The following is a 57,671-nucleotide window of genomic DNA, read 5'->3' on the forward strand; positions in this document are numbered from 1 at the left end:
GGCAGGCAGATGTCCGCGAAGGCGGCGGTCAGCTCGGACTGCGGATAGCGGTAAGGCGGCAACGCGGGCCGGACCGCGGCGATCCGCGTCATCGTGGCATCGTTACGTCGGTGAGCATCCTGCGGACAGTCCGTGGTCTCGCCCTCGCATGCCACCCGGGCCCGACGGTCGCCGTCACCGTGCTGGTCACGGCTCTCGCCTGGTCGACCGGGCGAAGCCCCGCCGGGTGTCTCCTCGTCGCAGCAACGATCCTCACCGGCCACCTCTCGATCGGCTGGAGCAATGACGCGATTGATGCCGCCCGAGACACCATTGTGAACCGTCAGGACAAACCAGTGGTGCGTGGACTGGTGAGTCGCCGTACCCTCGCCGTCGGTGCCGGCGTCGCGCTGGTCCTCACCATCCCGCTCTCGCTCGCGAACGGGATCGCGGCCGGCCTGATGCATCTGCTCTTCGTCGCCTGCGCCTGGGCGTACAACCTCGGGCTCAAATCGACCGCGATCTCCTGGCTTCCGTACGCGGTCGCGTTCGGTGCACTTCCCTCGTTCGTCACGCTCGGCACGGCCGATGTCTGGGCCCCTTGGTGGGCGACCGCGGCCGGTGCCTTACTCGGGATCGGTGCCCATCTGGCAAACGTCGTACCCGATCTGGACGACGACCTGGCGACCGGTGTGCGGGGCTGGCCGCAGCGGCTCGGCCCCTATGCCCGGCTGATCGCGCCGCTGCCGCTCGCGGCGGCGACCGCTTTGCTGGTGATCGCGCCGCCCGGTGCGGTCGGAGTGATCGGATGGATCGCGCTCGTCGTGGTCGCCGGTTTGCTCGTCGTGATCGTGGCGTGGCGGGACGCGCCGTTCCTGGTCACGATCGCGATCGCCGCGGTGAGCATCATCAGCTTGGTGCTCCGCGGCGACGCACTCGTCTAGGCCGTGTCCGGCTTGAGCGGTGCGTTGCTGCCCAGGATCGCGGCGGTGAGCGCCTCGGCCGGCTCCTTCGCGGCCCGCGGGTTGGTGATCAGCACCAGGTCGATCGACGGAAGCTCCGGCAGTCCGGCGCTCGGCGGCGGCTCGACCAGGTCGGCGGGCATCAGCGACCGGGCGAAGATCGCGATCCCCAGTCCGGCCCGGACTGCCGCGAGTACGCCGTTCACACCGCGGACGATGCAGGTGATCCGGCAGGACCGGCCCGCCTGCTCGAGCGTCTGAACGCCGAGCGACCGGCTGAGCGACGGCGCCTGATAGGCGACCAGCGGAACCGGGCCGTCGGGGGCGATCCGGGTCCCGGAGATCCCGGCCCAGACCAGCGGGTCCCGCCGTACCAGCCGTCCGTTCGGCTCGTAGCCGCCGCCGGCGCCGTGCTTCACGTAGGCGAGGTCCAGGTGGCCGGACTCGACCCGGCGGAGCAGATTCGGGCTCTGGGCAACGGTCAGCTCGAGGTCGATCCGCGGGTAGAGCTGGCGGAAGTCGCGCAGGATCCGCGGCAGCGGGGTCAGCGCCAGGTCGTCGGTCACGCCGAAGCGCAGCCGGCCACGCAGCTCGGAACCGGTGAAGTACCCGGCCGCCTCCTCGTGCGCGGCCAGGATGGTCCGGGCGAACCCGGCCATCGCCTCCCCGTCCGCGGTCAGCGTCACCGTCCGGGTGTCCCGCACGAACAACGGCCGCCCGACGGCCACCTCGAGTTTGCGGACATGTTGACTCACCGTCGGCTGCCGGATGCCGAGCCGGTCGGCGGCCTGGGTGAAGCTGAGCGACTGGGCCACCGCGAGGAACGTGCGCAGCTGGTCCGGGTCGTACATCGATGCACCTCCCATTACGTGACGCAATAAGACTAATAGGAGTAATTCGCTGTCAGAATTCAGGACCGAACCCTGAGGATGGAGATGTCCTCCCCTGACCAGTCCACTCGTGTAGGGATCGCTCTTGACCACCCGGGCCACCGGTTCTGTCCCATCCGTCCCCGACTTCCACACCCACCGCAACACACCCCCACCCGGCCCCGGCGAACTCCCGCCGGCGCAGCGCCGGCCCGGATTCCGGGACACGTTCAGCGCTCTGCAGGTCCGCAACTTCCGGCTTCTCGTCAGCGGCCTCCTGTGCGTCTCGATCGGCGGCTGGGTCCAGCGCATCGCCCAGGACTGGCTGGTTCTCACGCTCACCGGCAGCGCGACCGCGGTCGGATTCACCACCGCACTGCAGTTCCTCCCCACCCTCTTGCTCGGCATGTACGGCGGGGTGCTCGCGGACCGGTTCCCGAAGCGCAAGATTCTGCTGGTCACGCAGTCGACGATGGGCTCGCTGGCCGGCATCCTCGCGGTGCTGGCGTTCACCGGCCAGGTGCAGGTCTGGCAGGTCTACATGATGGCCCTGATCCTCGGCCTGGCCACCGCGGTCGACAACCCGACCCGGCAGTCGTTCGTCACCGAACTCGTCGGCAAGCAGCGGCTGCGCAACGCGATCAGCATGGTCTCGTCGACCTTCCAGCTGGGCAGCCTGATCGGCCCGGCCCTGGGCGGCGCGCTGCTCGGCGCGGTCGGCACCGGCTGGGCCTTCGCGCTGAACGCCGTCACCTTCTTCGGCTCGATCTCCGCGCTGCTGCGGATGCGCGAGCACGAGATGCCCGGGCTGCAGGCGGCCCGGAAGGCGAGCGCCGGCCTGCGGATCCGGGACGGCCTGCGCGACGGCGTGCGGTACGCGTTCCACGAGCCCGCGGTCCGGTGGGCGATCGCGCTGGTCGGTGTCTACGGAATGTTCACGATCAGCCTGCCGGTCACACTGACGGCGTTCGCCGACCGGGTCTTCCACATCGGCGCGTCGGGGTACGGCGTACTCAACTCGGTGGTCGCGGTCGGGGCGCTGGCCGGGGCCTTGCTGTCGGCGCGCCGGGTCCGGCCGACCCGCCTGCGGAACCTGGTCGGCATCGCCGCACTGCTGGCCTGCGCCGAGATCCTGGCCGCGATCCAGCCCGCCCTGTGGACGTTCATCCCCGTGCTGGCCGCGCAAGGCCTGGCGACGCTGATGTTCCTCACCGCGGCGCAGTCGATGGTCCAGCTGACCACGCCCGACGGACTGCGTGGGCGAGTGTCCGGGATCTACAACCTGGTGTTCATCGGGGGCGGCGCGATCGGCGGTCCGACGGTCGGGTTCCTCGCCCAGCACTTCGGCGCCCGCTCGGCGCTGCTGCTCGCCGGTCTGATCCCGGCCGTGGCAACCACTGCGATCGCCCTCCGCCTCCGCCGCGACGGCCGCTTCCGGCTGGTCGTGGTCCGCACCCGCTCGCCCTGGCACCAGGCCCCGGTCCGCCTCAACCTCGAGCAGACCTCGATCCAGCTCTCGGCCCCCACCGGCGTCCCGGTGCCGCGGACGTCCCGTCCGTTCGTCATCGGACGCCGTCAGCACGCTCGCACGGACCCGCACACCCGGCCGTTGCGGCCGCGCCGCCGCCCGCAACACCACTAGCCATCCGGGACAGGGCCGCGAAGCTGCCTCTCGGCCCTGTCCCGGGCAATCGCTGATCAACCGACGCGGCCACCGCTGCCGGTGGACGTGTCCGTCGACGCGCCCAGCGCGGCCAGGTCCCCGCGGGCGGGATGGCCGTGGCCGAGCGGACCCGCGGCCATCGCCCGTACCAGGTTCAGCGTCACTGTCCGGGCGAACGCGACCGACGGCGCTTTGAGCGAGTGCTTGGAGTCCGGCCCGTGGAGCGCGCGTACCCACTCCATCGAACCGCTGTCGAACACGCCGGCTCCGGACGGCACCGTGTAGTACGTCGCATCCGAGAAGGTACGCCGCCCCGGACCGCAGGTGGCCGGCGAATGCGCCACCACCTGGAGGTTGGCCGGCGTACCCGCGATCGGATAGGCACGATCGATCTCGGTCGCCACCAGGCCTGGGTACGACGATCCCCTGGCCGCGCCGGTCCTGGCGAACAGGAAGAACCCGGGATCCCGGACGACGAACGATCCCTCCGCCGGGAAGCACTCGTACAGCATGCCGGTCAGGCTGTTCTCCGGGCTCGGGAACGGAGCGCTTCGCCACTTCACCGTCGTGTCCGGCCGATTCTTCCGCGGATCGGCCGAAGCATCCTTGTAGCCGGCCAGCACACGCTGCGAGCCCAGCCGGCCAGGTTCGTAGCGGACCCGCCAATAGACCGCGTTCGCGCCGAGGAACGCGACATTCGTGCCCGCGTCGCGCGCCTTGGTGACGGCTGCCCGCATCCCGGTGGTCCAGTACTCGTCATGCCCACCCGACACGATCCCTCGCGCACCGGCGAGCACGTGCGGATCGGTGTCCAGGTCGAAGCTGGTCAGATAAGCCAGCGGTACGCCGCTCTGCTCGGCGAGCTGGATCAACGGCAGCTCGGACTGCACCAGGAGATGCGCACCGTCACGGTCGTACGGCCGGTCGAAGCTCACCCGGTACGCGCGGGTCGCGAACGAGTTGTGCGGGCCGTGGTAGAGCGAGTAGCCACCCCAGGCGTTGTACGCCTGGTAGGTGTTGACGGCATCGACGATGACGACCGCCCCGCGCGTCGAATCCGAGCGGATCGTGATCGGGACGTACTTCTCCTTGCCGTTCGCCGCGGTGAGCAGCAGCAGGTAGGCGCCGGCCGGCCAGCCTGTCGTGGGCACGGTGAGCGAGGGACGCCAATTCGTGCTGACCATGCGGTCAGCACCCACGGTCGGCACCGGCTGGACCAGGCCGGGAACGGCCGGCGAGGTCCACACCAGTCGCGCCCCCTTTCCGCCGTACCAGCCGATCCGGAACGCGCGCACGGTGAAGGCGCCGGCGGTCGAGGTCACGTACAGCCGGAACGATTGGCCGCTGCGGACACTGACCCGGTCGGTATACCCGGCGAGCTCGACGGGGCCGGCGAGCCGGTTCGCGGGCAGAACCCACTGCGTCGTACCGAGCTTCGCATTCTCAGCCAGGGCGGACCCGCCACTGGCGCGGACCGGTGGCGCCGGCGGTGAGCTCGGGCGACTCGTCGGCACCGACGCGGCCGGCGGCTCCCGACCGGCGGAGTGACACCCGGCCGCGGCGGCGACCAGGGCCAGTACCGTCACGAAGATCCAGCGGCGCACTGTCCCACTCCTCCGGATCGGCGTTCGAGCATCGTAGCCACAGCATGCCTTGGAGAACGCTGAGAAGCTCGCGGCATCAGGGAACGTTGATCACGCCGACCGGCGGGACCTTGACGGTGCGGTGGTGCTTGGTGCCGCCGAGGACGACCTCGCGGAGCGCCACGTTGTTCTTGGTGCTCGCTTCGAACAGGCGGTTCTCCGGGTTGGCCGTCACCTGAACGTAGTACGTGCCGTTCGGCAGGTCCGTCACGTCGAAGGACTGGCCGGGTAGGGACTGCACGTAGGTGTCGCCGGAGCCGACGTCCAGGACCTCGCGAACCGACAGCGATCCGTGGTTACCGCAGGCCGTGTGCAGGTCGGTGTTCTGCGGGTGCCAGTTGGCGTTCTTCACCGTGTAGTCGATGGAGTCCGTCGCGGCCAGGCAGAACGCCTCCTTCTGACTGCGGACCACCTCGGTCTGCTTCGAGTTCAGCAGGCTGTAGCGGGCGAAGTCGGTGAAGTGCCAGTGGTTGTGGCCGTCACGACCGTCCCACTCGAGCGTGCCGGTGCTCTGATAACCGACCTGCTTACCCTGAGCGTCGTAGAAGTACTGGTACGCGTCCATCAGGTCCTTGCCCTGCTGCCGGAACCCGTCCAGCACCAGCGGCGACGGCCCCGCGTTCCACACGGTCGCGGAGAACTGCAGGAAGTCCTTCTGTGCGTCAGGCGTGCCTTCGTCGCCCGGAAGGACCTCGATGCCCCACGCGGGCACCGGCCGGAGGTCCGGCTTCGGCCCGTTCGGCACACTCGGCTTCCCGGTCGGTCGGGTCGCGTTCGGCTTCGGCGCCACCGAACCCGCCGCGGCCGTCTTCTGCTGAGCGGTGGCGAAGCAGCCACGGACGCCGTGACCGTCGCCACAGCCGTCGCTCTGCTGCACGGTCACGTTCAAGGTGAGTGCCGCGTCGGACGCACCGATCTTGAAGAAGTCGCGATATGCCTTGCTGACCGTGACCGTCGCCTTGTACTTGCCCACGGCAAGATTCACCGGTACGCCGTACCCGCTGAACGTGTTGGACGACCAGCCGGTCTGCAGACCCCAGACCGCGCCCTGCGTGAACGGGTTCGCCGAACAGCCTTCCGGGTACGGCGAGGTCGCCGGCGCATCGGGACGGGTCCGCGACCCCTCACCGTTCAAGCAGACCGACTGATCCTGGTCGAGCACCTTCTTGCCGGACGCATCGGTCATCGTGATGTGCAGGAACTTCCCCAGCCCGGAGAAGTCCGTGACCAGGCCCTGCGGCAGGACGCGTGCCGGCTTCCCGTTGACGTACTGCTTCGCAACGACCGGCGACTTGTACGACGCCCGCGTCGCCCGTACCTCGATCGGCGCGTTGCCGGCCACCACGTGGGTGCCGAGATCCAGGTCGACGCCGTAGTCCGGGATGCTGTCCAGCGTGACATCGGTGCTTCCGGCAACCAATTTCAGCGCCGGCCGCGCGGTCGCCGCCGTCCTCGACGACGCCGCCGACGCGCCGAGGGCCGCGATCGCGACCAGTCCGGCCGCTCCGGCCGCGGCGATCGCCGTCCGGCCGAGTTTCCTTGACGTGCTGATGATGGAACCCCCTCCTGCTCTGCGGACCGGCATCCTCACGAGCCGGTCCCTTCGCTCGTACGACGTCCGGCCCGCGGAACGAAGTTGATGAAGGTTCGATGGCAGTCGTGTCACAGGAAGTCAGGGGAGCTGAATACTTGACGCAGTAAATTAAGCGACCCTAGGCTCGGCCGGGTCCGCCCTCTCCTCCCGTGGAGGATCGTCGAATGTCTCTCCGCAAACGCACCACGATCGTGCTGGCCGCCGTCGCCCTGGTGTCGACCGCAGCCGCGATCGCCCCCGCCGACGCAGCCCAACCCGTTGTCGTCCAAGCCCAGAAGCCAGTACCAGCCAAGTACCCACAGGTTGCCGCCAAGCCGTACATGGGCTGGAGCAGCTGGAGTCTGCAGTCCACCAACTACCCGGGCGTGAACCCGGACGGCCCCGGCAGCTTCATCAGTGAGCAGAACATCCTCACCCAGGCGCACGCGCTGGCGACCAAGCTCAAGCCGTACGGCTACGAGTACATCAACGTCGACGCCGGCTGGCAGGACGGCGGCGACGAGTACGGCCGCCCGGTCGCGATGGCGAAGCGCTTCCCCCGCGGGATGAAGGCGGTCGGCGACGACATCCACAAGCTCGGGCTGAAGTTCGGCATCTACACCACCGTCGGCCTCGGCACGGACGTCTACCGCGACGGCAACACGCCGATCTACGACGCACCCGGCTGCTTCACGCGCGACATCGTCTACCCGGACCTGCGCAAGACCAACGGCTGGGACGCGGCGTACAAGATCAACTACGAGAGCCCGTGCGCGCAGAAGTACGCCGACTCGATCGCCAAGCTCTTCGCGAGCTGGGGTGTCGACTTCATCAAGATGGACGGCGTCGGACCGGGTTCCTGGAAGGGTGCTCCGGACGACCCGAACCACAACAACACCGAGGACATCGAGGCCTGGTGGCGCGCGGTGCAGAACGCCGGCCGCCCGATGATGTACACGCTGTCCTGGTCCCTCAGTCACCGGTACGCCGATGTCTGGAAGCAGAACTCGAACGGCTGGCGGATCGACACCGACGTGGAGTGCTACTGCGACACGATCGTCCGCTGGGACAGCTCGGTGAAGGCGCGCTGGTGGGACCTGCCGCAGTGGATCGACGACGCCGGCCCCGGGCACTGGAACAACCTGGACGCGATCAACGTCGGCGTGGGCGCGATGGACGGCCTCACCGACGCCGAGCGGCAGAGCTACATGACGTTCTGGGCGATCAACGCCGCACCGCTGTTTGCCGGTGACGACCTGACCAAGCTCGACGCGTACGGCCTCAAGCTGCTGACCAACCGCGAGGTCATCGCGATCGACCAGTCCGGCAACCCGGCCCGCCCGCTGAACCAGGACCAGTTGCAGCAGACCTGGTATGCCAAGAACGCCGACGGCAGCGTCACGGTCGCACTGTTCAACCTGGCCGACACCCCGGCCACGGTGACCGGCAGCTTCGACCAGCTGGGCATCACCGGCAAGGCGACCGTCCGCGACATCTGGGCGGACCAGAACACCCGGAATGTCTCCGGCCAGGTCTCCGCCGCGCTGCCGGCCCACGGGTCGAAGCTGTACAAGATCACGCCGAACGACACATCAGGTCCGACCAAGCCGGCCGACCTGACCGCGACGGACGTCAGCCGCACCACCACATCGCTGACCTGGCGGCCGAGCACCGGCGCCTCGTCGTACAAGGTGTTTGCCAATGGCAAGCAGGTGGCGACCAGCTCGACCACGAGCGCCGTGGTGACCGGGCTGCTGCCGCAGACGCAGTACACCTTCACGGTGAAGGGCGTGAACGGCGGCCGTACGTCGGATGCCAGCGCGCCGGTCACCATGTTCACCGCGAAGTCGGGTGGACCGGTCCGGTACGAGGCCGAGGCGCCGACCAGCACGCTGACCGGGAACGCGGGCATCTCCGGGTGCTCCCTGTGCTCGGGTGGCGCGAAGATCGGCAACATCGGCGGTGACGCGACGGTGACGCTGAACAACATCACCGTCCCGGCCACCGGCACGTACCTGGTCAAGATCGCCTACACCGACGGCGACACCAGCCGGCAGAGCATGCTCACGGTGAACGGCACCGACACCTACTGGGCCAACTACTCCGGTCTCGGCGACAACGACTGGGGGACGCCGCAGGTGACCTACCTCCCGATGACGCTGACCGCCGGAGCCAACTCCATCAAGGTCAGCAACCCGACCGGCTACATCGCCGACATCGACTGGATCACCGTCTGACTCGTTCCGGAACCGTTCGTACGACGTCTGCCGTAGTGGCGAGGTATGACGGACGATGGATTCATGAGCGCCTATCCAGAAGCACTCGTGCCACCCGGCGGAACCGCTCCGGTCCCCCGCCGGGTGCGCGCGACCCTTGGCAACCGCGTCGTTCTCGACACGACGGACGCGATCTATCTGTGGGAGTTCCCGCCGTACCCGCAGTACTACATCCCGCTCGCGGACGTGGCGGACGGTGTGCTGACCGACACCGGCGAGACGAAGGAGTTCGACCACGGCGTCGCGCGGGTGCACACGGCCGGATCCGGCAAGGCTTGGGTGTACGACGAGGGCGTCGCAAAGGACCGGGTGCGGTTCCAATGGGACGCCTTCGACAGCTGGTTCGAGGAAGACGAGGAAGTCTTCGTCCATCCGCGGAACCCGTTTTCCCGCTGTGACGCGATCCGGTCCGGCCGGCACGTCAAGGTCGAGCTGGACGGGAAGCTGCTGGCCGAGTCCCGTTCGACGGTGATCGTGTTCGAGACCGGGCTGCCGCCGCGCTACTACTTCCCGCGGACCGAGGTGAACTTCGAGCACCTGACCCCGAGTGACACCCGGAGCGCGTGCCCGTACAAGGGCCGGACGTCCGACTACTGGTCCGTCGGCGACCGCCGCGATCTCGCCTGGTCGTACGACTTCCCGACCGCTCCGCTGCTGCCGATCACCGGCCTGGTCTCCTTCTTCAACGAGAAGGTCGACCTGACCATCGACGGCGAGCCGAAGGCCCGGCCCATCACCCCGTTCTCCGACCGCGAGATCAGCGACGGCCCGCCGATCTGAGCTCAGATGGCGGCGGTGGTGGCACCGTCCATGGTGATGATCGAGGCGGTGACGTAGCTGGCCCGTGGGGAGGCGAGGAAGACGGCGACGTCGGCGATCTCGCTCGGTTCGCCGGCGCGGCCGAGAGGGATCTCGGCGACCAGCTCCTGGAGCAGTTCGTCCTTGGGACGGCCGGTCGCGCGGACCGCCGCCTCGAGGCCTTCGTCGACGCGGGAGGTCCGGGTCGTGCCGGGGTTGATCACGTTCACCCGGACGCCCTGCGCGGCGTACGCCTTGGCATAGCCGACCGATGCCAGCATGAGCGCCGCGTTGGCCGCGCCGCCGCCGATGTGCAGCGGGTTCGCCGCGCGGCCGCCCTGGCCGACCACGTTCACGATCGCGCCACTGCCGCGCTCGGCCATTCCGCGGATGACCGCCTCGGTCGCGTGCATGTAGGTGAAGTACTTCGCCTCCATCGCGGCGTGGAGTGTCGTGCTGTCCAACTCGTCCACGGGCGTCCGCCGGGCCGCTCCCGCACAGTTGATCAGGATGTCCGGTACGCCGATCCGCTCGAAGGCCGCCGTGGTCGCGTCGGGATCGGTGAGGTCGACCGCCTGCACCTCGAAGCTCAGGCCCTTGGCCGCAAGCTCCTCCTGCGCCTTCGCCAGGTTCCCGGCGTCCCGGGATATCCCGATCACCGTCGCACCCTCCCAGGCGAGCGCCTCCACACAGGCCAGGCCGATGCCCTTGCTCGCTCCGGTGACGACCGCGGTCTTCCCGGACAGTTGCAGATCCACGTGACTCCTCAGGTGTTGGCGTCGTACTCGTCGCGGGCGGCGGCGATCTCGTCCATGTGGTCGTAGGCCCAGGTCCGCATCGTCGCGACGGCGGCGGCCAGGCTCCGGCCGAGCGGCGTCAGCGTATAGCTGACCGTTACCGGCACCGTAGGAACAACGTCACGCCGGACGACGCCGTCGCGCTCGAGGTGCCGCAGCGTCTGGGTGAGCATCTTCTGGGTGATGCCCTCGATGATCGACTTGAGCTGGCCGGAGCGCAGCGTGCCGCCCTTCTCCAGCGTGCTGATCACCAGCATCGTCCAGGTGTCGCCGATCCGGCCGAGCACCTGACGCGTCGGGCAGGCGCCTTTCGTGGCGTCCCACCTACCTCTGACCTGGTCGGTATCCATTCGGTGCCTATGGCAGTAATTAGTGCTGTCTTCCGCCCGCCACGACCGGTTCGTAGCGTCATTGCCGAGTCTAGGTGAAGGAGCAGAACGGCCATGAGAGCAGTGGTTCCGGTGGACACCGGCAGGATCGGGTTCGCGGATGTCGACGACGTCCGGCCGGGTGCAGACGAGATGGTGATCGAGGTGGCGGCGTTCTCGATCAACCGCGGTGAGACGTTCCAGCTGGAGCGGCCGCAGGACGGGTGGCGACCAGGCAAGGACATCGCCGGCCGGGTGATCGAGGCCGCCCCTGACGGTCCGCCGGTCGGCACCCGCGTGGTCGCACATCTCCCCCATTCGGGCTGGGCCGAGCGCGTGACCGCACCGGCCACCCAGGTCGCCGTACTGCCGGACACCATCTCCTTCGCGCAGGCTGCCGCGCTCCCGCTGGCCGGGCTGACCGCGCTGCGCTTGCTGCGTACGGCGGGCAGCGTGATCGGACGGCGGATCCTCCTGACCGGCGCGTCCGGCGGAGTCGGCCACTACTTCACCGAACTCGCGGCCGGCGCCGGCGCGTGCGTCACGGCCGTCGTCTCGTCCCCCGCCCGCGGCGAGCAACTGCTCGAACTCGGTGCCCAGGATCTCGTGTACGACGTCGGGGACGCACCCGGACCGTACGACCTCGTCTTCGAATCCGTCGGTGGCGAGAGCCTGCCGGTCGCGTTGTCGAAGCTGGTCCCCGGTGGTGACCTGATCTGGTTCGGCGAGGTCAGCCGGCAACCGGTGACGCTCGACTTCTTCGACTTCTTCACCGCTCCCGAGGCAGCGCGTATCCGGCACTTCCACTACGTCCACGGCCGCGACGACGAGGACCTGGCAACCCTGGTCCGGCTGGTTGCATCCGGCCGGCTCCACCCGGAGCTCGGCCGCGTCGAGGACTGGTCCCGGACGGACGCCGTCCTCGATGACCTGCGTGAGCGCCGCATCCGCGGCAACGCCGTACTGACCCTGCATGAGGAGGAGGCAGCACCGATGGATCCGAAGACCGTTGTGACCCGGTACGTCGAGGCAGTGGCGGCGGGTGATCTGCCGACGATCCGGGCCGGCTTCGCGCCTGACGTCGTGTGGACGTACCCCGGCGACCTCCCGCTGTCCGGCGACTGGAAGGGACGGGAGATGGTCGTCGACGAGTTCCTCGGTGCGGCCGCAGGCAACCTCTTCGCCCCGGGTACGCCGGTGACCATCAAGCTGGTCAACGTCATCGCCGACGGCGAGCAGGTGTTCGCCGAGTGGATCGCACAGGCGACCGCTCGCGCCGGTGGTGCCTACGACAACAAATGTGGCGGAGTCTTCACCGTTCGGGACGGCCTGATCGTCGCGGTCCGGGAGTACCTCGACACCGACCACGCCCGCCGGGTCCTGTTCCCCGCAGAATCGATGCCCTGAGCAATCGTCATCTTCGGCGCCCCAGGCAACGAATTGGAATTGGCGCTACTCGGGTCTTGATCGGGTCAGTACGATGGGTGACCAGATCGACACTCTTTGTTTCGACGCCAGATGCCCGAGCAGTTGCCCAGAGCACCCGACGCCGGAGGACCCGTGCCGACCACGTCACCTTCCCCTACCGCCACTGAACGCGTTTCCTGGCGGTCCGTCCTTCACCACGACCTCCCGGCCTCGCTGGTGGTCTTCCTGATCGCAGTGCCGCTCTCGCTGGGGATCGCCGCCGCCTCCGGCGCCCCGCTGATCGCCGGCCTGGTGGCCGCAGTGGTCGGTGGGGTGGTCGCCGGTGTGCTCGGCGGCTCCCCGTTGCAGGTCAGCGGTCCGGCCGCCGGCCTGACCGTCGTCGTCGCCGGCCTGGTCGGTCAGTTCGGCTGGGCCGCGACCGCCGGCATCACCTGCGCCGCCGGCCTCGTGCAGATCCTGCTGGGCATCACCCGGATCGGGCGGCTCGCGCTCTCCCTGTCTCCCGCCGTGGTGCACGGCATGCTCGCAGGGATCGGCGTGACGATCGCCGTCCAGCAGTTGCAGGTCGTGCTCGGCGGCAAGGCGCAGAGTTCCCTGATCGAGAATGTGGCCGCGCTGCCCGCGCAGTTGATCGCCCATCACGGTCACTCCGTCGTGGTCGGCGTACTGACCGTCGCCATCGTGCTGGCGTGGCCCAGACTGCCCAAAGTCAAGGTGATTCCGGCACCGCTGGTCGCCGTGGTCGCAGTGACCGCCTTGGCCGCGGTCTTCATGGTCGACGTCGCCAGGGTCGACCTACCCGACCGGCCGCTGCAGGAACTGATCATGCCCGCGATCCCCGATGGCACGCCGTGGGAGATCGTGACCGCGGTGCTGACCGTTGCCCTGGTCGCCAGCGTCGAGTCGCTCCTGTCGGCCGTTGCCGTGGACAAGCTTCATCGCGGCCGGCGCAGCAACCTCGATCGCGAGTTGATCGGCCAAGGCGCCGCGAACGCGGTGTCCGGCGCGCTCGGCGGCATGCCGGTGACCGGCGTGATCGTGCGCAGCTCCACCAATGTCGCCGCCGGCGCGCAGACCCGCGCTGCCGCGATTCTGCACGGCATCTGGATCGCCGCGTTCGTCCTCGCGGCCGGCTCGATGCTCGAGCTGATTCCGATGGCCGCGCTGGCCGGCGTCCTGCTCGTCACCGGGTTGCGCCTGGTCCAGCTCGCCCACATCCGCACGCTGCGCCGGCACGACGAGTTGCTCGTGTACGTCGTGACCGCGGCGGGCGTCGCCGTCCTCGGACTGGCCGAAGGTGTCCTGATCGGACTGGCGCTCGCGATCGTGCGCGTGCTGTACCGACTCGCCCGGGCGACGGTGACCGCAACCGAGGACGACGGGCTGTGGACCGTGCGGATCCGCGGCACGCTCGTGTTCCTCGGGGTCGCCTCGCTGGTCCGGACACTGCGGTCGATCCCGTCCGGCGCCGCCGTCCGGGTCGACCTGGACGTCGACCATCTCGACCACGCGGCGTACGAGGCGATCGAGGACTGGCGGCGTGGGCACATCGCCCGCGGTGGTTCGGTCGAGGTCAACCGGGCCGCGTTCCGGGCGGCCATGCACGCCGATCCGGCGCGACGGCTGATGCCCTGGCAACCCCAGGTCATCCCCGAGCCCGACCAGCGCGTGTCGATGCTGGACGGGATCCGTGAGTTCGAGGCCTCGGCCGATCTGATCCGGCCGATGCTCGCGAAGCTGGCGGCGGACGGGCAGCGGCCGGCGCAGCTGTTCATCACCTGTGCCGATTCGCGGATCGTGCCGACGATGATCACGACCAGCGGTCCAGGCGATCAGTTCTGCGTGCGGAACATCGGCAACCTCGTTCCGCCGAAGGGCTCGAACAGCAGCTCTGTCGACGCCGCGATCCAGTACGCCGTCGACGTCCTCGGCGTGAAGTCGATCGTGGTCTGCGGCCACTCGCACTGCGGCGCCGCCGCGGCCGCGCTGGAGGCGAACGTCCCGGCCGGTTCCGGCCTGCAGAACTGGCTACGCCACCTCGAGCCTTCGGTACGCCGTGCGGTCGGGCTGCCGGACATCGTCGACCCGGCGACCGGCGTGAAGTTGTCCCCGGCCGACAAGCTGTCCGTCGCGAATGTCGGCGTACAACTGGCGAACCTTCGCAGTTTCGCCTGTGTCCGCACGGCCGAGGCCGAAGGGCGGCTCGAGCTGATCGGGCTGTGGTTCGACATCGGTGCGGCCGCGGCCCGGCTGGTGCTCGACCGCGAGCCCTACCTGGTCCGCGCCGACGAGGAACTCGCCACCGCGGGCAGACGCTGATCGAGCTGGGAGACGTCGGCGGGGATGCGCACCCGCCGTGCGTCGAAGATCAGGAGCAGCGGGAGTGCCAGGGTGATCGCGACCAGGCCGTCGAGCCAGTAGTGGTTGGCCGTCACGACGACGACCGTGAACGTGAGCAACGGGTGCGCCATCCACAACCAGCGCCAGCGGCTGCGAGTGGCCCGGATCAGGAACACCGCGACCATGAATGCCCAACCGACATGCAGGCTCGGCATCGCGGCGAACTGGTTCGCCACCCCGGAGTCGGTGCTCGCTCCGTACACGGACTGGCCGAGCAGTACCCCGGTGTCCACCCAGCCCGGCATCAGCCGCGGCGGCGCGAGCGGGAAGAACATGTGCCCGATCAAGGCCAGCCCGGTCAGCGACGCGAGCGCCCAACGCGCCTTCCCGTACTCGACCGGCCGCCGGATCATCAACCACAGCAGCACCAGGGCCGTCAGCGGGAAGTGCACGCTCGCGTAGAACACGTTGGCGAGATCGGCCAAACCGTGGACCCGCAACGCCTGCTGCTGCACGGCCGCCTCACTCGGCAAGCCGAGCCAGTTCTCCCAGCGGATCAGCCCATCGGCATGCTTGTACGCCGATCCGGTGTGCTCCGCGGACAGGAACCGGCCGAGGTTGTACACCCCGAAGAGCACCGCCAGCAGTGCGATCTCCCGCACGATCCGCCAGATTCCGCCCGGCGGTCTGGTCACCGTCGGACGTGATGACGGTTGTCCCACCCGCTCCAGAGTCATCTGCGCCACGCCGACCCCCAGATCAAACCGAACGCTCGTTCTCTGAACTTCCACCCTGCGCCAACGGCCGCTCGAAAATCAAGAACGGTCATTCGTTTTCCCCTGTGATCCTCGGCACCCTTTCAAATTATCGCAACCTGCTGATAGTTGCGAAGAATATGAAGCAACTCACAAAACCTGTGGACGCTGGTGGCTCAGCGCCGGAAGAGTGCGGGTATGGAGACAGTGCTCATCCGGTGGACGTGGATGCGCGCGGTCCTGCACAACGGGTGGTGGCTGGTGACGAGCGTCTACCTGGTCGTGGACGCCGGCCTCTCCCCGGCCGAGCTGGTGCTGATCGGCGCGGTGGAAGGTGTGTTCGCGCTGGTGTGCGAGGTCCCGGCCGGCGTCTTCGCCGACACGGTCAGCCGCAAGTGGTCGCTGGTGATCTCACAGGTCCTGATGGGTACGGCGATGCTCGCAACCGGACTCGTCGACTCGTTCCCGGCACTCCTCGCGACCCAAGTGCTGTGGGGGATCTCGTGGACCTTCGCGAGTGGTTCGGACGTCGCCTGGATCACCGACGAACTCGATGACGCGACCTGCATCACCGCCGTACTCGCGCGCGCCGCCCGCGCCCAGCTGACCGGCGCCGCGACCGGTCTGATCGCTCTCGGTCTGCTCGCCTGGGCGACCCGCCGCGACCTCACGATCGTCGTCGCCGGCGTCGCGATGGTGTCACTCGCGCTCTACGTCGCCGTTCGCTTCACCGAGCAGAACTTCGTCCCGATCCGGACCGCCCGCTGGTCGGCCTCGTGGACCACGTTCCGCCGCGGCCTCACCCTGGTACGACGCAGTCGCGCCATCTTGCTGATCTTCGCGGCCTCGTTCCTGGTCAACGGCGCCTCGGACGCGGCCGGCCGGCTCACCCAGAAGCAACTCCTCGACCTCGGGCTCCCCACTGACCCCGACCCGATCGTCTGGTTCACCGGCCTCGGCGTCGTCGGCCTGATCGTCGGCGCGATCGCCCTTCGCGTGGTCGCCCGGCGCATCGACGGCGACCACGCCCGCACCGACTACGCCCTGGCGGCCGTCGCCGGTGTGGTCAGCATGCTCCTGCTCGCGTTCGCCCGCGATCCGGTCGTCGGCGCGATCGCCGTCGTACTGCTCGCCGGCATCGTCAACCCGCTCACCCGGGTGATCGGCACGATCTGGGTCAACGCCCGGACCACCGCCGACGTCCGGGCCACCACCCATTCATTCCTCGCCCAGCTCGAGTACCTCGGCGAGATCGTCTGTGGCCTGACGATCGCCGCGATCGCCCGGCTGACCACGCCGCCCCTCGCCCTCGCCGCGTGTGCGGCCCTGTTCGCGGCAACCGCCGTACTCATGCGTCAGCCGACCACGGTCGAGTCCGCTGTGTAGGTGTCGCAGGCTGACGGGCCGGCCGCCTCGAAGCCGTTGAAGTGCCACAGCGCCAGATTCGCCACGCCCCCGTGGTCGTGGTCGGGATCAATGCTGTTCCGAATGGCCTTGTTCCGCAGGTCGAGCCATTCGCCGTCGACCGGGAAAGACGCCTGGTCGGCACCGAAGTAGGCGCCGCCGAAGCAGTCCGCCTGAAGCTCGACTCTCCGGCTCTCCTCCCGTTGCGCGTCGGCCCCGTTGGCCGTGATCCCCCATTCGTACTTCGCAAGGCGCATCCCGGCCAGCGCCTGGACGTGATGCCCGTACTCGTGCGCGATGGTCAGCGCCATCCAGGCAAGCGCCACCCCGGGGCGGCGCTTGTAGTCGTCCAGGTTCTTCTGTGCGCCCAGGTAGATAGTGTCCCCGCAGTAGAACGCCCAAGCGTCGTCGCCGTCACAGGGCGAGCTCGGCGTCTTGGCCGGCACCACCGCCAGCTTCGGTGGGGTGAAGGTGAACCCGGCCTTCCGGACCACCGGTGCCCACGCCTTGTTCAGGCAGGCGACGAACTCGGCGTAGTAGGTCTGGACGTTCCGGAGGGAGGTCGGCGGCATCGCCGGCTCCGCACAGCGCGGCGCCGTGAGCTTCCCGGCGCGGTAGATCGGATTCCGCGTGAGCGCCGCCGGTTGAGGCGGCGCGGAGACCCGCGCGGTCGGCGCCGTCGTCGGCACCTTCGTCGGCACCAGCGATCGCACCTTGGCCGTCGTGGACGCGCCTGACTTCCTCGCGGTAAAGGGACCATCGGTCGGTGTGCAAGCGGAGAGCAGGACGACAGCGGCAGCGCAGAGGGCGGCCGCACCCCTTGTGTTCACCGACCGACTGTAGACCAGCTGATCGTGGCCCGGTCAGGACGGGCCACGATCTGGACTAGTCCGTCGGCCGGGACGGCGTCGTACCGGTCGGCGACGACGACTGGAGTTGCGAGGGCGTACAGCTCGTGGGCGATGAGGGCGCCGAGGGGGATGATCGGGTCGGGGCGGGCGAGGATGATCGCGGCGGGAGCGGCCCGGGTGCGGATCTGTTCGGCGAGAACGCTGGAGGCCGAGCTCGAGCCGCGGCCGGATTCCATCACCAGGATGCGTCCGGCGAGGATCGCGCCGCACTGGGGATGGTGGGCGTCGATGATGCGGCCGTCTTCGTCGGTGCCGCCCCAGAAGGACAGTGGCGCGGTGAGGCGAATGGCTTCGCCGGAAGCCGTGCCGGGGTGCAGTGTGCGGGCGGTGAGGATCATGAGTCGAGCACGACCCGGCCGGCGCGGGCGGAGGCGACGCATTCCTCCAGCGATCCGAGGACCGCGGAGACGTTGATGTTGCCGGGAGCGTAGTGCGCCCACTTGCCCGAGTTCGTCATCACGTTCTTCCAGCCGGGCGCGAGGATCGACGTCACGTAGGTGCAGGTGTCGACGACCACGGTCACACCCGCGGCTTCCAGCACCTGCAGTACGCCGGTCTGCGCCGCCCGCGCCCGCGTCGCCCGACCGGTCGACAGGTAGAAGGGCACCTTCAGCGCGGGGCCGTTCCCGACGAGGCCGGCCAGTCGAGCACATTCGCCGTACGACGCGTGCGGCGTACCGACGCTGACCGCATCGAGCTCGCCCGAGGTGAACGTCGACAGCGTACGACGCACCTCCCGCAACGTGGCGAGATCGACCTCGCGCACCGGCAGTCCCTCCACGTCGGCCGGAGCCTCCGGCGTCACGCCGACCGCGTGGAACAACGCGACTCCCCCAGCCGACGCGGCCGCCGCGCCGAAGGCCTTCAGCTCGTCCTCACCGACATCCGCCGGAATCCCTACCAGCACAGGGATCTCGGCACCGACCACCGATCCGACATGATGCCCCAGCAGTGGATACGCCAGGTCGGACTCCAGGAATCGACCCAGCGGACGGCAGTCGAAGACCACGGTCCCCCGCCGCGCCTCGGTCGTCTGAAGTCCGGCGTACGGCGCTCGCCCGGTGATGGCGGCGCAGATGTCCAGAAAGTCGCCGTACCGATCGGTCCGCGCGCCGAGGACCGAGTTGGCGAACACGATCGCATTCGACTCCGCCCAGGCCACGTGCTCGCCGAGACCCGGCCGGTTCGGCAGTTGGTACGGCGCACACGTGAAGGTCGGCGCACACCCGAGAGCGACGTACGCCGCCATCAGCTCACGACCCGCGGTCGCGAGGTCCCGGTCACGCACCAGCCCAGGGTGCAGGAGATCCATCGAGCCGACGTTCAGCGTGGTCGGGACGCGGACCTTCGCACCCAGGTCGGCCAGCCGGTGCGCGAAGTCGAGACTGACCTGGCCGTGGTACAGGCAGGAGTCGACATGCGCGGTGGTGATCTCGACCAGCCGCGGCGCGTCGGAGATCCGCGCCTGCCCCACGATCACGCGCATCGCGAGCGCGACGCCGTCTCCCTCCTGACCGCCGAGCATCTCTTCTTCTTCGGCGGTCAGGTGGAGACTCTGCATGCGTCGAAACTAGACCTTCTGCCGGCGCGAGGCGACCAGCACCCCGGACTCATAGCCGTCGGCGCGCAGGCCCTGGCCGGGGGTGACCTCGAGGATGTCGATACTGAGCGGCACCCCGGTCAGGTCCTCGGAGCTGATCGGGCGGTCGTCCAGGTAGATGTCGACCCGGTCGATGCCCTGGACATCGATCGCGACGGTGAGCGTCGTACCGCTGAAGGTCGTGGTCAGGTCGAGCCGGCGGACCGGCTTGGCCGCGAGCAGCGAACCGGCCTTGTTCAGCAGGTCGACGTTGCCTTCGAGCAGATCGGCCTGGGTCATCCTGTGGGTCTCGGTCGGCTTGACGCCGAGGTCCTCGACCGGTGTCCCGGACAGCGCGCCGACGCGCAGAGTCCGCCGGATCGCGACCCGCATGTTCGCCCCGTTCGGCAGCGCCACGTACGGCGAGGTCTCGTCCGGTGGCGGTGGTTCGTTCAGCAGCGAGGCGAGCAGACCGTGGGTCCACACGTTCGCGCCGCCCGCGCCGGTGTTGTCGTCGACGCCGAGGATCGTGCCGATGGCGTGGTCGGCGAACCCGGCGGCGAAGATGTCGGTCGCCGAGTAAACCCGGGCGTCGGTGATCAGCACCACCGGGCCGAAGTACGTCTGACCGATGTCGTTGGCGCCGTCCTCGGGCGTGATCGGCTTCGACGCCGAGTACGCCGCGCCGGTCTCGGTGGCCAGGTCGAGCGAGTCGAACCACGGACCGAGGTCGATGCCGGCCGGGTTGTCCTTGTGCCGGCGGCAGATCCGGAGGTTGAGCGGCGTACTGATGAACTGCACCGGCTCCGGGTCGATGTGCCGCGGCGTCATCGTCTGCAGGGTGAACTCGCTCGCGTAGATGTGCCCGCCGCCGTTGTCGCGGACGTCGACGATCAGGCCGTTCTGCGGCAGCATCGCGGCGAGCCGGACGAACTCGTCCCGGAACGCGACCGGGTCCTGCACGCTGAACGTGAAGATCCGCAGGTGCCCGAAGGTCCCGGACGGCGTGACCACCTCGCGGGCCCGGAAGACACCGGGCATCGTCGTCGGCAGGTCGGCACCGCTGACCGCGGCCGGGGTACGCAGCTCGGCCGAGCTCTGGCCGCCTTCGAGGTCGACGACGTCGCGGACGTACAGCGTCTTCTTCGCGCGGGCCTTCTCGTCGGAGTCGAGGTCGAGGCCCATCGAGGCGGAGATCGCGTTGACCGCGTCCAGGTCCGTCATCGGCGGGAGGTTCGTGGTGACCTTCCACTGCTCGCGGAGCTCTTGGGTCGAACCGTCGAGACCGGTGTAGGTCAGCGTCACCCAGTCCTCGTCCGGCGGTGCCTGGATCACGAGGGGTCGCAGGGTGAGCGACTCCAGGCCGCGCGCGAGGTTGGCGGCGTCGTTGCTGCCGGCGAACACGGCGCCGTTCAACGCGACGGCGCGAGCGATCGGCGTACCGTTCCAGTGCGTCACCTCGGCCCCCTTGCCGAACTGCGGCGCCTGATAGCCGGTGATGGTCTGGGTGATCAGGTAGTGCTCGGCACCGGCCGCGTCGTAGCACTTCTCGATCATGAACGGCAGGAACGCGATCTTCCCGGCGAACGGGACCGGCAGCAGGTAGTTCGTGTGCAGGTCGCGGACCGAGTGGAAGATGCTCGACATCGCGCGATGGAAGATCCACTCCGGTTCCATCGTGTCTGTGGTCTGACGCTCCATGTGGGCTCGCATCACGCGCAGCCGCTGCAACGGGTTGACCGCGTGCATCGCGACCTTCAGCGGCAGATGCGCGTAGTTCTCGCCGAGCAGCAGGAGCGCCTGGTCGACCAGGAGCTTGCGCTGGTCGAGCGTCAGGGTGCCGGCCGACTCGAGGAAGTCCGGCAGGGGTACGACGGCTGCCTGCGCGGCGGCCGCCTCCGTGGTCGTGGTGGTCCGCCGGTTTGCCGTCGTACTCGCGATCGACTTGCGGGCGGCACGTTTCGTCGCCGTGGCCGTCTTCGCCGGCTCCTGCCGGGCGGTGGTCCGCGACGCCGCGGTCTTCCGCCCGGCGGCCGTCTTCTTCGCTGCGGCGGTCTTCGCCGCGGTCTTCTTCCCCGTGCCTTTCATGCTGCGTGGCTGAGACATCGCTCCCCCAATACGGCGGCCCCTCCCCGGGCCGCGATGCCTCCACCGTCGTCCGCGCGTGTGGTGATGTCAACGGTCAGCGGTTGACCACCTGGCTGCAAGGATGGGCGGGTGAGTGAGTTCTGGGACAGCATCACGTCGGCGCAGCCGGACCCGTCGCTGAAGGTGGTGATCGGCACGGGTGTGGTCGCGCTCGTGCTGATCGCATGGCGCCCGTTCTGGCGGTTGACCCGGCAGGTCGTCACGATCGCGCACGAAGGTGCGCACGGCCTGATCGCCGCCTTGGTCGGACGGAAGCTGGCGGGCATCCAGCTGCATTCGGACACGTCCGGAGTCACGGTGTCCCGTGGCCGTCCGACCGGTCCGGGGATGATCGCCGTCCTGCTGGCCGGCTATCCCGGGCCCGCGCTCTTCGGAGTCGCCGCCGCGTTCGTTCTGAGTCGTGGGTACGCCGTTGCGCTGCTCTGGGGACTGTTGGTCGCGCTGGTGATCCTGCTGCTCCAGATCCGCAACCTCTACGGGCTCTGGTCGGTCGTGGTCTTCGGTGCTGTCGTCTTCGGCGTGTCGTGGTGGGGATCGCCGTCGGTGCAGTCCGCGTTCGCTCAGCTGCTCACGTGGTTCCTCCTGCTGGCCGCGCCACGGGCCGTGCTGGAGTTGCAGCATTCACGCCGCGGCGGGCAGGGGCGGAGTTCGGATGCGGATCAGCTGCGGCGACTGACCGGCGTACCGGCGTTGTTGTGGGTCGGGATGTTCGGCCTGGTGACGCTGGCGTGTCTGGCGCTCGGTGTCGTGTGGTCCGGGGTGCTGCCGGGCTAGACCGGTGGCGGCAGGGTCACTCCGAAGCCGGTGATCGCCAGGCGGAGCAGGACCTGCCCTGGTCTGAGCAGGTCGGCGATCTTGGCCGCACTCAGCAACTCCAGCTCCGCCAACCGTTGTGCATAGCCGCCTTGCACGCGGGCCTGCTGCAGTTCGATGGTGTTGTGCCAGACCTTCTGCCGGGACTCGCGCAGGAAACGCTGTGACGACAGGCGATTGAGCGGTGTCAACGCCGCGTCGAGCAGACTCTTCGCACCCGATGCCGCCAGCTCGTCGTCCTCGGCGCCGACGCGTTCCGCGAGTACGCCGTCGATCCGCTCGTGATCCCGGCGCCGGCGGTCCATCAGGAACGGATTGCCGAAGTCGTCGTCACTGATCACGGCGAGCAGAGCCTGCGGCAGGTCGTAGTTGACGTGCGCGTTGATCCCGAGCAGCACGTGCCGCAAGGCAGGCAGGTCGGGCGGGGCGTCGAACGCAAGCCGCCACGGCCTGGCCACGGGGCTCCGCCGCTCCTCCCCCACCACCTTCCCCGCGAGATCCGCGTCGTGGGCCTGCAGGTAGAGCTCGGCGAATTTCACGTCCCAGTCCTCGACCCACGCCGGGTCCTCGAACCGGGCCCGATCGATCGCGTCACCGACCGCCTGCGTCGTGCGCAGATACGTGCCGAGGAAGATCCGCCGGTGCGCGAGGTGCTCCGGCAGGTCGTCCAGCCGCTGCCGCATTCGCGCGACCACGCCGGCCACCGGTCTACCATCGTTCATCGGAGCTCCCAAGGGGGGAGGGTTCATGCGGGGAAGAACAGATCCACTGTCCTTCGACCCTGTGGTCGTCGGCAACCGTGAGACGGACGCCTGGGCGGCCTACTACCGGCACGAGTGGCGGCGGTTCATGGTCGCGTCCGTCGGGATGGTCGCGGCCGGCTTCGGCATGTCACCGGGCCGCACACTCGCCGGAGCCTGGTATGTACTGCGCGCGAACCAGATGTGGTCGCCGTACCCGGACAACCAGCCGGACGCGGCCCGTGCGTACATGCGCCGCTTCTACGAGCTGGTCGCACGCGCCAACGGTCTCCACTTCGACCCGGCGCGCGCCGCGCGCCTGGAGGTCGAGTGGTGGCGCGTCCATCGGGCGAACCAGCACGACGAGTCGGTCACCGAAGAGCAACTCGAGGACGCGCTGATCGATCTCTACGCCTACGTGTACGGCGCGGCCGATCGTGAGACGCTCCGCCCGGCCGCGAGCAAACGGGTCGAGGCGATGCTCCTGTCCGACCAATGGGTCCAGGCAGGACGGCATCGCGACGACCCGTTGCTCGCGGCCGAGCGGCGTGCGCTGGTTGCGTCGTACGCCGCTCTCCGCGCTGCTGTCGAGCGTTAGTGCTTCACGGGCTGGCCGGAGACCGGATCCAGGTAAAGCGACTTGTTCTTGTGGTGGAAGTCGAACAGGTTGCCCAGTGAACCGGCCTTCTCGTCGAACGAGTAGTTGCCGATCGGACCGGTCTTCCAGTTCTCCTCGACGAACTTCAGGATCGACGTCTGGTCGGTCGTGCTGTGGTCGACGAAGTTCTGCTTCGCGTACGGCGAGACGACGAGCAGCGGCAGCCGGGGACCGTAACCGCAGCGGTCCTGGTAGCCACCGGCGATCCGGGCGGGGTTCGTACCGCAGGTCTTGTCCAGGGTGAGCCCGTCGTGCGCGGGGTCGTTGGACTGGTTCACCACCGGGCCGACCTGGTGGTCGTACCAGCCGTCGCTGTCGTCGTACGCGATGACGACCGCGGTGTTCTTCCAGTCCTTGGTCTTCTGCAGCCGGTTGACCGTGTCGACGACGAAGTGCTGCTCGTCCAGCGGGGTCGAGTAGCCGGCGTGACCGTCCTGGTACGCCGCCGCCTTCAGGTAGCTGACCGACGGCATGCTGCCGTGGTCGACGGACGCCCAGAAGTCCGTCAGGTCGTACTGGTGGTTCGCCGGGCCGTTGTGCCCGATCTCCTTGACCGACGCCGGACGAACGTGCTGCAGGTTCTGGGTGCTCTGGTAGTACTGGAACGGCTCGTGGTGCGGGATGTAGTCGACGCTGCTGACCCCGCCGATGTCGGAGTGCTTCGCCGTACAGTCCGCGAAGCCGCCCTGGAACCAGCCCCAGCTCACACCCTTGGCGTTGAGCAGGTCACCGACGTTCTTGTTCTTCGGGTCCGTCACCGTCGAGGTGTCCCGGGTGTTGCACTTGTCGCCCGCCGGCTGCGGGTCACCGATCATCGTGCCGGTCGCGGCGGGCACAGCCTCCCCGTCGGCGCTGAAGCCGTGGGTCTGCCCCGACACCAGGTTGACCGCACCGGGCGACGACGGACCGTAGTTGGTCCCGTACGAATTGTCGCTCATCGCAAAGTGCTGCGCGTAGTTCCACAGGCCGGTGACGGTGTTGCCGTCGTAGTACCCCATCACCAGGCCCTTGCCGTGGCCATAGTCCGCGCAGGTGCCGGCACCGCGGCCGACCGTCTCGACGACCTTGTCCATCAGGCCCGAGTTCACCGCCAACTGCTCGTTGGTGTAGCTGTGGTCCTGGTCGCAGGTCTGCGCCTGGTCGCGGCCGAGGCGGAACGGCTGGGCGGAGTTCGGATTGTTCGGCGCGGCGAGCGGCGTGTTCAGCCCGTTCACACTCGGCGTCCCGGCGGCGGCCGCGAACCGCGGTTCGCCCGCTGGGTTGGCGGCGTTCGGGTACGTCGCGAAATAGTGGTCGAACGACACGTTCTCCTGGAAGATCACCACGAGGTGCTTGATCGGGGTGGCGGTCGGCGCCCCCTGATCGTGGCCCAGGGCAACCGCCGGTACCGTGGCGGCGGCGACCAGCACCGCCCCGAGCCCGGCGGCCAGGGGGATCCTGCGTTTGGTCCGGACGAACACGTCTGACTCCTTCGAGGTGTCGCAGGCCGGGAGCCACCGGATTGATGGCTCGTCAGCCCACCTAACCTCTCCCCCATACCCCGTCCGGCCCGAGGCCATTCCAGGTCAGCCGCGCCCGCCGATGATCGGGCGGCCCCGCTGGGTCACGCCGGGGCCGCCGTACGGGTAGTCGGCCGCGCCGGGGTCGCTGGCCTGGTCGAGCTTCGCCGTCTCGTCCGCGGCGAGGTGGAGGTCTGCGGCGGCGAGGTTGTCGTCGAGCTGTTCCAGAGTGCGGGCGCCGAGGATCACCGATGTCATCGCGGGACGGTCGACGAGCCAGGCGAGAGCGACCTGCGCCATCGAGTTGCCGCGTGCCGCCGCGATCTCCCGGACCGCTTCGACGACATCACGCACCCGCTGGTTGCGGCTCCGGCGATGCCAGGACTCGACCCCGCGGTCCGGATTCTCCCCGAGCCGGGTCGCGCCGGTCGGCTCCTCGTCGAACGAGTACTTCCCGGTCAGCCAGCCACCGCCCAGCGGCGACCACGGCAGCAGGCCGAGTCCGTTCTCCTGCGCGGCCGGCACGATCTCCCACTCGATCTCCCGCACCAGCAGGTTGTACTGCGGCTGGAGAGTGACGAGCCGTGACCAGCCGCGGTGCGCGATCAGGTCGCACGCCTTCTGCAGCTGCCACCCGGTGAAGTTCGACAGGCCGCCGTACGAGATCTTCCCGCCGCGTACGGCGTCCTCGAGGAAGCCGAGCGTCTCCTCGAGCGGCGTGACCGGATCCCACGCGTGCAACTGGTAGAGGTCGATGTGGTCGACGCCGAGGCGCTGCAGCGACGCGTCCAGGGCGCGGCGGAGGTGCCGGCGGGACGTCCCGACGTCGTTCGGTCCGCCGCCGGTCGGGAACCGGCCCTTGGTGGCGAGGACGACGTCGTCGCGGGCGGAGCTCTTCGCGAGCCAGCGGCCGACGATCTCCTCGGACCCGCCGGCCGAGTACACATCCGCGGTGTCGATGAAGTTGCCGCCGGCCTCGACGTACCGGTCCAGCTGCACGTGTGAGCCGGCCTCGTCGGTCTCGCTGCCGAACGTCATGGTGCCGAGCGCGTAGGTGGAGACGACGGCGCCGCTCGTGCCCAGGGTGCGATATTCCACGATGATCCCTTCCTCGGAACTGTCCCACCCGCAGACTACGGTGGCGGTCATGAAGACGAGTGAACTGCTGATCGACGCACACAGCCGGATCCAGGAAGTGCTGCACGACGTCGTGGAGGGCCTCGACGACAAGACGCTCGCGACCCGGCCCGGTGACACGGCCAACTCGATCGCGTGGCTGGTCTGGCACCTGACCCGGGTGCAGGACGACCACCTGGCCGACGCCGGTGACTACGAGCAGGTGCACACCGCGGACGGCTGGCACGAGCGGCTCGGCCTCCCGCTGCCGGCCGGCGACACCGGGTACGCGCACAGCTCGGAGCAGGTCGCGCTGGTCCAGCTCTCGGCCGAGCAGCTGCTCGGGTACTACGACGCCGTGCACGCGCGCACGGTCGAGTTCCTCAAGACAGTCACCGACGAAGGTCTGGACCGGATCGTCGACCGCCGGTGGACGCCGCCGGTCACACTCGGCGTGCGACTGGTCAGCGTGATCGACGACTGCGCCCAGCACGCCGGCCAGGCGGCGTACGTGAAGGGTCTGCTCAGCTGAGAGTGGTCTGCCAGAGCGAGGTGCCGGCGATCAGGTAGAGCTTGTGATCCGGCATCAGCACGGCGTCGGTCACCTGACCTTCCGGACCTTGTGACTCCTGGACGGTCCAGTGCCCGTCCTGTCCGGTGAGCACCTTCACCTTGTTGTCCTGAGCAACGATCTGGACGATCTTGCCGCCGTCGACGATCGGCGGCGCCAGCTTGTCCTTGTCCCCGACCGGGACGGACGGGACGCCCTGGAGCCGCTTCGCCGCCCCCGACGCGTCGAGCTGCCAGATCGCGAGCTGACCGTCGACGTACCCGGAGATCACGCAGTCCTTGTCGCAGGTCGCGGTGTTCGCCTGGCTGCGTTCGCCGGGCTCCGGGAGCGCGATCCGGGACCAGCCCTGGTTCAGCTTGGTGGATCGCCAGACCGCGGCCTCCTGGGCGACCACGCCCGGCGCGAGGCGGACCTGGGACCCGACCAGGACGATGCTGTCGCCGAGCGTCGTACCGAAGCCGGGGCCGACCAGGAGGGACGGCGTGCTCTGCAGCGCGGTCTTCGTCGGGTCCTGCCGGGTCCATTTGGCGTCGCCCTGCGGCAGCCACACCATCGCGTCGTTGCCGGTCTCCACACCGCCCCACGAGCCGAGCAACGCGCGGCCGCTCGGGGTGATGACCGCGCTGTAGAGGTCGCCTGCGGTTTGGCCGCCGAAGGTGAAGAAGTCCTGTGGACGCTCGATGAGCCCGGTCTGCGGCGTGCCGGTCCACACCGTCCAGCGGGTGTTGGAGTGGGCTCCGCCGGCTGCTCCACCGAGGGCGAGCAGCTGCTTGCCGTCGTACGCGATCGAATACCAGATGGCTTCGAAGGCGTACGGGCTCGCGGGGTTGGGCTTCACGACGATCGGCTTGCGCTGACCGGTGTGGTCCATGAGCTGGAGCTCCGGGACGACCTCGGCACCGCGATGGCGCAGGCCGATGAGCAGCTGGTCGTGGTAGGCGGTGAGCGTGACGGGTTCCGCCGTACCGACGTCGACCTTCGACCAGGCGACCGCCGCCGGGGCGGCGGGCTTCTCGTGGCTACAGGCGGCGATGGTGACGAGCAGCAGCGCGACTGCGAACAGGCGTCGCATCAGCGGCTCTGCGGGAGTTTGGTGGTCTTCTTCCGGCCGGTCCGCGGCGCGGACGGCGGTGGCACGACCGGGCCGATGTCGCCGTCGGGCGCGGTGTCGAGGTCGATGATCACCGGCGCGTGGTCACTCGGCCCGGTCCCCTTGCGGGCCTTGCGATCGATCCACGCCGCCTTCACCCGCGCGGCGACCGGATCGGTCGCGAGCATCAGGTCGATCCGCATCCCGAGGTCCTGATGGAACATGCCGGCCCGGTAGTCCCAGTAGCTGAACACCCGCTGATCCGGCCAGCGGTCACGGACGACGTCGTGCAGATCCTTCGCGGCCATCAGGTCGGCCAGCGCCTGCCGCTCGGGCGGGGTCACGTGCGTCTGGCCGACGTACGCCGCGGGGTCGAAGACGTCGGCGTCGGCCGGGGCGATGTTCATGTCGCCGCAGACGATCTGGTCGGCCGGGCCGGAGGCGACGACGTCTCTCAGGGCTTTGAGCCAGGCCAGCTTGTAGTGGTAGTGATCGGAGTCCGGGACGCGGCCGTTGGGCACGTAGAGCGAGTGGATCCGGATGCCACCGCACGTCGCCGCGACCGCTCGGGCCTCGGGATTCGGGAACCCGGGCGCTCCGGCGATGCCGGTGACCACGTCCTCCAGTCCGACCTTGGACAGCAGGGCGACGCCGTTCCACTGCTGTTCGCCGTACAGAGCCGTCTCGAAGCCGCGGCCGGCCAGCTCGTCGCCGAGCAACGCGGTGAACGCGTCGTCCGCCAGCTTCGTCTCCTGCAGGCACACCACGTCGGGCTGCCGTTCGTCCAGCCAGCCCAGCAACCGGGGCAGCCGCTGCTTCACCGAGTTCACATTCCAGGTCGCCACTCGCACTGGACCAAGGTAGACCCGACCGGGGACCATTTTCAGCAGTTGCCGTGCGTGGTCAGCCGAGCTTGGGTGCCCGCCAGACCAAGGTGTTGAGGAGATCGGTGTCCGGCCGCTCGACGCTGTTGTTGTGCTTCGGCTTGTCCTTGCGGCCCCACGCGTCGTCACCCAGCCACGGCGGCACCCCGAACGGCAGGTCGCGGGACGGGACCGGTGCGTAGTCCGACTCGAGGAACTTCGGGCCATAGTTCGGCACGGCGAGATCACCGTCCGGGTCCGGGGTCACGATGGCCCGCAGGTCGGTGATGGCCTGCCGCCAGCTGTCGACCAGCTTCTGGGGATCGCGGCTCGTCGGATGCGGCACCTCGAACACCGGCACATCCGGCTTGCTGTCCCACAGCTGCAGTGCGGACCGTGCCTGCGCGCCGAACGCGACGATCGCCTGCAGCTGCTCGCCGGTGATCAGCTGCAGCAAAGTGTTCCGCCAACTCAGGTGATCCGGCCGGGAGAGCAGCGGCGCTGCTTGCTGCGCACGCGACGGCCGCAGCGCGTACGCGTAGGCGTTGACGAGCGAGTAACTGCTGGTCAGGCCGAGCTTCGTCAGAAATCCCTGCACACGCTGGCCTGCGTCACCGACCAGCGTGCGCCCGGCGACACGTTCGGTCGGACCGGGATCGGAGGCGATCGCGAGCAGCCGGGCGGTGCGGTTCAGCCGGCCCCGGTAGAACACCGGGCCCCAGTCGTACCAGAACAATTCCCGAAACTCCGCATAACTCGGCACTTTCGCGAAGTGCCGCGCCACCTCGGCCGGCGGGCCGGGATCGAAGTCAACCATCGCAAATACCTCCCCCTCGACGATTCGTGACCTACTCTCGTGAACAGGGGCGGCAGGGACGATTCTACGGGAGGGAAAGCCATGTTCGTACTGCGTGGAACCGTGGTGACGATGCGGCCGGACGGGCAGGTTCTCCCGGATGGCGAGGTGTACGTCGGCGACGACGGACTGATCGCGGCCGTCACCCCGATCGACGCCGTACCCGCTGGTTTCGAGAACGCTCCACGGATCACGGCCGGTGGCCTGATCTATCCCGGGCTGATTGATCTGCACAACCATTTGATGTACAACAGCCTGCCCTTGTGGACCGAGCCTTCGCGCACGACGCCGTGGACCTCGCACAACCAGTGGGGACGGGCGCCGACGTACAGCGCGCAGATCAGCCAGCCGGCCCGGCTGCTCGGTGCCGCGGCCGGTCGTGCCCTCCTCAGGTACGTCGAGACCCGGGCGATCGTCGGAGGTACGACATCGATCCAGGGCAACCCGCGGGGCGCCGTACCCCCGGACAACGACCTGATCCGGAACGTCGACTCCGAGAAACTCGGCACCCACGACGATTTCATCCGGGTCAGCACACTGGTTGCCGACAGCAAGGAAGCACTGGCGCCCTATGCGGCGGCGGTCGCGCAGGGGCGCGGATTCATCGCGCATTCGGCCGAGGGGTCGGATCCGAAGCTGCGCTCGGAGTTCGAGTTGCTGGACCAGGTCGGCGTGGTGAAACCGCAACTGGTCGCCATTCACGGTGCCGCGCTGAACGCGGAAGACTTCGCGAAAATGAAGGCGGGGAATTCGAGCCTGGTCTGGTCGCCTTTCTCCAACTTCTGGCTGTACGGCGCGACCGCGGATGTGACGTCCGCGAAAGCCGCCGGGGTGCGGCTGTGCATCGGTTCGGACTGGGGTCCGTCGGGGACGCGAAATGTGCTGTGGGAGTTGAAGGTCGCCGATCTCTGGAACAAGGCCCACTCGGTGTTCACCGACGAGGAACTGGTGCGGATGGCGACGTCCAACCCGGGCGAGGCGTTGTCCGGGGTCTGGCCGCATCCGATCGGACGCCTGGAACGTGGCGCGCTGGCCGATCTGATCGTCGTTCGGCGATCCGGGTCCGACCCGCACCGCAACCTGATCGAGGCGACCGAGGCGGACATCCGGCTCGTGGTCGTCGGCGGTCGCGCCCGGTACGGCTTGCGGTCCTTGATGAAGCCGCTAGGCCCGACGGCGACGCAGATCTCGGTCGGCAAGCTCTCCCGCTCGATCGACTACGGCGACGCCGCGGTCACCTGGAAGAGCGTCGTCGCCGAGTTGGAGCGGATCCGGAAGGATCCCGCCGGCGCCGCGGCCCGGGCTGCGGAAACCTTCGCCGCCCTGGCCGCCGCCGACGAGGCCGGCTTCACCGACCTGGTCAATGCGGACGCCTCCCCCGGCGGAGCTCCGGCCTTGCTGGCTGCCGGCACCTTCGTGCTGCTTCCGGACATGCCGGCGCCTGAGCTCGACGTCGAGCTTCGCCGCCGCGGCGCGGCCGGCGCGACGCCGGAAGCCGTGACCATCCCACCACTCGAGCCCCTGACCACCGGTGACACCTGGTTCGACGCGGTCGATGCGAATCCCTTCCACGACGGGTTGCTGAGCGGGCTCCGCGCGTACGCCTGAGAGCTCTCTGGGGCTGAACTCCGGGTTGTCACGTCAGGTAGTTATCCACATACCGAAAGTCGTTGCGTTCCGGCGGGTCTGATCACGGCACTCTCTTTGACAAGGAGAGGGGCACGGATGGCTGAACTGGACTGTGAACCGGCGGACGTTTCCGCGCTGGTGGCCTACCTGCGCGACATCGGGCGGCACGAACTACTGACTCTGGAGGAGGTGAGCGAGCACTCGTACTGGATCGAGGCCGGGCTGCTGGCGGCCGAGCGGCTGCGCGTCGATCCAGGCCGGGACGATCCGGCCGACCTGCGGCAGGTCGTCGCGCTCGGGAAGCACTCGTGGCGGCGGATGGTCGAGGGCAACCTGCGGCTGGTCGTGTCGCTGGCCCGGCGGTACACCGGTAAGGGCATCTCGCTTCTCGATCTGATCCAGGAGGGCAACATCGGGCTGATGCGGGCGGTCGAGCGGTTCGACCACCGGCTCGGTCACCGGTTCTCGACGTACGCGATCTGGTGGATCCGGCAGTCGATCGGCCGCGCCATCTCGGACCGATCCCGGTTGGTGCGGATGCCGGCGCAGGCGTACACGGACGCCTGTCGCCTCGCGTCGCTGCGCCACGACCTGACCCAGTCCCTTGGCCGCGAGCCCACGACCGCGGACCTCGCCACCGCGAGCGGCCTGACCGCGGCTCGGGTCGAGCGCGCCGAGGCGTGGCGGATCCACCCCGACACCCTCGACGCCGACGACTCCGAACCAGTCATCGACGACGCCCCGATCGTCCTCCGCGCCGCCCTCCGCCGCGACATCGCCCACCACCTTCAGTTCCTCGACGACCTCCACCAGGCCGTCCTCGTCCACCGCTACGGGCTCCAGGACCACACCCCCAGCACGCCTGAGGAAACCGCCGGCGCGCTCCACCTGACCCCCGACCAGGTCCGCACCCTCGAAAAGGAAGCCCTCCGCCACCTGCGCCGCCAAGCCATCCCCCATCTCCGCGACTACGCGGCCTGATCTGCCCCCCACCCACAGCGTTTGGAGCAACTGGAATGATGAAGATGTGAAACTCCGGCGTACGTTCTGGCCGCGCGAGTTGGCCGACGCGGTGACCGTCGCCTCCCGCGACGCATCCGGCGCGAAGGACGACATCCTCGCGGCGGTGCAGTTGACGGACGGCCACTGGGTTGCGGGCACGCGGTCGGCCGTCTACCTGCCGACCGACTCTCCGGACACCCTCCGCCGGGTCGGCTGGGAGAAGATCGAGCGCGCCGGATGGGACTCGGAGGCGTCGATCCTGAACATCTTCGAGACCACCGACTTCGGAACGCCGTTGCGCGCGACGGAGCTCAAGGTCGAGGACCCGGGCCGCTTCGGCCAGCTCCTGCGCGAACGTGTCGACGCGAGCATCGTCGTCCAGCGCCACGTCCCGCTCGCCGGTAAGCGCGGCGTCCGGATCATCGGCCGTCGCAATCCGTCCACCACCGACGCCGCGGTCACCTGGAACTTCGTTCTGGACAAGGGATTGGAGCCCGACCAACCCGGCGTACTGGATGCCGCCGAAGCAGCCCTCCGAGAAGTCCGCGAGGAGTTCGGAATCTGACGCAGAAGCCAGCCTCCAGGCGGGCGAATCCCGTTTTTGTAGTTCGGGTCGCGCCTGCTAACCTACTCAGGTCCTCGGGGTTCGGGGGGCAGGAAACACCCACGATCCCGCGTAGCTCAATTGGCAGAGCAGCCGGCTGTTAACCGGCAGGTTACTGGTTCGAGTCCAGTCGCGGGAGCAACACACCAAGCCGGTCTCCTCAGGAGCCGGCTTTCTTCATGTCCGCAGCCCGGCGGCCGTGAGCCGAGAGGCGGGTAGGTTCGGCGAATGGATCGACGGCTGTGGGTGGGGCTGGCCGGCGCATCGCTGCTGGTGACCGGATGCGGCACCGAGAGTGCGGTTGGCGGAATACCCGAGCGGACGCCGACCCCTTCCGAGCACTCAGTGCCGACACCCCGGCCGACGCCCACCCCGCCACCCCGCACCTGCCCGAGCACCGGGGCGTCGATCTCGGTCGGCCAGGTCGACGCGGCCCTGGGACACCGCGCCGTCGTCATCAAGCTGACCAACTGCCACTCCGGCGTTTTGACCGTCAACGGCTACCCCGACGTGACCGTCCTGGACGCCAAGCGCAGGCCCATGAAGGTGACCGTCACCCACGGTCTGTCGTACATGGCCATCGACCCCGGACCCACCAAGCTCCGCCTGCGGAAGGGCGAATCCGCCCTGGCGGCCGTCTCATGGTCCAACACCGTGGAAGCGGGCGAAGACAAGGCCGCCGGCACCTACCTGTCCATCGCCAGAAGCACGCGGGACAAGCCAGTGGTCTGGCCTGTCGACACCGACATCGGCACCACGGCCAAGATCACCCTCACCGCTTGGTGCCTGACGTTCCCGACCTGACGTCCCGGGCGCTAGTCCACTTCCCGCGACACGCGGTTCCTATTTGGCCTATACCAGCTATTCCCGTACCGTGCTCCTGATCCCGAGGGGGCCTCGGGGATGAGGGGAAGGAACCCTGTGAACGTCAAGAAGATCCTGAACAGCAAGAGCGGCCGTCTGATGGTCGCCGCTGTACTGGGGGCCGGCGTGCTGGTCGGAGTCACCGTCGCGGCGAACGGCGCCGTGAAGCCGGACTGCAAGTCCCTGTCGTACCCGCTGTGCCCGCGGTCGGTCGCGGCGACCCAGGTCGTCGACAACAGCCTGCCGGCGAGCAAGCTCGCACCTGCCGACCGCACCGCGTTCCTGAAGGACGCGAACGGCAAGCTCGGCGTTTCGAAGTCGTTCGACCCGGTCGCGATCGCCCACATCGGCGGCTCGTTCAAGACCGGCAAGACCAAGGTCGGCGAGTTCACGCTCCCCGCCGGCACCTGGCTGATCAACTCGTCCGCGTTCTTCGCCCGCACCGCCGCGGGCCCGGCGGGCACCCGGCCGCAGCTGGCTCTCCGGGTGGGCGCATCCGACACCGCGTTCGGTGACGACTACGGCACCATCCTCGGCGCCGAGATCTCCCCGTCCAAGGACCGGGAGCTGACCGGCTCGACCGTGAAGGTCGTGAAGGTGACCGCGTCGACCAAGGTCGAGGTGTTCGCCTTCGGCTACAACGACGACGCCGGTTCGGCCGGATCCGGCGACATCACCGCCGCGGCTGACGTGGTGGCAGTCCAGGTCGGCTGACCCCGCCCGCCAAGGGCGGGCTGATCACTGCCGCCGACGCAAGTCATCGGGGCCCCGACCGCAGCCTGCGGTCGGGGCCTTCGCATGTCCGCCCTCCGGAGGAGGGCTCCACGGCCGGCGCCTACTTTCCCTTCCGCCGGTCGATCGCGCGCTGAATACGCTGCTGCGGTTGCCCGGTCAGCTTCGCGATCAGCGGCACGCGATACTTGTACGCCGCGATCGCGCCCACCACGAGCACGAGGAAAATGAACCAGCCCATCGGCCTTCCCTTCCACGGAACAGCCCTGCACAGGACCTGCCTCCATCATGCCCGGTCCAACCCAACGACCACTCCGTCAAAGCCCTGACCCACCCCTGGTTTCCCACTCACCCCCCGCCCACCAGATACGATCCTCCGAGCACGGGGCGGTAGCTCAGCTGGTTAGAGCAGGGGACTCATAATCCCTGGGTCGCGGGTTCGAGTCCCGCCCGCCCTACCCCACATCGCCGCAGGTCAGGAGGCAATTTGACCTCCTGACCTGTGGACCCGAAGCAGTCGCGTGCCATGGTTCATGCCATGAACATCATGTGACGGTCAGTGCATGGCAGGTCAATCGAGGAAGCCCAGCCGTCAGCGCGGCTCCATTCGCCGCCTGCCCTCCGGCTCCCTTCAGGTGCGGGTATACGCCGGCATCGACCACGTCACGAAGGACGATCTCTACCTCACCGAGGTAGTCCCGGTCTGCCCACGGCAGGAGAAGGAAGCTGACAAGACGTGGACCCGGCTCCTCAGCCAGGTCGACGAGAAACGCAATCCGAGACACGGGCGACGGTTGACCAGCTCATCGAGAAGTACTTGAAGGTGCTCGACGTCGACACTCAAACGAGGCGCGGCTACCTGTCGAAGTACCACAGCCACATCAAGCCGTTGCTCGGCGCAACACAACTCACGCGGCTCGACGTCGAGACACTCGACACCTTCTACTCAGAACTGCGCCGTTGCCGCATCCACTGCCGCGGTCGCAAAAGGACATCGAGCACCGGACGGCCCTGCCACACCAATGTGATGAGCACGAAGGCACACGCTGCCCCGCAACAACCCAGCCGGATGCCGGCGGTGCCGCCGGATGTGCAAGCCCCACGTGTGCAAAGGCCTCGCCGACTCAACCGTCCGGCAAATCCACTGGATCCTCAGCGGTGCCCTCGACCGCGCGGTGGTGTGGGGATGGATCGCGGTGAATCCCGCCGAGCATGCGAGCAAGCCAGGGATGCCCACGCCTGACCCGCGCCCGCCGACCGTTGACGAGGTCGGTCGCCTGCTCACCGAGGCCTGGGTAGAGGACGAGGACTGGGGGCGCCTTCCTGTCAACGAAGACAACGACCGGCAATCGACGCGGGGAGATGTGCGCGCTGCGGTGGAGCGATCGCTCGCGCCGGGAAGGCGCCACGTCGGTCCTCAGCGTCCGGCGCTCGATCTTTGTGAACGACGCCGGCCAACTTGAGGAGAAGGACACCAAGACGCATCAACAGCGGCGGATCGTCATGGACCCTGAGCCCGACGCAGTCCCCGACGAGCACGAAGCACGCTGCCGGCAGCGCGCCGACGACCTCGGCATCCCATTCGACCCGAACGGGTACATCGTCTCTTCAGCGCCAGACGGAAGTCGGCCGCTGCACCCGGACTCCGTCAGCAAGCGCGATGCGAGGTTCGCGAAGCGACTCGGGATCGATACCGAGCTGAAGAACCATCGCCACTACAACGCAACCGACCTGATCATGGCGGGCTACAACGTGCGCTCCGCCGCTGGCCGCTTGGGTCACTCGGGCGGTGGCACCACGACCTTGCGGGTCTACACGGCCTGGTGGTCCGAAGCAGATCAGCGCGCGGCAGGATCCACCCCTGTGCGTCTCCCCGCCCGACCGGCGGCACGTGAAGGCGGGACCGCGAAGTCTGCCGTACCTGAGGTCACGGACGAAGCCCTGAAGCCATACGAGCGCATTGCCGCCGATCTCCGCGGCGCCATTGATGCTGGCATCCTGGCTCACGGCGATCCGCTGCCACCGGAGAAAGCGCTCGCCGCCCGCTACGGCGTCGCACCCAGCACTGCTCACCGGGCCGTGGCTCTGCTTGTCGCGGCGGGCCTCGTCACGGCATCAAGAGGAAAGCGTGCAACCATATCCACCAACGATGACGGTCCCCTGCAACTGTCACGGAACTCCAACAGACCAGAGCCGCCGGCCCCATCTCCAGCCACACCTAATGTCGTCCGTCCCGGATCGGGTACGAGACCGAGCGCCGCCGGCGGGTCTACTACCTGAACAACACCTGTCTCCATGAGACGGACAGCTGGCCGACGTCGATCGGATGGTCGGAGGAATAGTCCATCAATACAGGTGAAGGCCCCAGATCAGTGCGGCGCTGAGGGCCAGCTCCGGCAACGGCAGTGATCGGGCCAACGCGAAGGTTGGCATGCCGGTCCGCGCGACGGAACCTAATCTCCTTTCGATCCAGGGTTCTGAGCCGGGTGGGGTTGACCCGGTTCGACGGACACGGTTGGTGTGAGGTCGGTTCAGGCTACCTGTTCGAGGGTGGTGGGTTGGGTTGATTCGAAGGTGGCGGGGCTGAGGTAGCCGAGGGTCGAGTGGCGTCGGCGGGTGTTGTACCAGCCCTCGATGTAGTCGAAGATCGCGCTGCTGGCGGCCTTGCGGGTGGGCCAGGTGCGGCGGTGGATGAGTTCGGTTTTCAGGGTGGCGAAGAAGGATTCGGCGACCGCGTTGTCCCAGCATTGGCCCTTGCGGCCGACTGACAGTCTGACACCGAGATCCCTGGCCAGGTTGGCGAACTGGGCCGAGGTGTATTGGCAGCCGCGATCGGAGTGGAACAGCACATCGGGCGCCGGCCGGCGCCGATTCACCGCGTCGGTGAGCGCCTCGGCGACCAGGCCGGTGCGCAGATGATCGGCTGTCGCCCAGCCGACCACCCGCCGCGAGGCGAGGTCGATCACGGTGGCCAGGTAGAGCCAACCTTCCCAGGTCTGGATGTAGGTGATGTCGCCACACCAGCGGCGGTCCAGCTGGCCGGGGTGGTCGGGGTCGATGCCGAAGTCGCGGCCGATCAGGTCCGGTCTGGTGGTGGCGCCCGGGTCAGGGATCGTCGTCTTCTTCGAGCGTCTCGGGATCCGGCGATGGAGGTCGGCGGCTCGCATCAGCCGCACCACCCGCTTGCGGGAACATCTCTCACCTTGAGCTCGGAGTTCGCGGTGGACCCGCGGCGAGCCGTAGGTCAGGCGGGACTCGTCGTGGATCTCGACGATCTTTGCGGTCAGGACGGCGTCGCGCTGCGCGCGCACCGAGGGGCCGCCGGTGCGGTCGGCGTAGTAGGCGGAACGAGAGACCTGCAGCAACTCACACGCCCGCTTCACGCTGTGGTCGCCTCGCTTCTCCGCCTCGATGAACGGGTAACAGTTCACCGGGTCTCCTTCACGAAGAAAGCCGTCGCCCGCTTGAGGATCTCGACATCCTCCCGGAGCCGGCGGTTCTCCCGCCGCAACGCCGCCAGCTCGTCCTTCTCGCTCGTGGTCAACCCGCCATCACCGGTGCCGGCATCGCGTTCGGCCTGCCGCAGCCACTCCCGCACCGCGGTCTCGGTCAGGTCGAAGTCCTTCGCGACCTGACCCACCGACCGGTCACCGCGCTGACACAACTCCACGATCTCGGCCTTGAACTCGGCCGTGAACGAACGCCGAGGCCGCGGCTTCTTCTTGCCCATAGACTCCATGATGAACATCCTTCCGGAGCACCAGCTCCTGATCTCGGATGTCCGTCAAAACGGGTCAGGCCCAGGGTGCCCGGATAGCGTTGACGCGCGACGTTCGCAAGAGTGCGGTAGTGACCGCGCGCGGCCAAACTCGCAAAGAGGACCAGGGCCGATCCTGTGATCGCGAGGCTGAGCGGCGGGTGGTGCCCAGCGAGATACCACACCCAGGCGGCCACCAGCAGAAGGACCACAGCGGGAACAGGTAGGGCGAAGAAGCGGCTCCAGAGCACGATTGGACGGCCCTCTTTGCTCAGCTTCTCGAAGATCCTGTCGGCAAGCTGCCTCGCCCCTGGTTCCTCGGCCATGAACGAAATTGTTAGCGGTAGGCCAGCGCGCAGGTCGACAACGAAGTTCGACGACCCGTGGATTGCGAGCCGCCTGATCCGCCAATCGGCCTCACTCGCGAGCCTGTCCAAATCTACGACGTCTATGGCTGACCTGTCCGGCGGCAGCGTGGGTGCAAGGGAATCGGCGGCGGGGCTGAAGGGGTGGAAGCATGCATACGCCTCCCCGTAGTGCTGTTGCACCATGCCCTTAACGTCGCGGACGGTGTCTGGCTCCAGCACGAGGGAACGTGCCCTGATCTGGTTCATATCGTCGATTCTGGTTGGCCCGAACAGCCAGTCAAAAGCCATGACGCAAGCCTAGGGCCCGCCGTGTCGGTTCGCCGTCAGATCGCTCGGACTCGCTTGACCGTCCCATGGGTCATTCTCAGCGGCAAGGGGAAACCTGAGGCACGGAAGTCCTATCCCCTGGGCAAGTCTTGACGATGTGAGCTCAACGGCGACCCGACGCGGTCGTCAGAGTGGCCGCGGCGCAGGTGGGATACGCCTTGTGGACTCCACGGAGCCCGAAGACCCCGGCGTGGCGGGTGACGACAAACCATGGCCAAGGCCCTCGAAGCAATCCGGTCAGCGCCGGCGTCTTCGGCACCGCGCAACAAATGGCCAACTGGTTCCCGAGCGCTAGCCGGGAGGAGGAGGGACCGAGTTGCACGTTGCGGCATTGTTCAAGAGAGTCCGGCTTCGGGCGAGCAGGTCGGTTGCCTGGGTGCCGGTCGGCGTAGGTACCGCCGGTGGCACGCTTCTCCCTGGGAACGGGTCGGTTCGCGTGGGCTGCAAGTACTTGAGCCAGCGCAGGGGCGGTTCGCTGTCCGATCCGAGGTGGACTGCACAGCTCGCCTGGCCGGACGCCGACGGAAGACCGCCCACCATCGCGTATTCGAAGGCGTTCCAACCGAATCCGGTCGTACCGAGAACCACTGTTTCGCCCAGACTCACCTCACCGGCTACGGTCGATCCGACCACTCCGGCCGTATACGTCCAGCCGTCGATCAGCCTGTCCACCTTCCAGTTCTCAGGAGGCGGGTCGTTCGGGAGACCGAAATATCCGTAAATGACAGCGGCGGACACGCCCGGTGTGCCCAAGCCACGGTGAAAGCTCACGTAGACCTCGCCCGATTGAGTCACCGTCACGGTCAGCCCTGCGACGGAGGCGTCGCTGCCACCAGAGATGTCGGCCGAGATGTAGTCGGGGCTCCGCGTCGGCCCGCGCACTATTGCCTTGAGTGCAGCGATCAAGTCGCACGTGGTGTGGTTGCCGACCAGCGCGAAACTGACGGCCGGCGCCGGCGGAATCAGATAGTTCAGTCGGAGGCAGGTAGGCCCATCGACGAGGTGGATCGAGTGGGTCGCCCAATTCAGGGTCTCCACGCGATAGGTTGCCAGGTCGGTCAGCTTCACGGTCAGGGTGATGTCGTGGGGTACGGCGTCGTCTGTGAATACGTGCACCAGAATGTGCCGGGGGAAGTTGTCCTTCCACAGGTCGAACGTCGTCGGCTCGATACCGAACGGTTGCATCGCGTGACGCACGGATTTGTCGTCGAGGTTGTTCCCCGAGGATTTGACCAGGTCGAGGAGCCGCTGGAACTGCTGTTGCTTCGCAGGGGTGTCCGCGAAGGTGGTATTTGCAGCTCCTCCCCTGCCCGGGAACTCCCAGTCGAACTCGGCCGCTCCCCAGCCTGCCGGAATCGCGTCGAGCTCCGGGTAGAAGAGGACGGGACTGAGAAGCGGTGAGGCGGATGGCGGATCCATGCGGAATTCGGACCCCTTATGCACCTGCACGCTCAGCGGCACAGTCAGCTCCGCGGTCCTCGGCACGGACCGTATTCCCCATCCTGGGAGCCGCAGGAGCGGGGTGTAAGCCCCGATCTCCGGATAGCTGTGGCCGTTGCGCTCATAGACTCCGACGGTGATGACACCGCCCGACGGTCCCACCTCCAGAGTCCTCAGCTCTTGCGTGGTGCCGCCGGGGCCATAAGCGTCGTTCCAATTGGTGAAGGCGGGGGCGGCCGGCGGCGGCACGCCAAGCGACGACGGATAGCTCAGTACGGCGAGGAGTCCTTTGACGGGGATGCCGGCCGGAATGAAGACGGGCTGCGCTGCGACCAGAGCACCCCAAGCGATGAACGCGTGGCTGGTGAAGGACTCGTCGCTCGTCCCGCCACCAGATCTGTGCAGCGTGGTGACAAGGGTGTAGGTACCTGTGGAGGCATACGTATGATCCGCCCGAACGGTTCCATTTGCTTTCAGCGGGTCCCCCGAAAGAGCCACCGTCGCTGCGCTCCTCGCGGAACTGTCTCCCCAGTCGACGGTGGCGGAGTAACTGGCGGGCGACTTCCGTGGGTTCAGGGCCGCGAAGTCTGCGACCGGAACCGAGGCGAGTGGAACCCCGAAGCCGCCATGAACGTCGAGACCACGGCCCGCGAGGAGGGAACTCGGTCCGAGGGCGCCGCCCCACCGTGGGGAGTACCCGTTGTCGGGTGGGCCGAAGGCGAGCACCACGTGCTCCCCGGTCGGTCCGCTGGCCTGGAGAGCGACGAAACGCTGGTCCAGACCCTGCAGCGCGCCCCGCTCCACCAAGATGGTGGAGCCGTCTGGAGCCCAACTCGGCGACGAGTCGAAGCTTTGCGACGGCATATCGAGCCGGCGAGCGTCGGAACCATCAGCCTTGGCGAGGGTGGTGCCCGAGGGGGTGTACGGGCGGGACGGGTCCCGCCACGCGGTGAAGGCGATCTGAGTGCCGTCAGGCGACCACGCGGCGTCGGCGCCGCCAGGGATGACCATGGTTGCTGCCCCGCCCTGCTGGGGCACGGTGTAGACACCCGGCGGATTGGTCCCGCCTGGGTCGACGACGAACAGGATCGACCGTCCGTCCGGCGACCATCGGCCACTCCTGCCGAACGCGCTAACCAGATGCCTCCCCGTACCGTCGGCGTTCATCACCGAGACTCCAGCGCGGGCCTCCGCCTGTTGGGTGTACACCACGCGGCCACCATCCGGCGACCATGAGGGATCTCCACCCGATCCCCGGTCGACCGGATTCGAGCCGTTTCCGGCGGCCAGCCAAACGTGGGAGTCGGCGTTCGAGCCGACGAAATAGACCAGTCTGCCACCGTCCGGCGACAACTCCCCGCCATCGACGACCCCAGCAGAACCACTCACCAGCGTCCTACGCCCGCCGCCGTTGCCATCAACGGCGCACAGCCCGAACGACGCCCCCGACCTGCAGACAAACGTGATCCGAGCGCCCGTACCGTTCCCGGTCCCGGTGATCTGGGAGACCGGAGCAGCAGGGGCCGACTCCGGCGGCGGGGAGTCCTTGCACCCGGCAATCAGGACAGTGATCGACAGGAGGACGATTGCTGCGCCCATCCCACGCCCCCGCACCGGCCCAAGGTGGTGCATCATCGGATTGGCGCGACGCGAGTGAGTAACCTCATCGGAGCGGAATTGCCGGACTGTATGGAGACTTGTTCGTAGCCACGGCTAGCTGAAAGGCCGTAACCGGAAGCGACTCCGGCAGGACACCGCTGAAGATGTCCTGGGTGAGATCAGCACCTGCGGGGATGGTCGCTGGTAGATCCAAATGGTCTTTAAGCGATAACAGACTCAGCTGACACAGCTTCGGGTCATGCTCGTTTGGCCGCTGCTTGTATCCATAACGGGGACCCAGACCCCCGAAGAATTGCTTGCCCCCGGCGCATTCTTCGCGCCCCACGCCTCACAGTCCGGGTATGGCCTGAAAGCAGCCATCGGACCCTTCGTGGTGGTGATGCCCGGCAGGTTCTTCGAGTCGATCACCAGGACGAGATTTCGGACCAGGTCAACGAACGGCGCGGGGCGGTCCGTCTGCACGTTGTGCTCGTTCAGCCGCAGAACAAGGTTGGTGAGCCCGGGAGGAGCGGGGTTGGCAGGGTCTGCGGTCGCTGACTCATCGGCGGAAACCATGCTGACGATGACCTTGAAGCCGTCGCTGCTCGTGATCAGCAGAGTAGGACCTCCGCCGGAAGCGCTGGGGCTGGGGTTGGCCTGCGATCCACTGCTCGCCGGCGGCGAAAGCGCCGTTGCCCCCGGTGATGCCGCCGAGCCGTTGCCGCCGCACCCGGCCAGCGCAACCCCCAACAAGGCCACCAGAAGGGAGCCCTTGCGGAACCGACGTCGGGCTGCATGGATGCGGAGATGAAGCCTCGACGGCCGCTCTCGCCCGGACTGGTCGCGATATGACTCCATTTTGGTCCCCGCTCACGATTCTGTCCGAGACCTTCGCCCTCCGGGACCCGATGTCGGGTCAGGCAGTGGGCTGTTCAGCGGAAGCATGGGACTGCTGCCAGTGTACGCGCTTCCGACTCGTCCGAACGGGTCTTGTCGGTTCCGAGGGCCGGCGAAGCGTAGCCATCAGATTGACGGCACATCGCCTGTCGACATCGGACTGACGACCTTCTCATTACGAGGAAGACCTACACCGTCACATCCGCTCTCTACCAGCGCTTCTAGCAACACGGCCACCCCCAGCGAGCGCGAGATTCCCCATGCGTATCCGCCATTTTGTGCCACGAGTGATGCCACGCGGCGCGCGTCCGGGGACGAGGGCGGCGAGGGCGGCCGCGGCGAGGACGACCCTCGAGATCCTCGCCATTACCCGGCCACTCTTCGACGGCCGGTACGAGTTCTACCGCCGCGCCGTCCTCGGTATGCGATACGCCGCGATCAACGCGCAGTGGATTGGTTGAGCCTGCGCAGCTTGGCGATCTAGGCGGCGGTGGCGCCTCCACCGTGGGGCTTTGCGCGGTGGTGGGAGCCGTTGCCCGATTGCAGTAAAGCTTGGGCTACGGACATCAGGATCGGGGTTCGAGTCGCTGCGTGCCGCTTCGGGCGGCGCGAGCGCTCGAGGTGGAGGTGGCAGTGCGAGACGGCGAGCTTGTCAGCCGTCGTGGAACCCGTCGGTGAGCAGCGGCCACGCCTTGTGGAGTTCCTGCTGCCAGTAGACCCAGTTGTGGGTGCCGGGCGAATACAGGTCAATTTGGGCGTCGAGGTGGAGTGCACGCACGCGCTTGACGAACGCCTCGTTCTCGGCGCGGATAGCGATTTCGATCTGGTCGGCGGTCGCGCGGCATGAGCGTGCACCCGGTTCTCGTCGGGCACTACGATCGAAGCGTGGGCGACCGAAGCGATCCTCAAGACGCACGACATGGTGGAGATGATCCGGTGGTATGCCGCCGCCGGCTTCGACGTGCGTGACCGCCTTCCCGATGACAATCCCGCCTGGTGCGAGGTCGCCCGCGACGGCGTTGTCTTGCAGTTCCTCTCCGGGGACACGCCGTGGCTCGGCGCACCGACGCTCACAGGTTGTCTCTATCTCTACCCGCCGAGTGTGGCCGCCGTGGCCGAGGAGCTCAAGGGCAAGGTCGACCTCCCCTTTGGCGTCGAGGAGCGGGAGTGGGGAAGCCGCGAGCTGGTCGTGCAAGACCCGAATGGCTACTACCTCACGTTCGCCGAGGACCTCTAGCGAGCCGCGTCGATGTGGGCGAGCTGAAGCGGAGGGATTGCGCGATCGCCGGGCGAGTTCGATCGAGCAGATCGCGGCTGCGCGCGGATCGCGGGCTACCTGTGCATCGGTCCTCATTTCGGAGGCCGAACCGGAAAACCCATGTCGGTGTCTCGCCGGTGGAGAATGTCGATGTGAGGATTGAGTTCACCCTCGACTGCGCTGACCTGGACCGCATGACGAGGTTCTGGCAGGACGCCGTGGGGTTCGTCGTGGTTGGCGTCATCGAGGGCCGGTACGTCTCGCTGCGTGGGCACGATGTTGCTCTCACTCTTCAACAGGTTGAAGAGCCCAAGACCGTCAAGAACAGGATGCACCTCGACCTGCTGGTAGACGACGTTGAGCTGGAGGTGAGCCGGCTGGAAGAGCTGGGGGCCTCTCGACTGACTCCGACCGCACGCGAGGAGTTCGGTCAGACCTGGTTCGTGCTGGCGGACCCTGAGGGCAACGAGTTCTGCGTAGCCGGCGAGCCGTCAGGGATTGGGCCGTCCAGCGGTTAGCTCCTCGGCAGGCATACCGCATATCCGCTGCTTGCGTTGGCCGGCGCCCCGGGGGGGCCGCCAGGCTTGCAGCTGGTTGCGAATCAGTTGGCTGACATTTGTCGCGTACCTGCACCTGGATCACTGTTGCCTCGGTGGTTCTGCCCAGTTGGCCGGGCAATGCGGCTGCCGACGTTCTCATCGCGAGGAGGAAGGTCACCGTCACATCTGCCGTCTTCAGGCATGATTCGTTGCAAGGAACCTATCTCCGGTGCCCTATTTCTCATCCGTATCGGGCAGTTCGCTCCACGAATGGATCCACGCCGCCGCTACAACACCCCCGCCCGCTGGCCCACTCCGACCCACGAGCAGGGGCGGTCTGCACCGCCGCCGGCGTCAACCCCGACCATTACCGCGTCTGGACGCACGAGGGACTTGGCGGCGACCGCGCCGGCCACCTCATGCGCGGCCTCCTTTCGAGACGTTTGGCCTGGGGCACCTGGGACAGGTCAGCTGGCTCCCTTCTCGAGCGGGATCCAGCTCGCGCTGGCGTGGATAGACCAGCGTCGGGCCGCAGATCCGTCCGGCCGGCCAAGTAGTTCTGGGGCCTACGGGGGAGTTGGCCGGGAGGATTTGCGGTTGACGGTTTCGTGTCAGGCAGTGATTGCGGGGTCCGGTAGCGTTCGATGGAGCTGGTTGCGGGTCCACCCCCGATGCAAGCCAGTCAGACTGACCCCGCGCCATCCCCCGGCCGGGGTCGGTCGTGACGAACGGCCAGACGGTGGGTGTGGGGGCGGGTTCGAGTTCGGGCGTGCCGAACGGGTGGTAGCCACAGCCGATGCAGGAGCAGCCGACCACCCGGTCGTTGTCGTAGTTGCCCGTCGGATCCAGGAGCAGAACGAGGGTGTACTCGTCGCCGGGTTGACAGCGGTGGGACACCAGTCGTCGCCGCCGAGGTGATCGGCGGCGAGCCAGTCACACAAGACCTCGTGATCAGCACGCTGGTGGTGGCATGTCCGTGGAGGTCATAAGGGTCTGGAGCGAGTGGCCAGTCGGTGCAGTGCCGACTTCGGAGGAAGCTACGCAGGCGGTCATCTTCTATGGGGAGCACGACTCGTATCAACCTCACGCGTAGGTCATTAGTAGCATCCGCACATCGCCATGAGCGCGCGGATCGCGGCTAGATGAGTGCGTTCGTCCCTACGCTTGCGCCATCGACCAGACCGTACTTCTGCGAGCGCCGGTAGGCAGTTCAGGGTGATGCCGTCTGGGTGCCCGGGGATCTAGGCACCGACTGGACGGTTCGCCGAGCCGCGTTGGCCATCCTGATTCCCGGGAACGGCTTCGGCATTCAATGGCCGGGCTTTTGTGCCCGGGAGTTTGCGTGTGTCGATGAGTTGCTGGGCGACGTCGCGCAGCTTGGTGTTGGTGTCTTGGGAGTAGCGTCTGAGGACGGTGAAGGCCTGGTCGCAGTCGAGGTCGTAGCGTTCCATGAGGATTCCCATCGCCTGTCCGACCAGTTTGCGGGCGTCGACGGCTTGCGCGAGGTTCGCCTCGCGGCGGGCGCTCGCGAGCGCGACCGAGGCGTGCCGCGCCAGGATCTGCGCGACGGCAATGTCATCGGGCTCGAAGGCGTCGGGTGTGGTGCTGTACAGGCCGAGCATCCCGACGGTGTCTGTGCCGGTGGTGAGTGGCACGTCCAAGACGGCGCGGACGCCGAGTTCACGGACCTCGGCAGCCCATTGGGGCCAGCGACCGTCGGTGGCGGTGTCTCGGACCAAGACGTCCTGGCCGGTTCGCATCGCCTCGACCAGCGGCGCTTGCCCCGATGCCATGGCGTGATAGAAAATCTCGCAGACCAGCGGGTCGGTTGCCGCCGGCACCTGCGGCCGTCCACGGCTGTGCAGGGCAATACCGGCATGGGAACAGTCCAGGGCCTGGAGCGCGAACTGCACGACCGCATCGACGGTCTCCTCGAGCCCGCCCGCGCCATGCAACTCGATCGCCAACCGGGCGAACGCCTCCGCGGTGCCTGCACCGGCAAGGTCAAACGTCGCCATCTCGGCCTCCCGGGGCGGCGCGGTGCGAGCACCTCGCTGACCGGTGTGATCTATGCCATCCATCACGGCACTTATCGTGCCGTGCGCCCATTATCCGCTCAACCTGACCGGCAGGACGCCTCAGGTGACAAGACTCGGGCGTCTGCCTGGGGGGCTAGGGGTCGCCTCGCCCAATTCCGCGATCCATGCCGTCGCCCACCAGGAGTAGCGGACTGGCGCGTACCGGAATACGCTCGAGGATCTAGGGGGTCATACCGGGGGCCTAGACCCGGAGCGTCACCCTCCCACGCACCGCTGGGCCCTTCACTCGCCGGCCCGCGATTTAGCCACTTCGATCGATGTCGTTCTCACGATGAGCAGGCGACTGAGTTCTCACGCGCTCAAAGCACCTCTCTCCCAGGAAGCGCAGGAAGGTCTTCTGGACGCAACTCCGCCCGTACCCGGAGACACCGCATGCCGTGGCGGACTTGTCCAGCTTGGGTGGCGGCGTCGGCAGTGACCTCGGCGCGAGCCTTCGCCTGTCGGAGTCGAACCGACGACCTTCTCATTACGAGGAGGAACGACACAGCCGCATCTGGCCTCTACCAGCAACTTTGCCATCGTTGAGTTCGCACCACGGCAACATGTCCCGCGCGAGTTGACACCATTTCGCACCACGAGCCGCACCACGCGCATGACGACGCTATACGTCGTTGCCTCAGGCCGGGCCAGGCGGTGATCCACCCTATGTAGGCCGACAACCCGCAAGGCTCTCGCCGAGCGCAGCCGCCCGTTCGCCGCCCCTGGCCCCGCGCCGAGTGGGCAGGCCAGAGTTGACCAGCTCGGTGGCGAACAGCCGGCGGAGGTGTCTGCCCACCCGAGGGCGTCGCCGGACCAGCCTCGGGAGCTTACGACTCAGGTCTCGCGGAGGGTCCGGCGGGCAGCCATCGCGGCAGGCCGAACGCGGCCAGGTGGGAGGACTCGAAACGGGTCAGCGCACTGACCCGGTCGCCGCGGATGGCGAGGACGAACAGGCCTGTCGCGTGGAAGTTCCCGTCCGGGGTGAGCACGTAGACGCCGAAGGCCGGTTGGCAGTTCGCCTCGGTCCCGACGAGACGGTAGCGACGGCCGGTCGCGAAGAACAGCTGGGTGAACTGGCCGACGAGGTCGCGGCCGACGTACTCCAGCGGCATCGGGGGCATCGAGAGGAACACGTCGTCGGTGAGCAGGGCCAGCAGGCCGTCGAGATCGGAGGCCTCGTACGCGCGGGCGAACGAGGCCGCGGTCCGCCGGGCCTCGGCCGACAGATTCCCGTCGTGTGTCGGCAGGTCCCGACCCGCACGAGCCATGCCGGCTCGCGCACGCTTGAGTGCGCTGTGCACAGCCTGCTCGGTCGTGGCGAGCATGTCGGCGACCTCAGCGGCGGAGAAGCCGAGCAGGTCCCGCAGCAGCAACGCCGCGACCTGGCGGCGCGGGAGGAGCTGCAGCGCGGTCAGGAACATGAGCGAGATCGTCTCGGCCTGCTCGACGTGCTGGTCCGGGCCGGGCGCGGCCGCGCCGGTGGGCATCGGCTCGAGCCACACGACCTCGCCGAGTTTCGTGGGTTCTGGCGGCAGGAAGTCGGGCACGTTCCACTCCATCTCGCGCCGGCGCAGCATCGATCGGCGGACGTTGAGGCATCGGTTGGTGGTCACCCGGTAGAGCCAGGTCCGCAGTGAGGAGCGGCCCTCGAACTCGGGCAGCCCGCGCCAGGCGGCGACAAGGGCCTCCTGCAGTGCATCCTCGGCGTCCTGCATCGACCCGAGCATGCGATAGCAGTGCACCAGGAGCTCGCGCCGGTACGGCTGCACCAGTGTCGCGAATGCCGCGGCGTCCACGGGGACTGATTGATCGGTCATGTCTCGCCTCCACTGATGACGACACCGCGCGGCCTCGAAACTGGGCGCTCGTTCCGCGCCCAATCGGACCGGTCCGTGGTGCCAGTACCTGCGACCACATCACGACCGGCAGGAGTCAGGCCATGGGCAGGATCGTCATCAGTACCAACGTCACCCTCGACGGGGTCTCGCAGGACCCGACCGGTGAGGAGGGCTCGAGTGTCGGCGGCTGGTTCCTCGAGATCAGCGAGGGCGACCGCGCCGCCTGGGCTGCTCTCGAGCACGAGGAGGCCAAGAACACCGCGGCCTACCTGGTCGGCGGACGCAGCTACGAGTGGTTCGCAACGCGCTGGCTGGGCCGCGAGGGCGAGTGGGCCGCGGTCCTGAACGGCACGCCGAAGTACGTCGTCCGCTCGCACGCCGGGCGGTCGGACTGGGGGCCGACGACCGTGCTCGACGGCGACCTCGAGGCCGCGGTGAAGGACTTGAAGGCCCGCACCGACGGCGACATCGTCGTCTACGCCAGCTATCAGCTGGTCGAGTCGCTGCTCGCCTATGGTCTCGTCGACGAGATCCGCCTGGTCGTCTTCCCCAGCGTCAACGGGGGCGGCGGCCGGCTCTTCGACAGCGCACGCGCCCGCCTGTCGCTGCGTGAAGCCCGGCCTCTGGGTACGTCGCTGGTCTACCTGAACTACGACGTCGAGGTGGCGGCATGAGCACGGCCACGACCGCCCCGTCGACCGGGGTCCGCAGCGGTGCCGTCCTGGCACTCGCCTGCGCTGCACAGTTCGTCGTCGTGCTGGACGTGGCCGTGGTGAACGTCGCGCTCCCGTCGATCCGCGCCGATCTCGGCTTCGGCACCGGCACGCTGCACTGGGTGATCGTCGCCTACGCACTGATCCTCGGCAGCTTCCTGCTGCTCGGTGGCCGGATCTGCGATGTCTTCGGCCGTCGTACAGCGCTCTGCGTCGGGCTGGCGCTCTTCACGTTGTCGTCCGCCGCGGCGGGTCTGGCAACGAACGCGGGGATGCTGCTCGGCGCACGCGCCGCGCAGGGGCTCGGCGCCGCGTTGATCCCGCCCGCCGCGCTCGCCACGATCGCGATCACCTTCCCCGACCCGGGCGCGCGGGGGCGCGCTCTCGGTCTGTACGGTGCCGTGACCGGTATGTCCGCCTCGGTCGGCGTCATCGCCGGCGGCGTGATCACCGAGACCCTGGGTTGGCGCTGGGTCTTCTTGGTGAACCTTCCGATCGGGCTGGTGCTGGCGGTCGCAGCGCTGGCGCTGCTGCCGCGCCAGCGCCAGCGAGCCGGCCGGCTGTCCAGGGGAGTCGCCTCGAGCGTGACCGCTTCGGCCGGCATCTTCGCGCTGGTCCTCGGACTCTCCGAGGGCAGCACCCGTTCTTGGTCCGGGGCGGCGAGCATCGGTCCGCTGGCGGCCGCCGTCGTCCTGCTGGCCACGTTCCTCGGACTCGAGCGTCGTGATCCGACGCCCTTGGTCCCGCGCGAGATCCGGAGCCGGCCGGTCCTGAGTGCGGCGGCGACGGCGTTCTTCCTGTTCGGTGCCCTGCTGGCCTTCATCTTCCTCGGCTCGCTGCTGATGCAGCAGTTGCTGGCGTATTCGTCCGCGACCACGGGGCTCGCCTGGCTGGCGATGACGGTGACGTCCTTCGTGGCCGCAGTACTCACCGGGACGAAACTGCTTCCGATCCTCGGCGTCGGAAGGCTCATCGTCGGCGGGCTGGTGCTCCTGGCGGCGGCCGCCGTCCTCGCAAGCCTGGTGGGACCGGACGCCCACTATGCCAGCGGCCTGCTGCCCGCACTCCTCGTTGCCGGCGCCGCAGGGGGCCTTGCTGCCCCGGCTCTGCAGATCGGGGCTCTGACCGGAGTGCCGGAGCACGCGGCCGGCGTGGCCGCCGGGTTGTTGGAGACGATGCGCGACGTCGGCGGCTCGGTGGGCATCGCCTTCGTCGCCACTGCGCTCGCGTCCGCCGCCGGCTCCGGTTCGGACCTGGCCGATGGCTTCCACCACGCCTATTGGATCGTCGCCGGCCTCGCCGTCCTGGGCGCCGCGACGGCGATCGCAACCATCCGACCCAACCACCCCAAGGCCACCTGATGACGAACTCCTACAGCCTCGAACTCCATCTCCCCGTCGGACCTGATCAAGTACTCGCGGCGATCCACAGTCCCGCGACATGGTGGTCCGAAGGCATCACGGGGCCGACGGCCGACGTCGGCGACGAGTTCGACTATCGCTACGGCACCGTCCACCACAGCCGGATCCGCATCGCGGAGTCCAGCTCGGAGCGGGTGGTGTGGCTGATCCTCGAGAACGAGTTCGGTTTCCTCGAGGGCGAGGACGAGTGGATCGGCACCCGCTGCGTCTTCGATGTCGCCCCGACCGAGTCCGGCACTGCACTGCGGTTCACGCACGACGGCCTGTTCCCGCACCTCGCCTGCTACGACGTGTGCAGCCAGGGCTGGGATCACTACGTCGGCTCCAGCCTGGTCGCGGCAATCACCGACGGCCGCGGAACGCCCAACGCCAAGGGCACGGCCCGGACGTCGTACGAGGCCTCGCTCCCGTCCGACTAGCGGCTCCGGCTCGCAGAACGGCCCCTGACGCTCACAACCGCCGGAAGACGTTTGCGCAGGTCAGGGGCCGCTTCCAGGCACTCACTCGGTGGGAATCACCCACGCATGACTAGTGAATGGTGAGGACTGCTGTCGCCACACCTGCACACCGTGAAGTCGCCCGGCGTGACGCGGTCACCTATCTGAGACGACTGCACGCATCATCCGAGTTGACTGGTGCAGAGAAGGTCATGGCTCTCGATCCAGCTCATCGGCACCCCAAGCACGACGGTGTACGTGATTGCCATGGTCGCGTGGGGCACGTTCGCGCTGGCATCGCTGCATCCGCCGGCGAGGGCTTCCTAGCGTGGAAGGTGTGGCGGTTGCGGCCCCCGAACGGGGGCTGGAGAGTCAGCGGCTCGGCCCGGCCTGGTTCGCCGTTTGCACCGCGGCTGGTGTCGACCCGAACCGGTACCGGGTGTGGATTCATGAAGGCCCGGAAGCAACCGCACCACCTGTCGCGGGTTCGACGGTCGCTGTCACCAACTGGTCAGCGCTAGTCCTTCCAACTCGCAACCTTGAGGCGGTGCTGGCGCACGAGCTCGCGCATCGTCTCGCGCTCCCTAGGCCCGTATCGCTCATCGTGTGCTGTCTGTCGATCCCTGCCCGACTGATGGGCAAGGCGCTCCGCGCCACCTGGAAACAACCGGTCGTCGGATTTCTGCTGAAAGTGTTCTTTGTGATCTACGCCCTCGGCATCATCGGCATCTGGGCCTGGTGGGGCTTCACCTACGAGATCGTGTTCCTCCTGTCACCGCTGGCAGCTCCTTTCGTCGTGCCGGCCGCCGCGAGAACGTCGGAGATGTACGCCGATCGGATCGCGCTCGATCTCGGGTACGGTCCCGCATTGGCGGAGGTCTTCACCGGCCGCGAGTATCAGCGTGCGCAGACCTGGGCAGCTGCACCGCAACAGGGCATGAAGGACTCCCAGCCGCTCGATCTGCTCGTGCCGGTATGGATGCGAAGGATCGCGATGCTGGGCATCGCTCTGATCGCCGCTGGCTGCGACGCCGGCACTGCAGGCCAAGCGTTCGTGGCGCCGGAGAGCTCTGCTCGATCTGGCATGTCGATCGCCCCTGGGACCACGGCCGTCATTGGGCTCGGAGATCTCCAACTGGCCGACCCGGGTAAGACAGCGAAGCTGGTGTCGTTGTCTGTGGCCGGCGACCAGGTTGGCGCGCAGGCCGGTCACGTCCTGGGCGTGAAGGTCTATCGCTTAACGGACAGCGGGGGCATTGGTGCGATTACCGAGGCCGACCTGTCCGGCGTGGACGGTAACGGCGGATGGCAGCTCGAGGCACCCGCCGGTGCCTTCGTGACTGACGGGGAGCCTCTTGGTGTGGCGGTACTCGTCCAGGGAGAGGCAATGGGCACCTGGTCGTCTGACTCGTTTGTCGTCGAGTACACGATCGACGGACGCCGCCAGACCCAGCGATTTCCACTTGGCGCTGGCCTGTGCGTCGTCACAAACCCAGACGCTGGCGCACGCTGCGATCCCTAGACCGTAGGGGGGCCCGTGCGCGTCAGGCGTTGGCTGCAGCGCAAGACATTCGGCTGGATGGCGAAGCGCGCGCTTCGCGGCAAATGAGTGCGTCCAGATGACGCGGGTCGGGACCTCCGGCCGTCCGCAACCAACCACCAAGGGCTCAAACGGTCGTGGCGAACTCCGCATTCCGCGGAACCACGTGTGGTCAGATGGTCTCGAGCGAGCTGATGGCACGGTCAGTCCCCGGAACCAACCGCTGTCTCGCTGGCAACAAGTGCTTGTCGACGGCACATGAAGACTGGCTCCTGAGGGGAGATGGGCATGGCAGGCCCACTGCTCGAGACCAAGCTCCACGTCCCCAGGGGACGACGCGGTCTGGTAGCGCGTCCGAGACTGAGCGAGCGCCTGAGCCGCGGGGCGGAGTCGACGCTCACGCTCGTCTCAGCTCCGGCCGGGTACGGTAAGACGACGTTGCTGACGGAGTGGCTGGCAGGCGCGTTTGCCGAAGGACGGTCCGCGGCGTGGCTCTCGCTCGACTGGCGCGACAACGATCCCGCGTTGTTCTGGTCGTACCTTGTCGCCGCGCTGCAGGCAGCGTCGCCGGGGGTCGGTGCCGGTGCGCTCTTGCTCCTGCAGTCGTCTCAGACGCCGATCGAAGCGGTCCTCGCCACTCTGCTCAACGACGTCAGCGCCAGTTCGGACGTCGTCGTGCTCGTGCTCGACGACTACCACGTCATCGACGCACGCGACGTACAGGACGGGATGGCCTTCCTGCTGGAGCACCTCCCCCCACAGATGCACCTGGTGATCGCCAGCCGCACAGACCCGACGCTGCCGCTGTCTCGCTTGCGAGGGCGCGGCGAGCTCGTTGAGATCCGCGCCGCCGATCTGCGCTTCACGCCTGACGAGGCCGCGGCGTACCTAAACGAGGTGATGGGACTGGTGCTGACGGCGCAGGACGTCGCAGCGTTGGAGGGGCGCACCGAAGGGTGGATCGCCGCACTCCAGCTGGCGGCGCTCTCGATGCAGGGCCGCGCCGACATCGCAGGCTTTATCGCGGGCTTTGCCGGGGATGACCGGTACATCATCGACTACCTGGTCGAAGAGGTCTTGCAGCGCCAGCCCGACAATGTCCGCAGCTTCCTGCTGAAGACCTCCATCCTCAGCCGGCTGAGCGGCGCGCTCTGCGATGCCGTGACCGGCCAGCATGGCGGCAAGCCCATGCTGGAGGCTCTCGATCGGGGGAACCTGTTCCTTATCCAGCTCGACGACCGCCGCCAGTGGTATCGCTACCAGCATCTTTTCGGAGACGTGCTGCGAGCGCATCTGCTGGACGAGCAGCCTGACCGCGTCCATGAGCTGCACCTGCGCGCGAGCGACTGGTACGAGCGGAACGGCGAACGATCCGAGGCGATCCGCCACGCGCTGGCCGCCGAGGATTTCGAGCGTGCGGCGGACCTGGTCGAGCTGGCGATCCCGGCCATGCGCAGGAGCCGGCAGGAGTCCACAGTGCGTGGCTGGCTCGAGGCGCTTCCCGGCGAGGTGGTCAAGGTCAGGCCCGTGCTGATTGTCGGGTATGCCGGAGCGTTGCTGTTGTGCGGCGAGCTCGAAGGCGTGGAGGCGCGGCTGGAGGACGCCGAGCGGTGGCTGGACACGACGACCGGTACCCATGTGGGACCGGAAGCCTCGCCGGCGGGGATGGTCGTCGTCGACGACGAGGAGTTTGGAGGCGTCCCGGGGACGATCGAGCTGTATCGCGCTGCTCTGGCCCTGGCCCGGGGCGACGTGCCCGGCACCGAGGGGCATGCCCGGCGGGCGCTCGAGCTTTCGCCTGAGGAAGACCACCTCCGGCGCGCATCGGCATCGGGGCTGTTAGGGCTGGCGTACTGGACGAGCGGAGACCTGGATCAAGCGCACCGGGCGTATGCCGACTGCATGGCGGGGCTGAGGCGGGTCGGGCATGTCGCCGACACCTTTGGGTGCGCGATCGCGCTGGCGGATATACGGCGTAGGCAAGGCCGGCTCGGCGACGCGATGCACACCTACGAGCAGGCCTTGCAGCTCGCATCCGAGCAGGGCGGGTCGGTGTTGCGGGGGACGGCGGACATGTATGTCGGGATCAGCGAGATCCACCGCGAGCGGAACGACCTGCCTACCGCCATGCAGTACTTGCTGCGCAGCCAGGAGCTCGGCGAGCACCTCGGGTTGCTGCAGAACCCATACCGCTGGCGTGTCGCGATGGCTCGGGTACGCGAGGCTGAGGGGGATCTGGGCGCCGCACTCGACCTGCTCAATGAGGCGGAGCGCCTGTATGTCAGTGACTTCTTCCCCAACGTGCGGCCCGTCCCGGCGTGGAGGGCACGGGTCTGGGTCGAGCAGGGGGCGTTGGGTGAAGCGCTCGGCTGGGCGCGTGAGCGAGGACTTTCCGTTGACGACGACCTGAGCTACCTGCGCGAGTTCGAGCACATCACCCTGGTCAGGGTGCTCTTGGCCCAGCCCAGGGCAGAGCGCGCAGAGGGCTCCATCGACGAGGCGACCCAGTTCTTGGATCGGCTCCTGCAAGCAGCAGAAGAGGGGGGAAGGACGGGGAGCGTCATCGAGATCCTGGTGCTGCAGGCGCTGACCCACCAGACACAGGGCGACCTTCCTGCTGCACTCGGATCGCTGGAACGTGCCCTGACGCTGGCTGAGCCGGAGGGCTACGTCCGAGTGTTCGCGGATGAGGGCGCACCCATGGCCATACTGCTAAGAGCTGCCGCACGAGTGGCACCTGGCGAACAAACGGGGATCGCCCGGGACGATGTGCGTCGGCTCCTGGCGGCCGTTGACAAGACTGAGGACAGCCCTCCCGTCAGTCAGGGCTTGCCCGAGGACCGACAGGGTTTGGTTGAGCTACTGAGCAAACGCGAGCTGGAAGTGCTTCGGCTGCTCGGGACCGACCTGGACGGCCCGGACATCGCCCGCGAGCTCGTGGTGTCCCTGAACACCGTGCGGACCCACACCAAGAACATCTACGCCAAGCTCGGCGTGAACAACCGTCGGGCAGCGGTGCGCCGGGCCGAGCAGCTTGACCTGTTGTCCCGGACCCGCGACCGCTGAACCCGGCGCCGGCCAGATCACCACATAGATCACCACACGTGGTGATGCCTGCTCACCACATCCGTTCCTACCTTTCGAGCATGCGAACGAACGGACCGTACGAAATCCGCCTCAAGGGGCACCTGGATTCCCGATGGGCCGGCTGGTTCGACGCACTGACCATCACCAACGAGAACGACGGCACCACCCTCATCCAAGGCTCGGTGGTCGACCAGGCCGCGCTGTATGGCTTGCTCCAGAAGATCCGCGACATGGGCCTGCCGCTGGTCTCGGTCACTCAGGTCGAGCCCGACCAGCCCGATGTACCCACCGCCGATCCTCGATAGCTCATTCACCCACTAAAGATCAATCGCGAAAAGGGATAGACCGACATGGCCACCACCGTCCAGACCGCAGCAACGACACGAGTCCCGAAGGACCCAACGCGAAAGACCTCGCTCGTCGCGGGCATCTTCTACCTGATTACCTTCGTCTCAATCCCCACACTCGCCCCTCCAGCCCTCTACAGCTCGGTAACGGGCAAGGACTTCGTCATCAGCTCCGCCGCCGACACCCCCGCCCTCTGGGGCTGCTTCCTCGAGGTCATCGTCGCCCTCGCCGGCATCGGCACCGCCATCACGCTGTATCCGGTGGTCAAGCGACAGAACCAAGGCATGGCGCTCGGCTTCGTCGCCTCCCGCACCCTTGAAGCCGCCATGCTCTTCACCGGTGTCGCGAGCCTCCTCTCGCTCGTGACCCTGCACCAGGACCTGGGCACAGCGGCCGGAGCCGACGCAGCCTCGCTGGCCGCCATCGGCGCGTCGCACGTCGCGACCTACCACTGGGCGTTCACGCTCGGAGGAAGCCTCATGCCGGGCATCAACGCCATCCTGCTGGGCACCTTGCTGTACCGATCCGGCCTCGTGCCACGCGTCCTTCCCATGATCGGACTCATCGGAGCCCCACTGCACCTCACCGCGGTAGTCCTGACGATGTTCGGCGTCGTCGACCGGGTCGGCACGGTGACGGGGATCGCCGTCATCCCGATCGCCTTGTGGGAGCTCTCGCTGGGCGTCTATCTGATCGTCAAAGGCTTCAAGCCCTGCCCCATCACAGATGCCATCCGCGAAGAGGCAACCCCGCCCGCCTACCGCGAGGTCGCCGTCTGAGCGTCGAAAACGCGGCCGGGCCCACCAAGGGCCCCGCCGCTTCGTCGACGTGCGCGCTCAACGAACACCCTTCACCGGCAGGATGGCGAATGCTCCGATGATGGCGCAGAGCCCGGCGATCGCGTAAAGCACGCCGTAGCTGCCGCTGCTGATCGCCAGGATGGCCGGCGCGATCGCCGGCGCGATGGAAAACGGAAGCGCGCCCGCGATGTTGAACAAGCCGAGATCCTTGGCAGCGTTGTCCTTGTCCGGCAGCACGTCGACAACTAGCGCGAGGTCGACGGCACCATCCGAGCAGGACGACCGGGATGTTGGGTGCCAACGCGACAACGAGGACGCCGAGGGAGCCGACCACCAGGCCGATGACCATCCGTGGCCGCCGCATGCCCAGCTTCGACGAGGTGCGGTCGCTCATCTTCCCGAAGAACGGATTGGCGAAGATTGACAGCAGGGAGCCGGTCGCGGCGACAAGCGCCAAGCTGTTCGGTCGCCTCGCTGGCACCGGGAAGTTCGGCCAGTTGTCGTGAGTAGCCGTTGAGGCAGCGCGGCCGGATCACGAGCGGTCGACGCGGCTGGGTGTGGCCGGATCTTCCAATAGAGGCTCAGGGGCAAGAACACCGAACGGTCCGCGCCCGCTGAACTGCTGCCTGGAGTTCGCTCGCCCTAATGATGTCGTCATCCGCGCTTCATCGGTCGTATCCGGTTAACGGACGCT

Annotated in this window: 52 protein-coding genes and 2 tRNA genes (1 of these 54 only partly in view); 28 read left to right on the forward strand and 26 right to left on the reverse strand. The window is 67.9% G+C overall.

What is annotated here, in order from left to right:
- Positions 1–92: the 5' end (the start) of a type III polyketide synthase gene (locus OG876_RS41135; RefSeq protein ID WP_328522157.1), read on the reverse strand. 955 nt of this gene lie to the left of the window's left edge; 92 of the gene's 1,047 nt are visible here — the first part of the coding sequence; the start codon lies at positions 90–92; the stop codon falls past the left edge of the window.
- A gap of 18 nt (positions 93–110) precedes the next feature.
- On the opposite strand from OG876_RS41135, the gene OG876_RS41140 reads away from it, so the two are divergent.
- Positions 111–923: a UbiA family prenyltransferase gene (locus OG876_RS41140; protein ID WP_328522158.1), complete on the forward strand. Its 813-nt coding sequence runs from the start codon at positions 111–113 to the stop codon at positions 921–923.
- On the opposite strand, the gene OG876_RS41145 is transcribed toward OG876_RS41140, so the two are convergent.
- Positions 920–1,792, reverse strand: coding sequence for a LysR substrate-binding domain-containing protein (locus OG876_RS41145; RefSeq protein ID WP_328522159.1), 873 nt, complete (start codon positions 1,790–1,792; stop codon positions 920–922). The two genes, OG876_RS41140 and OG876_RS41145, sit on opposite strands and share 4 nt — an antisense overlap.
- A 124-nt stretch (positions 1,793–1,916) precedes the next feature.
- On the opposite strand from OG876_RS41145, the gene OG876_RS41150 reads away from it, so the two are divergent.
- Positions 1,917–3,452, forward strand: a complete 1,536-nt coding sequence (locus tag OG876_RS41150; protein WP_328522160.1) for an MFS transporter — start codon at positions 1,917–1,919, stop codon at positions 3,450–3,452.
- Positions 3,453–3,508: 56 nt separating this feature from the next.
- On the opposite strand, the gene OG876_RS41155 is transcribed toward OG876_RS41150, so the two are convergent.
- Both OG876_RS41155 and OG876_RS41160 read right to left on the reverse strand, forming a co-directional pair.
- Complete coding sequence (locus OG876_RS41155) at positions 3,509–5,077, reverse strand: N,N-dimethylformamidase beta subunit family domain-containing protein (protein ID WP_328522161.1); 1,569 nt, start codon at positions 5,075–5,077, stop codon at positions 3,509–3,511.
- A gap of 76 nt (positions 5,078–5,153) precedes the next feature.
- A complete protein-coding gene (locus OG876_RS41160) occupies positions 5,154–6,701 on the reverse strand; it encodes a lysyl oxidase family protein (RefSeq protein WP_328527018.1) in 1,548 nt (515 codons plus the stop codon).
- A 173-nt stretch (positions 6,702–6,874) separates the two neighbouring features.
- Here OG876_RS41160 and OG876_RS41165 point away from each other — a divergent pair, with 173 nt between their 5' ends.
- Entirely contained in the window at positions 6,875–8,926 is a 2,052-nt protein-coding gene (locus OG876_RS41165) for a fibronectin type III domain-containing protein (protein WP_328522162.1), read from the forward strand.
- 63 nt (positions 8,927–8,989) lie between these two features.
- Positions 8,990–9,745 carry a DUF427 domain-containing protein gene (locus OG876_RS41170; RefSeq protein ID WP_328522163.1) on the forward strand — a complete coding sequence of 252 codons (756 nt, stop codon included), beginning with the start codon at positions 8,990–8,992 and terminating at the stop codon, positions 9,743–9,745.
- Positions 9,746–9,747: 2 nt separating this feature from the next.
- On the opposite strand, the gene OG876_RS41175 is transcribed toward OG876_RS41170, so the two are convergent.
- Both OG876_RS41175 and OG876_RS41180 read right to left on the reverse strand, forming a co-directional pair.
- Entirely contained in the window at positions 9,748–10,521 is a 774-nt protein-coding gene (locus OG876_RS41175; RefSeq protein ID WP_328522164.1) for an SDR family NAD(P)-dependent oxidoreductase, read from the reverse strand.
- Positions 10,522–10,529: 8 nt separating this feature from the next.
- Entirely contained in the window at positions 10,530–10,910 is a 381-nt protein-coding gene (locus tag OG876_RS41180) for a winged helix-turn-helix transcriptional regulator (RefSeq protein ID WP_328522165.1), read from the reverse strand.
- A gap of 93 nt (positions 10,911–11,003) precedes the next feature.
- On the opposite strand from OG876_RS41180, the gene OG876_RS41185 reads away from it, so the two are divergent.
- Together OG876_RS41185 and OG876_RS41190 are read left to right on the forward strand one after the other, a co-directional pair.
- Positions 11,004–12,335: a nuclear transport factor 2 family protein gene (locus OG876_RS41185; protein WP_328522166.1), complete on the forward strand. Its 1,332-nt coding sequence runs from the start codon at positions 11,004–11,006 to the stop codon at positions 12,333–12,335.
- Positions 12,336–12,488: 153 nt separating this feature from the next.
- Positions 12,489–14,675 (forward strand): bifunctional SulP family inorganic anion transporter/carbonic anhydrase, encoded by a 2,187-nt coding sequence (locus OG876_RS41190; protein WP_328522167.1) that lies wholly within the window; start codon positions 12,489–12,491, stop codon positions 14,673–14,675.
- Here OG876_RS41190 and OG876_RS41195 read toward each other — a convergent pair.
- A complete protein-coding gene (locus tag OG876_RS41195) occupies positions 14,627–15,391 on the reverse strand; it encodes a phosphatase PAP2 family protein (RefSeq protein ID WP_328522168.1) in 765 nt (254 codons plus the stop codon). The genes OG876_RS41190 and OG876_RS41195 overlap by 49 nt on opposite strands.
- Positions 15,392–15,649: 258 nt before the next feature.
- Between OG876_RS41195 and OG876_RS41200 the strand changes: the two genes are divergently transcribed.
- Positions 15,650–16,837, forward strand: coding sequence for an MFS transporter (locus tag OG876_RS41200; protein WP_328522169.1), 1,188 nt, complete (start codon positions 15,650–15,652; stop codon positions 16,835–16,837).
- Here the strand turns inward: OG876_RS41200 and OG876_RS41205 are convergent.
- The 4 genes from OG876_RS41205 to OG876_RS41220 are packed head-to-tail and all read right to left on the reverse strand — an operon-like array spanning position 16,807 to position 21,433.
- Entirely contained in the window at positions 16,807–17,685 is an 879-nt protein-coding gene (locus OG876_RS41205; protein ID WP_328522170.1) for a neutral zinc metallopeptidase, read from the reverse strand. The two genes, OG876_RS41200 and OG876_RS41205, sit on opposite strands and share 31 nt — an antisense overlap.
- Positions 17,682–18,104, reverse strand: coding sequence for an aconitase X swivel domain-containing protein (locus tag OG876_RS41210; RefSeq protein WP_328522171.1), 423 nt, complete (start codon positions 18,102–18,104; stop codon positions 17,682–17,684). The genes OG876_RS41205 and OG876_RS41210 overlap by 4 nt, the downstream gene beginning before the upstream one ends.
- Entirely contained in the window at positions 18,101–19,327 is a 1,227-nt protein-coding gene (locus OG876_RS41215; protein WP_328522172.1) for an aconitase X catalytic domain-containing protein, read from the reverse strand. The genes OG876_RS41210 and OG876_RS41215 overlap by 4 nt, the downstream gene beginning before the upstream one ends.
- Before the next feature lie 9 nt (positions 19,328–19,336).
- Positions 19,337–21,433 (reverse strand): S41 family peptidase, encoded by a 2,097-nt coding sequence (locus tag OG876_RS41220; RefSeq protein WP_328522173.1) that lies wholly within the window; start codon positions 21,431–21,433, stop codon positions 19,337–19,339.
- 129 nt (positions 21,434–21,562) lie between these two features.
- Here OG876_RS41220 and OG876_RS41225 point away from each other — a divergent pair, with 129 nt between their 5' ends.
- A complete protein-coding gene (locus OG876_RS41225) occupies positions 21,563–22,267 on the forward strand; it encodes a M50 family metallopeptidase (protein WP_328522174.1) in 705 nt (234 codons plus the stop codon).
- On the opposite strand, the gene OG876_RS41230 is transcribed toward OG876_RS41225, so the two are convergent.
- Positions 22,264–23,028, reverse strand: coding sequence for a DUF5995 family protein (locus OG876_RS41230; protein ID WP_328522175.1), 765 nt, complete (start codon positions 23,026–23,028; stop codon positions 22,264–22,266). The two genes, OG876_RS41225 and OG876_RS41230, sit on opposite strands and share 4 nt — an antisense overlap.
- 25 nt (positions 23,029–23,053) lie before the next feature.
- Between OG876_RS41230 and OG876_RS41235 the strand changes: the two genes are divergently transcribed.
- Positions 23,054–23,644 (forward strand): hypothetical protein, encoded by a 591-nt coding sequence (locus tag OG876_RS41235; protein WP_328522176.1) that lies wholly within the window; start codon positions 23,054–23,056, stop codon positions 23,642–23,644.
- Here OG876_RS41235 and OG876_RS41240 read toward each other — a convergent pair.
- Both OG876_RS41240 and OG876_RS41245 read right to left on the reverse strand, forming a co-directional pair.
- Positions 23,641–25,164 (reverse strand): phospholipase C, encoded by a 1,524-nt coding sequence (locus OG876_RS41240; protein WP_328522177.1) that lies wholly within the window; start codon positions 25,162–25,164, stop codon positions 23,641–23,643. The two genes, OG876_RS41235 and OG876_RS41240, sit on opposite strands and share 4 nt — an antisense overlap.
- A 105-nt stretch (positions 25,165–25,269) precedes the next feature.
- Complete coding sequence (locus OG876_RS41245; protein WP_328522178.1) at positions 25,270–26,352, reverse strand: aldo/keto reductase; 1,083 nt, start codon at positions 26,350–26,352, stop codon at positions 25,270–25,272.
- On the opposite strand from OG876_RS41245, the gene OG876_RS41250 reads away from it, so the two are divergent.
- On the forward strand, positions 26,351–26,851 hold the full coding sequence (locus OG876_RS41250; RefSeq protein ID WP_328522179.1) for a mycothiol transferase: 501 nt from the start codon (positions 26,351–26,353) through the stop codon (positions 26,849–26,851). The two genes, OG876_RS41245 and OG876_RS41250, sit on opposite strands and share 2 nt — an antisense overlap.
- Here the strand turns inward: OG876_RS41250 and OG876_RS41255 are convergent.
- From OG876_RS41255 to OG876_RS41265, 3 genes are read right to left on the reverse strand one after another with little or no spacing between them, the layout of a single operon-like run.
- The gene (locus tag OG876_RS41255) at positions 26,844–27,962 is read right to left on the reverse strand and encodes a hypothetical protein (RefSeq protein WP_328522180.1); all 1,119 of its coding nucleotides are present in this window, start codon (positions 27,960–27,962) and stop codon (positions 26,844–26,846) included. The genes OG876_RS41250 and OG876_RS41255 overlap by 8 nt on opposite strands.
- On the reverse strand, positions 27,962–28,831 hold the full coding sequence (locus OG876_RS41260) for an exodeoxyribonuclease III (RefSeq protein ID WP_328522181.1): 870 nt from the start codon (positions 28,829–28,831) through the stop codon (positions 27,962–27,964). Before OG876_RS41260 ends, OG876_RS41255 begins: the two co-directional genes overlap by 1 nt.
- Positions 28,832–28,883: 52 nt before the next feature.
- Complete coding sequence (locus OG876_RS41265; protein WP_328522182.1) at positions 28,884–29,660, reverse strand: uracil-DNA glycosylase family protein; 777 nt, start codon at positions 29,658–29,660, stop codon at positions 28,884–28,886.
- 81 nt (positions 29,661–29,741) lie between these two features.
- Between OG876_RS41265 and OG876_RS41270 the strand changes: the two genes are divergently transcribed.
- The 6 genes from OG876_RS41270 (at position 29,742) to OG876_RS41295 (ending at position 34,512) form a co-directional block, all read left to right on the forward strand.
- The gene (locus OG876_RS41270) at positions 29,742–31,307 is read left to right on the forward strand and encodes an amidohydrolase family protein (protein ID WP_328522183.1); all 1,566 of its coding nucleotides are present in this window, start codon (positions 29,742–29,744) and stop codon (positions 31,305–31,307) included.
- A 117-nt stretch (positions 31,308–31,424) separates the two neighbouring features.
- Complete coding sequence (locus tag OG876_RS41275; RefSeq protein ID WP_328522184.1) at positions 31,425–32,309, forward strand: sigma-70 family RNA polymerase sigma factor; 885 nt, start codon at positions 31,425–31,427, stop codon at positions 32,307–32,309.
- Between the two features lie 46 nt (positions 32,310–32,355).
- On the forward strand, positions 32,356–32,895 hold the full coding sequence (locus tag OG876_RS41280) for a hypothetical protein (RefSeq protein WP_328522185.1): 540 nt from the start codon (positions 32,356–32,358) through the stop codon (positions 32,893–32,895).
- Between the two features lie 105 nt (positions 32,896–33,000).
- Positions 33,001–33,073 (forward strand) — tRNA-Asn (locus OG876_RS41285).
- 89 nt (positions 33,074–33,162) lie between these two features.
- Positions 33,163–33,738, forward strand: a complete 576-nt coding sequence (locus OG876_RS41290; RefSeq protein WP_328522186.1) for a DUF4232 domain-containing protein — start codon at positions 33,163–33,165, stop codon at positions 33,736–33,738.
- 117 nt (positions 33,739–33,855) lie between these two features.
- A complete protein-coding gene (locus OG876_RS41295; RefSeq protein ID WP_328522187.1) occupies positions 33,856–34,512 on the forward strand; it encodes a hypothetical protein in 657 nt (218 codons plus the stop codon).
- A gap of 121 nt (positions 34,513–34,633) precedes the next feature.
- Here OG876_RS41295 and OG876_RS41300 read toward each other — a convergent pair whose 3' ends face one another.
- On the reverse strand, positions 34,634–34,771 hold the full coding sequence (locus OG876_RS41300) for a hypothetical protein (protein ID WP_328522188.1): 138 nt from the start codon (positions 34,769–34,771) through the stop codon (positions 34,634–34,636).
- Between the two features lie 143 nt (positions 34,772–34,914).
- Here OG876_RS41300 and OG876_RS41305 point away from each other — a divergent pair.
- Positions 34,915–34,988 (forward strand) — tRNA-Ile (locus OG876_RS41305).
- A 904-nt stretch (positions 34,989–35,892) separates the two neighbouring features.
- Positions 35,893–36,810, forward strand: coding sequence for a GntR family transcriptional regulator (locus OG876_RS41310; RefSeq protein ID WP_328522189.1), 918 nt, complete (start codon positions 35,893–35,895; stop codon positions 36,808–36,810).
- Positions 36,811–37,061: 251 nt separating this feature from the next.
- Here OG876_RS41310 and OG876_RS41315 read toward each other — a convergent pair whose 3' ends face one another.
- The 5 genes from OG876_RS41315 to OG876_RS41335 form a co-directional block, all read right to left on the reverse strand.
- Positions 37,062–37,961, reverse strand: coding sequence for an IS3 family transposase (locus tag OG876_RS41315; RefSeq protein WP_328518669.1), 900 nt, complete (start codon positions 37,959–37,961; stop codon positions 37,062–37,064).
- Positions 37,958–38,269, reverse strand: a complete 312-nt coding sequence (locus OG876_RS41320; RefSeq protein ID WP_328518668.1) for a transposase — start codon at positions 38,267–38,269, stop codon at positions 37,958–37,960. The genes OG876_RS41315 and OG876_RS41320 overlap by 4 nt, the downstream gene beginning before the upstream one ends.
- A gap of 1,004 nt (positions 38,270–39,273) precedes the next feature.
- The gene (locus OG876_RS41325; RefSeq protein ID WP_328522190.1) at positions 39,274–41,460 is read right to left on the reverse strand and encodes a TolB family protein; all 2,187 of its coding nucleotides are present in this window, start codon (positions 41,458–41,460) and stop codon (positions 39,274–39,276) included.
- A 798-nt stretch (positions 41,461–42,258) separates the two neighbouring features.
- A complete protein-coding gene (locus OG876_RS41330) occupies positions 42,259–42,780 on the reverse strand; it encodes a hypothetical protein (RefSeq protein WP_328522191.1) in 522 nt (173 codons plus the stop codon).
- A gap of 790 nt (positions 42,781–43,570) precedes the next feature.
- Complete coding sequence (locus OG876_RS41335) at positions 43,571–43,834, reverse strand: hypothetical protein (protein WP_328522192.1); 264 nt, start codon at positions 43,832–43,834, stop codon at positions 43,571–43,573.
- 3 nt (positions 43,835–43,837) lie between these two features.
- On the opposite strand from OG876_RS41335, the gene OG876_RS41340 reads away from it, so the two are divergent.
- Positions 43,838–44,155 carry a VOC family protein gene (locus OG876_RS41340; RefSeq protein ID WP_328522193.1) on the forward strand — a complete coding sequence of 106 codons (318 nt, stop codon included), beginning with the start codon at positions 43,838–43,840 and terminating at the stop codon, positions 44,153–44,155.
- 158 nt (positions 44,156–44,313) lie between these two features.
- A complete protein-coding gene (locus OG876_RS41345) occupies positions 44,314–44,694 on the forward strand; it encodes a VOC family protein (RefSeq protein ID WP_328522194.1) in 381 nt (126 codons plus the stop codon).
- Between the two features lie 1,262 nt (positions 44,695–45,956).
- Here OG876_RS41345 and OG876_RS41350 read toward each other — a convergent pair.
- Positions 45,957–46,733 (reverse strand): GAF and ANTAR domain-containing protein, encoded by a 777-nt coding sequence (locus tag OG876_RS41350; protein WP_328522195.1) that lies wholly within the window; start codon positions 46,731–46,733, stop codon positions 45,957–45,959.
- Positions 46,734–47,620: 887 nt separating this feature from the next.
- Positions 47,621–48,610: an RNA polymerase subunit sigma-70 gene (locus OG876_RS41355; protein ID WP_328522196.1), complete on the reverse strand. Its 990-nt coding sequence runs from the start codon at positions 48,608–48,610 to the stop codon at positions 47,621–47,623.
- 122 nt (positions 48,611–48,732) lie between these two features.
- On the opposite strand from OG876_RS41355, the gene OG876_RS41360 reads away from it, so the two are divergent.
- The 7 genes from OG876_RS41360 to OG876_RS41390 all read left to right on the forward strand — a co-directional run bounded on the left by OG876_RS41360 (position 48,733) and on the right by OG876_RS41390 (position 56,956).
- Positions 48,733–49,305: a dihydrofolate reductase family protein gene (locus OG876_RS41360; protein WP_328522197.1), complete on the forward strand. Its 573-nt coding sequence runs from the start codon at positions 48,733–48,735 to the stop codon at positions 49,303–49,305.
- On the forward strand, positions 49,302–50,705 hold the full coding sequence (locus tag OG876_RS41365) for an MFS transporter (protein ID WP_328522198.1): 1,404 nt from the start codon (positions 49,302–49,304) through the stop codon (positions 50,703–50,705). The genes OG876_RS41360 and OG876_RS41365 overlap by 4 nt, the downstream gene beginning before the upstream one ends.
- On the forward strand, positions 50,705–51,184 hold the full coding sequence (locus tag OG876_RS41370) for an SRPBCC domain-containing protein (RefSeq protein WP_328522199.1): 480 nt from the start codon (positions 50,705–50,707) through the stop codon (positions 51,182–51,184). The genes OG876_RS41365 and OG876_RS41370 overlap by 1 nt, the downstream gene beginning before the upstream one ends.
- A 355-nt stretch (positions 51,185–51,539) precedes the next feature.
- Positions 51,540–52,724, forward strand: a complete 1,185-nt coding sequence (locus tag OG876_RS41375) for a hypothetical protein (RefSeq protein WP_328522200.1) — start codon at positions 51,540–51,542, stop codon at positions 52,722–52,724.
- Between the two features lie 306 nt (positions 52,725–53,030).
- Positions 53,031–55,808 (forward strand): LuxR C-terminal-related transcriptional regulator, encoded by a 2,778-nt coding sequence (locus OG876_RS41380; RefSeq protein WP_328522201.1) that lies wholly within the window; start codon positions 53,031–53,033, stop codon positions 55,806–55,808.
- 80 nt (positions 55,809–55,888) lie between these two features.
- Positions 55,889–56,134, forward strand: a complete 246-nt coding sequence (locus tag OG876_RS41385) for a hypothetical protein (protein ID WP_328522202.1) — start codon at positions 55,889–55,891, stop codon at positions 56,132–56,134.
- Between the two features lie 45 nt (positions 56,135–56,179).
- Positions 56,180–56,956, forward strand: a complete 777-nt coding sequence (locus OG876_RS41390; protein ID WP_328522203.1) for a DUF4386 domain-containing protein — start codon at positions 56,180–56,182, stop codon at positions 56,954–56,956.
- Here OG876_RS41390 and OG876_RS44195 read toward each other — a convergent pair.
- Entirely contained in the window at positions 56,898–57,398 is a 501-nt protein-coding gene (locus OG876_RS44195) for a hypothetical protein (RefSeq protein ID WP_442914207.1), read from the reverse strand. The two genes, OG876_RS41390 and OG876_RS44195, sit on opposite strands and share 59 nt — an antisense overlap.
- Here OG876_RS44195 and OG876_RS41400 point away from each other — a divergent pair.
- Entirely contained in the window at positions 57,319–57,483 is a 165-nt protein-coding gene (locus OG876_RS41400; protein ID WP_328522205.1) for a hypothetical protein, read from the forward strand. The genes OG876_RS44195 and OG876_RS41400 overlap by 80 nt on opposite strands.
- Positions 57,484–57,671 lie beyond the last annotated feature (188 nt).

Origin of the sequence: Kribbella sp. NBC_00359 (assembly GCF_036097425.1) — a bacterium.
Classification (GTDB): domain Bacteria; phylum Actinomycetota; class Actinomycetes; order Propionibacteriales; family Kribbellaceae; genus Kribbella.

Excerpts from the sequence above, each read along its gene's own strand:
- OG876_RS41145 (WP_328522159.1), bottom strand. The coding sequence starts at position 1,792 with ATGTACGACCCGGACCAGCTGCGCACGTTCCTCGCGGTGGCCCAGTCG.
- OG876_RS41160 (WP_328527018.1), bottom strand. The coding sequence starts at position 6,701 with ATGCCGGTCCGCAGAGCAGGAGGGGGTTCCATCATCAGCACGTCAAGG.
- OG876_RS41165 (WP_328522162.1), top strand. The coding sequence starts at position 6,875 with ATGTCTCTCCGCAAACGCACCACGATCGTGCTGGCCGCCGTCGCCCTG.
- OG876_RS41170 (WP_328522163.1), top strand. The coding sequence starts at position 8,990 with ATGAGCGCCTATCCAGAAGCACTCGTGCCACCCGGCGGAACCGCTCCG.
- OG876_RS41180 (WP_328522165.1), bottom strand. The coding sequence starts at position 10,910 with ATGGATACCGACCAGGTCAGAGGTAGGTGGGACGCCACGAAAGGCGCC.
- OG876_RS41185 (WP_328522166.1), top strand. The coding sequence starts at position 11,004 with ATGAGAGCAGTGGTTCCGGTGGACACCGGCAGGATCGGGTTCGCGGAT.
- OG876_RS41200 (WP_328522169.1), top strand. The coding sequence starts at position 15,650 with ATGGAGACAGTGCTCATCCGGTGGACGTGGATGCGCGCGGTCCTGCAC.
- OG876_RS41210 (WP_328522171.1), bottom strand. The coding sequence starts at position 18,104 with ATGATCCTCACCGCCCGCACACTGCACCCCGGCACGGCTTCCGGCGAA.
- OG876_RS41215 (WP_328522172.1), bottom strand. The coding sequence starts at position 19,327 with ATGCAGAGTCTCCACCTGACCGCCGAAGAAGAAGAGATGCTCGGCGGT.
- OG876_RS41220 (WP_328522173.1), bottom strand. The coding sequence starts at position 21,433 with ATGAAAGGCACGGGGAAGAAGACCGCGGCGAAGACCGCCGCAGCGAAG.
- OG876_RS41230 (WP_328522175.1), bottom strand. The coding sequence starts at position 23,028 with ATGAACGATGGTAGACCGGTGGCCGGCGTGGTCGCGCGAATGCGGCAG.
- OG876_RS41235 (WP_328522176.1), top strand. The coding sequence starts at position 23,054 with ATGCGGGGAAGAACAGATCCACTGTCCTTCGACCCTGTGGTCGTCGGC.
- OG876_RS41250 (WP_328522179.1), top strand. The coding sequence starts at position 26,351 with ATGAAGACGAGTGAACTGCTGATCGACGCACACAGCCGGATCCAGGAA.
- OG876_RS41245 (WP_328522178.1), bottom strand. The coding sequence starts at position 26,352 with ATGACCGCCACCGTAGTCTGCGGGTGGGACAGTTCCGAGGAAGGGATC.
- OG876_RS41255 (WP_328522180.1), bottom strand. The coding sequence starts at position 27,962 with ATGCGACGCCTGTTCGCAGTCGCGCTGCTGCTCGTCACCATCGCCGCC.
- OG876_RS41265 (WP_328522182.1), bottom strand. The coding sequence starts at position 29,660 with ATGGTTGACTTCGATCCCGGCCCGCCGGCCGAGGTGGCGCGGCACTTC.
- OG876_RS41270 (WP_328522183.1), top strand. The coding sequence starts at position 29,742 with ATGTTCGTACTGCGTGGAACCGTGGTGACGATGCGGCCGGACGGGCAG.
- OG876_RS41275 (WP_328522184.1), top strand. The coding sequence starts at position 31,425 with ATGGCTGAACTGGACTGTGAACCGGCGGACGTTTCCGCGCTGGTGGCC.
- OG876_RS41290 (WP_328522186.1), top strand. The coding sequence starts at position 33,163 with ATGGATCGACGGCTGTGGGTGGGGCTGGCCGGCGCATCGCTGCTGGTG.
- OG876_RS41300 (WP_328522188.1), bottom strand. The coding sequence starts at position 34,771 with ATGGGCTGGTTCATTTTCCTCGTGCTCGTGGTGGGCGCGATCGCGGCG.
- OG876_RS41310 (WP_328522189.1), top strand. The coding sequence starts at position 35,893 with ATGTGCGCGCTGCGGTGGAGCGATCGCTCGCGCCGGGAAGGCGCCACG.
- OG876_RS41320 (WP_328518668.1), bottom strand. The coding sequence starts at position 38,269 with ATGGAGTCTATGGGCAAGAAGAAGCCGCGGCCTCGGCGTTCGTTCACG.
- OG876_RS41340 (WP_328522193.1), top strand. The coding sequence starts at position 43,838 with ATGGTGGAGATGATCCGGTGGTATGCCGCCGCCGGCTTCGACGTGCGT.
- OG876_RS41350 (WP_328522195.1), bottom strand. The coding sequence starts at position 46,733 with ATGGCGACGTTTGACCTTGCCGGTGCAGGCACCGCGGAGGCGTTCGCC.
- OG876_RS41355 (WP_328522196.1), bottom strand. The coding sequence starts at position 48,610 with ATGACCGATCAATCAGTCCCCGTGGACGCCGCGGCATTCGCGACACTG.
- OG876_RS41360 (WP_328522197.1), top strand. The coding sequence starts at position 48,733 with ATGGGCAGGATCGTCATCAGTACCAACGTCACCCTCGACGGGGTCTCG.
- OG876_RS41365 (WP_328522198.1), top strand. The coding sequence starts at position 49,302 with ATGAGCACGGCCACGACCGCCCCGTCGACCGGGGTCCGCAGCGGTGCC.
- OG876_RS41370 (WP_328522199.1), top strand. The coding sequence starts at position 50,705 with ATGACGAACTCCTACAGCCTCGAACTCCATCTCCCCGTCGGACCTGAT.
- OG876_RS41380 (WP_328522201.1), top strand. The coding sequence starts at position 53,031 with ATGGCAGGCCCACTGCTCGAGACCAAGCTCCACGTCCCCAGGGGACGA.
- OG876_RS41385 (WP_328522202.1), top strand. The coding sequence starts at position 55,889 with ATGCGAACGAACGGACCGTACGAAATCCGCCTCAAGGGGCACCTGGAT.
- OG876_RS41390 (WP_328522203.1), top strand. The coding sequence starts at position 56,180 with ATGGCCACCACCGTCCAGACCGCAGCAACGACACGAGTCCCGAAGGAC.
- OG876_RS41400 (WP_328522205.1), top strand. The coding sequence starts at position 57,319 with ATGACCATCCGTGGCCGCCGCATGCCCAGCTTCGACGAGGTGCGGTCG.